The organism is Amycolatopsis sp. NPDC004772 (assembly GCF_053601215.1).
Genome location: NZ_JBSGBK010000059.1, coordinates 1 through 54,559, shown reverse-complemented (window position 1 = coordinate 54,559; position 54,559 = coordinate 1). Strand labels below are relative to the sequence as shown.

Here is a 54,559-nt window from a genome sequence, read left to right as displayed (position 1 = left end):
TTTGTCCGTTTCCCGTTCTTGCCGTTTTACTTACTTTTCCCGCGGTGTTTTTTTTTATTGGGTTTAACTACCCGACTTACCACCTCACGACAGCCGCGGCAGACTTCACAACAGGGGGATGACCGCGGTGACCGTCGTTCCCCCGTCCCCGCTGACGACGTCGAGCTCTCCGCCGAGCGCCTGCACCCGGTCGCGCAGCCCGGCCAGCCCCGTGCCGCCCTCGGCGTCCGCGCCGCCGACACCCGCGTCGGTCACCTCGACCCGCAGCTCCGCCCCCGCCACCTCGATCCGCACGTCGGCGCGGTCGGTGCGGGCGTGCTTCAGCGCGTTGGTCAGCGCCTCCGACGTCACGAAGTACGCCGTCGCCTCCACCGCCGCGTCCAGGCGCGGGACCGTGCCGACGGTCAGCGCCACCTCCATCGGGATCCGGTCGGCCAGCGACCGGACCGCCGCGACCAGGCCCGCTTCGGTGAGGATCGCCGGGCGGATCCCCCTCGCCAGCTCGCGCAGCTCGGTGATCGCCGTCTGCAGCTCGTCGACCGCGCCGGTGAGCAGGGTGCGGATCTCCGGCGGCAGCCCGTCCCCGGAGCGGCGGCCGGCCATCCGCAGCAGCAGCACCACGCTGACCAGCCGCTGCTGGGCACCGTCGTGCAGGTCGCGCTCGAGCCGGCGGCGCTCCTCGTCGCCGGCCGCGACCAGCCGGGCTCGCGACGCGCGCACCTCGGCCAGCCGCTGTTCCAGCTCCGCGGTGAGCCGCTGGTTGTCCAGTACCAGGCCGGCGGCCGCGTTGAGCGCGTCGATCGACCGGCTGTCCTTCCACACCTCGTCGTCCTGCACCAGCGCGGCCAGCCCGGTGCCGTCGCGCTCCAGGAGCAGCCGGATCATCTCGGCGTTGCCGACCCGGGCCCGCATCACCCCGGTCAGGAACGCCAGCGGCCACAGGCAGAACAGGATCCGGTACGCCTGCAGCAGCGGCCCGGACAGCGGGTGCGCGTCGCCGAGCGCCGTGCCCACCCCCGACGTCAACGCGCCGGCCAGGGCGATGACCACCACCGGCGACAGCAGCCGTCGCTGCGGCAGCCGCCCGCTCAGCCACCGGTAGAGCAGCACGACGATCACGCCCGCGCTGATCGCCGTCGCGGCCAGGTCCAGCACCCGGTCGGCGAAGGCGCCGCTGCCCGGCCGGAGCGCCAGCAGGTCGCGCGGGTCGTCGTCGGCCAGCAGCCCGACCAGGCCCGACCCGAGTACCACCAGGTAGGCCGCGGCGACCAGCAGCCGTTCCCACCGCGAGCGGAGGCGGCCGTGCGGGAAGGCGAGCACCAGGTGCGCGATCACCGGGCTGGACGCGGCGCGCAGCGGGACGGCGATCGTGTACAGCACCGGGTCGCGCGTGAACTGCAGGTCCTCGAGGAACAGCGCGACACCGGCCAGGGCGATCAGCACCCCGATCGGGTTGGCCGGGCGCCGCACGTGCGCGACCGCGCCCGCGAGCAGGAAGAGGAACCCGGTCGTGGTGCTGAGCGCGGTGTCGAGCGCCGAGTGGGTGCCGTCGCCGGCTTTGAGCGTCAGCGCGACGCTGCCGAGCGCGCAGCCGGCCGTCAGGAGCCCCGTCATCACCGACGTCCGCGGGTGCTGCACTTCGACGACCCTCCCGGTGGGCCTTGGCGGATGTGTGAAGCAGTCCGGCAACGGCTAACCGTGATTCGTCCGTTCGGGTCGTCGCGTTACACCACGCGGCTGCGCTTTAGGGTGATCGTGACGGGAGGCTGGACATGAGCGGACGCGGCCTGGGTGCGGACGTCTTCGGCGGGCGGATGCCGGCCGGCGGGCGGGACCTGGCGATCGAAACCCACGGCATCAAGCCGGTGCCGGAGGACAACCGGTTCGGCCGCCCGTGGCGGCTGTTCAGCGTGTGGTTCGCGCCGAACCTGACGATGACGGCGGTGTTCACCGGCACCCTCGCGGCGTCCCTCGGCCTCGGCTTCTGGACGGGCCTGGCCGCGATGCTCGCCGGCACCGTGCTCGGCTCGCTGCCGGTGGCGTACCTGTCGACGTGGGGCCCGCGCACCGGCACCGGCCAGCTCCCGCTGGCCCGGCTGCCCTTCGGCGGCGGCGTCGTGCTGCCCGGCCTGGTGCAGTGGCTCGGCTCGATCGCCTGGGACGCGCTGGTCGGCCTGTTCGGCGGCGAGGCCCTCGCCGAGCTGACCGGGCTGCCGTTCTGGGCGGCGGTGCTGATCGTGCTGGTGCTGCAGTGCGCGCTCGGCGTGTTCGGCTACGCGCTGATCCACCGCGTGCAGGCGGTGATGAGCGTGCTGCTGGTGCTGGCGTTCGCCGCGCTGGCCGTGAAGGTCCTTTCCGGACACCCGATCGCCGTCGCCGACACCGTGTCCGGCGCCGACCTGGCGGGCGGCGTCGTGCTGTTCGCGACGATCACGTTGTCGCTGGCGATCTCGTGGGCGCCCTACGCGTCGGACTTCAGCCGCTACCTGCCGGTGTCGGTGTCGTCGCGGGCGGTCTTCTGGGCGACGCTGCTCGGCCTCGTCGTGTCGTACGCGATCGGTGAAGGCCTCGGGCTCGCGCTGGGATCGTCGCTGGGCGACCACACGACGTCCGGGATCGCCCAGCTGCTCGGCGGCGGCTTCATGGGCGCGCTGGCGCTGGCGGTGATCGCGCTGGCGGCGGTGTCGTCGAACGCGATGAACGACTACAGCGGCTCGCTGGCGTTGCAGACGGTCGGCGTCCGGTTGCGGCGCCCGGTGTCGGCGGTGGTCGTCACGGTGCTGGCGTTCGCGCTGATCCTCTGGATGCACAGCGGCGATCTGTCGGCGAAGTTCGAGAACGTGCTGCTGTTCGTCTCGTACTGGATCCCGCCGTTCCTCGGCGTGGTGGTCCCGGACTGGCTCGCCCGCACCCGCGGCGGCCGGCGCGTCGACGTCCTGGCGTCGGGGTCGGTGCGCCCCTGGGCGGCGGTGGTGGCCTTCGTCGTGGGGTTCGGCGCCGCGGTGCCGTTCATGAACACGTCCCTCTACACCGGACCGGTCGCGGCGGCGCTGCACGGCGCGGACCTCGCGTACTACGTTGGCCTCGTCGTTTCGCTGGCAGCGTATTACGCGCTTCGCGGCCGCTCTCCGGTTGACCTCAAGTAATGTAGAGGTTTCACGATGGTGGGGTACCCCTCGAAGGAGGAACCATGCCCACCGCACTCGTCACCGGCGCCTCGGCCGGGCTGGGCCGCGCGCTCGCGGCCGCCCTGGTCCGTCGCAAGTGGACAGTCATCGGCGACGCCCGCGACGCGGCCGCGCTGGCCGCCGCCGCTCGCGACGACGGCTTCACGGCCATCCCCGGCGACGTCACCGACCCGGCGCACCGTGTCTCGCTGGCCGAGGCCTGCCCTTCGCTCGACTTGCTCGTCAACAACGCCAGCTCCCTCGGCGTCAGCCCGCTGCCGCCGCTGGCCCGCTATCCCTTGAGCGCCTTGGAAGACGTCTACCGCGTCAACGTCTTCGCGCCGCTGGCCCTGACGCAGCTGCTGCGACCCGAGGTCGTGATCAACGTCAGCTCCGACGCGGCGGTGGAGGCATACGGGGGCTGGGGCGGCTACGGCTCGGCGAAGGCGGCGCTCGACCAGCTGACCGCCGTCCTGGGGGTGGAGAACCCGGACCGGTCGGTGTACGCCGTCGATCCGGGCGACCTGCGCACGGCCATGCACCAGCGCGCGTTCCCCGGCGAGGACATCTCGGACCGGCCGCTGCCGTCGTCGGCGGTCCCGGCGTTCCTGCGCTTGCTGGACGAGCGCCCGCCGAGCGGCCGCTACCGCGCGGCCGACCTCCTGGTGCCGGCATGAACGTCCGGTTCGACCTCCCCGCGGACCTGTCGGCCTCGGCCCCGCCGGAGGCCCGCGGCCTGGCCCGCGACGAGGTCCGCCTGCTCGTGGCCTCGCCGTCGGGCGTCCACCACACGGCGTTCCGGTCGCTGGGCGCTCACCTGCGACCGGGCGACGTCCTGGTGGTCAACACGTCGGGGACGCTCCCGGCGGCGGTCGACGCTTTCCGGGCGGGCCGCCCGATCGTGGTCCATTTCGCGACGGTTTTGGACGACGGTTCGTGGATCGTGGAGCTGCGCGCCTCGGGAGGCCCGTTGCTCGACGGCCGCCCGGGGGAGCGCCTCGCGCTGGCCGGCGACGCGACGCTGACCCTGCTGGCCCCGGTGATCCCGGGAGCGGCCCGGTTGTGGCGGGCTGCGGTGTCGGTGGACGTGCCGTCGTTGCTCGAGGCGGCGGGCCGGCCGATCCGCTACGGGTACGTCCCGCGGGCGTGGCCGCTGGCGGACTACCAGACGGCGTTCGCTCGCGAGCCGGGAAGCGCGGAGATGCCCTCGGCGGCCCGGCCGTTCACGCCGGAGCTGGTGACGCGCTTGGTGACGGACGGTGTGTTGTTCGCGCCGCTCCTCCTGCACACGGGGGTGTCATCGCCGGAGGCTGCCGAGCCACCCCAGGCGGAGCGCTTCCGCGTCCCCCCAACGACGGCGGCGCTGGTCTCATGGGTCCGGGAGCGGGGAGGCCGCGTGATAGCGGTGGGCACGACGGCGGCCCGGGCCCTGGAGTCGGCGGCCACGGGTGGCGAGGTCCGTGCGGCGTCGGGCTGGACGGAGCTGGTCCTGGGACCGGACCGCCCGGCGCGCGTGGTGGACGGGATCGTCACGGGCCTGCACGCCCCGGAGGCTTCGCATTTGTCGCTGCTGGAGGCGGTGGCGGGGGCGCAGGTCGTCCAGCGGGCTTACGACGCGGCGGTGGAGGAGCGGTACTTGTGGCACGAGTTCGGCGACGTGTCCCTGCTGCTGCGCCACTGATCGGGCCGGCCCGAACGGCACGCTGACGCCCAACCGGCACCCCACCCAGACCTCCCCCGCCACCCCGATCCGAAGCCCGAACACGGACGGTGGTGCCGGGTCAAGGCATCTTTCCCGCCTTGACGCGGTACCACCGGCCGTAGTGACAATCACGGCTTCGGGTTGGTGGGCACCGACCTGCTTTGCCGAAAATTCCGGAAAGTCCGCCCCAGCCCGAGGTTGTCCACAGCCCCTCCACCCTGTGGACAACCCCGCCCGAACCCCTACTGACCAGCCTCGACCCGCCGCCGCGACCGCACCAACCCCGCGATCACCACCGCCGCGATCCCCAGGCCGATCCCGCTGACGATCGACGCCACCAGGCTGGCCGTTGCCGTCGCCAGGCCGAACGCGCCGCCCAGGTACACCGGGATCGACATCGCCACCGGCAGCCAGTTGCGCAGCAGGAACGCCCGGTCGGACGCCACCCACAGCACCAGTGCCACCGCCGCCCCGGTGAACACCGGGATCGCCCAGACGACGGCGCTGGTCAGCGCGTCCATCCCGAGTGACCGGAGCCACTCGAACGACGCCTGGCCCAGCCCGATGAACAACACGACCAGCGCCACGCGGACGCCGGCGGCTCCCTGGCCCCTGCTCGTCATGTCTTCCTCCCGAATCCGTGGTCCACCTGTACCACGTTCGGGTGACGTCGACGGTTGCCCGTTATGACACTTTCTTCGAACCGGGTGCGGAACCAGAACAGCTAGCGGCGGCTGACGGGGATGTCAAGAAATCTCACCGAGTGTCCCGGGATGCGGATGGCTATGCGCCTGAGTGGGTGACCGTGCGAACCTCCCCCGGACACCGACGAAAGGCGATGCTGACGTGCGCACCCCTCGGAGATTCCTGGCCTCGGCGCTGGCCGCCCTGACCGTCGTGGGAGTGCTCGCGGGCTGTTCTCGCGCCGACAGCGCCGCCGCGCCCGCCGCCAATCAGGGCGCCGCGACCGAAGTCCGCGTCGGGTTCTTCCCGAACGTCACGCACGCTCCCGCGCTCATCGGCGTCAAGAAGGACTTCTTCAAGAACGAGCTCGGCTCGACCAAGCTCACCACCCAGACCTTCAACGCCGGGCCCGAAGAGGTCAACGCCCTGCTCGGCAACTCCCTCGACGTCGCCTTCATCGGCTCCGGTCCGGCGATCAACGCCTTCACCAAGTCCAAGGGTGCCATCCAGCTGGTCTCCGGCGCCGTCTCGGGCGGCGCGCAGCTGGTCGTCAAACCGGAGATCACCGGTGTCGAGCAGCTCAAGGGCAAGAACATCGCCACGCCGCAGCTGGCCAACACCCAGGACGTCGCGCTCAAGAAGTTCCTCGCCGGCAAGCAGCTGACCGACCAGGTCAAGATCACCAACCTCGACAACCCGAAGACGCTCGACGCCTTCAAGAAGGGCGAGGTCGACGGCGGCTGGCTGCCCGAGCCGTGGGCGTCCCGGCTGGTCCTCGACGCCGGCGCGAACGTCCTGGTCGACGAGAAGACGCTGTGGCCCGGCGGCCGCTTCCCGACCACCGTCGTCATCGTGCGCAGCGAGTTCCTGCAGCAGCACCCGGACACCGTCCGCGCGCTGCTCAAGGGGGAGCTCGCCGCCATCACGTGGGCCAAGACCAACCCGGCGGACGCGAAGACCGTGGTCAACGGTGCGCTCAAGGAGCTGGCCGGCAGTACCCTGAGCGCAGCGGTCCTGGACCGCGCGTTCTCCGGCATCGAACTGACCACCGATCCGGTCGCGTCGGCGTTCCCCCAGCTCGCGCAGGACTCGGTCACCGCAGGCGTCGTGAAGTCGGCCGTCGCGCTGAAGGGCTTCGCCGACTTCGGTGCCCTCAACGAGGTGCTGAAGGCGCAGAACCAGCCCGCCGTCGTAGCTCCCGAACTGACCAAGTGAGAGGCAGCCAGCGATGACCACGACCCTCCCGACCGGCCGCACCAGTTTCACCGGCGCGGCAGCGGTGCGTCTCGACGGTGTCCGCAAGACGTTCGGCACGGCCGGCCGCGCGGTCGTCGCGCTCGACGGCGTGGACCTGACGGTCGCGCCCGGCGAGTTCGTCTGCCTGCTCGGCGCGTCCGGCTGCGGCAAGAGCACGCTGCTGAACCTGGTCGCCGGGCTGGACGCGCCGTCGGCGGGGGAGATCACGCTCAACACGTCGCGGCCCGCGGTGATGTTCCAGGAAGCCGCGCTGATGCCGTGGCTGACCGCGGCCCGCAACGTCGAACTGCCGCTGCGGCTGGCCGGCTTCGGCCGCGCCGAGCGCCGCGAAAAGGCGGCCGAGCTGCTGGAGCTCGTCCGGCTGAACGGCGCGGGGAGCAAGCGGCCGCACGAGCTGTCCGGCGGGATGCGCCAGCGCGTCGCGCTCGCCCGCGCCCTCGCCGCGACGCTGCGCGTCGGCGGCGACCCGGAACAGTCGCTCCTGCTGATGGACGAGCCGTTCGCCGCGCTCGACGCCATCACCCGCGACGTCCTGCAGGGCGAGCTGCTGCGCGTCTACCGCAGCACCGGCACGTCCGTGCTGTTCGTGACCCACGACGTGCGCGAAGCGGTCCGGCTCGGCCGGCGCGTGGTGCTCCTGTCGTCGCGGCCCGGGCGGGTCGTGCGCGAGTGGGCGGACGTGCCGCTCGCCGACGCCGAGGAGCTCACCGAGGAAATCACCGGACACCTGCGCGAGGTGATCAGCACCCATGCCGCAGCTTGACCGGTCCGCCGAAGCCGACCTGGACGCGGTCGGCGCCGGACTGGATTCGCTCGACGCCCCCGTCGGCGAACGCCGTCCCAGCTTCTGGAAGCGCTTCGCCTGGGGTTTCCTCCCGCCGCTGGGCGCGCTGGTCCTGCTGGTCGTCGTCTGGCAGATCCTCTGGGCGGCCGCCTTCTGGCCCGAAACCCAGCTGCCCGCGCCGCTGTCGGTGTGGGACGAGTTCTGGGAGCGCGTCGTCACCGGCGACGTGTTCGAGTTCGTCTGGACGTCGGTGCACCGCGCCGCGCTCGGCTTCGTCGCCGGCGTGCTCATCGGCACCCCGCTCGGCCTGGTCGTGGCGAAGGTCCGCGTGGTCCGCGCGGCGATCGGACCGCTGCTGACCGGGCTGCAGAGCCTGCCGTCGGTCGCCTGGGTCCCGGCCGCGATCCTGTGGTTCGGGATCAACGACGGGGCGATCTACTTCGTCGTCCTGCTCGGCTCGGTGCCGTCGATCGCGAACGGCCTGGTGTCCGGGATCGACCAGATCCCGCCGATCCTCCCGCGCGTCGGCCAGGTGATGGGCGCGAACCGGCTCGCCTCGGCCCGGCACATCCTCCTGCCTGCCGCGTTGCCGGGCTTCCTGGCCGGGCTCAAGCAGGGCTGGGCGTTCTCGTGGCGCTCCCTGATGGCGGCCGAGCTGATCGCCCTGTCCCCTCAGCTGGGCGTCGGCCTCGGCGCCTACCTGAACCAGGGCTCATCGCTCAACAGCATCGAGAAGGTCATCGCGGCGATCTTCCTGATCCTGCTGGTCGGCGTGGGGATCGAGCTGCTGGTGTTCCGCCCGCTGGAGCGCGCGGTGCTGCGGGCGCGCGGGCTGACTTCGTCGCTGTAGAAATTTTGTCGAAGCCGAGTTGCCGGCGTCGACGTCTCCTTCGATCGTGTTCGAGCGAAGGAGTGAGCGATGGTGGTCGCGGTACTGGTGGCTTCGGTGGCGGCGTTCGTGGTGAGCGCGGCCTGGTACACGGCGTTCGGGCGGGTCCGGGCCCGCTTGAGCCCGGCGGGCGCGGCCGCGGCGTCGCCGTGGCGGATGGGCGCGGAGTTCGTGCGGACCGTGGTGCTGGTGACGGCGTTCGCGCTGCTCACCGGCGCGGTCGGGGTGGACGGCGTTCCCGGTGCGCTGGGGTGGGCGCTGCTGGTGTGGGCCGGGTTCCCGGCGGTGATCCTGGCGGGCTCGGTGCTGCACGAGCGGGTCCCGGTGGGCCTGGCGGCGTTGCACGCGGGCGACTGGCTGGTGAAGATCGCGGTGGTGGCGGTCCTGCTGGGGGTGTGGCGATGACGGCGCTGTTGCTCGACGGGATCGCGTTCGGCGAGTCCCCGCGCTGGCACGACGGGCGGCTCTGGTTCGCCGACTGGCTGGCCCACGAGATCGTGGCGGTCTCGCCGGCGGGCGAGCGCGAGCCGGTGTTCCGCGCGGACTTCCCGACGATGCCGATGTGCTTCGACTTCCTCGGCGGGCAGCCGCTGATCGTCTCTTCGTCGGACGGTCTCCTGCTGCGGCTCTCGGAGTCCGGCCTGACGACCCACGCGGACCTGGGCGGCACCGGGTTCAACGAAATAGTGACCACGCGCACCGGAGGCAGTTACGTCAACGGCGGCGGCTTCGACCTGATGGCCGGAGAGCCGTACCGCCCGGGAGCGATCCGCTACGTCGACCCGGGAGGCAGGGTCCGCACGGTGGCGGAGGACATCGCCTTCGGCAACGGCATGGCCCTGACCCCGGACGGCTCGACGCTGATCGTGGCCGAGTCGTACGCAAACCGCCTGACGGCGTTCACGGTGCTTCCGGACGGCGGCCTGACGGACCGCCGGGTGTGGGCCGACCTCGGCGACGGGGTACCGGACGGCATCGCGCTGGACGCCTCGGGCGCGGTCTGGGTGTCGGACGTGCCGCACCGGTCGTGCACGTTGGTCCGGGAGGGCGGGGAGGTCGTGGAGAGGCTGACTTTCGACCGCGGGTGCTTTGCTTGCGCGTTGAGTGAGGACACGTTGTATGTCGTGGTTCAGGAGTGGCGCGGTTTGGCGGGGGTGGGGGAGGGGGAGCGGACGGGGCAGGTCCTGACCCACCCGGTGTCCGTGGGGCGGGCTTGAGTTGTGGCTCCGGTGGGTGCCCACCACCCCGAAGCTCGATTGTCACTACGGCCGGTGGTACCGGGTCAAGGCGGGAAAGATGCCTTGACCCGGCACCACCGGCCGTGTTTTGGCTTCGGATCGGGGTGGTGGGGAGGTCTGGGTGGGGTGCCGGTCTGGCGTCCGGGTGCCGTTTGGGCCGGTGAGGCAGCTGCGGAAGGCGGTCCCGGCCTTGGCGGAGAACGCCGGGACCTCCGTCAGCCTTGAATCAGCGGGAGCGGCGGGAGCCCGCGCGGGTTCCCGACGAGAAAGCGGCCGCGCCGCCCGAGCCCGAACGGCGGTTGCTCGCCGGGGCGCCCGAGCGCCGGGCACCTCCGGCAGCGGCCGTGCCGCCGGAACGGCCCGAAGCGGCCGCCCCGCCCGCGGCACCTCCGCCGCCGGAACGACCGGCAGCCGTGCCCGAGCGGCGCGAGCCAGCCGAAGCGCCCGACCGCTGCGAGCCACCCGAGCCGCCCGCCCGCCGGGACCCGCCCGAGGCCGCTCCTTCCGAGCGCCGCGAACCGGACCCCGCCGAACGCTGCTCCTGGGCCGCCGCCCGTGAACGCTGGCCGCCCCGGTTCTCCTTCGGCGCCGATGACCGGCGGCCGCGGCCGCCACCAGGCGCCGCACCTGTCGCCGATACCTTCTTGGGGCGGTTGTCCACCGCGGGCGCCTTCGAGAACGTCCGCTCGCCCGGGGCCAGCTCCGCCAGCAGCGGGTGACCCGGGCCGAGCTGGGTCGTTGTCGGCTTGATGCCCGCCTTGCGCGTCAGATCCCGGACGTCGCGGACCTGCGCGTCCGTCATCAACGTCACCACCGTGCCCGACGCCCCCGCTCGGGCCGTGCGGCCCGACCGGTGCAGGTACGCCTTGTGCTCCACCGGCGGGTCCGCGTGGATGACCAGCCGGACGTCGTCGACGTGGATGCCCCGCGCCGCGATGTCCGTGGCCACCAGCGTGCGGGCCGTGCCCGACGAAAACGCCTCGAGGTTGCGGGTGCGAGCGTTCTGGCCCAGGTTGCCGTGCAGCTCCACCGCCGGGACGCCCGATGCGTTCAGCTTCCGCGTCAGCGCCTTCGCACGGCTCTTCGTCCGCGTGAACACCAGCGTGCGCCCGGGCGCCGCCGTCAGGTCGACCAGCACCGGCAGCCGGTGGGTCTCCTCGAGGTGCAGTACGTGGTGCTCCATCGTCGCCACCGGGGACTGCGCCGAGTCGACGCTGTGCAGCACCGGGTCGTCCATGAAGCGCTTGACCAGCACGTCCACGCCGTTGTCCAGCGTTGCCGAGAACAGCAGCCGCTGGCCGCGGGACGGCGTGGCGTCCATGATCCGGCGGACCTCGGGCAGGAAGCCCAGGTCGGCCATGTGGTCGGCCTCGTCCAGCACGGTGATCTCGATGGCGTCGAGCTTCACGTGCCCGGAGCGCATGTGGTCGGCGAGCCGGCCGGGGCAGGCGACGACGATGTCGACGCCGTCACGCAGCCGGGTGATCTGGGGGTTGGCCGAAACCCCGCCGAAGATGGTCGTCGTGCGCAGGCCCAGCGGCTTGGCCAGGGGCAGGATCGACGCCTCGATCTGCGTCGCGAGCTCGCGCGTCGGCGCCAGGATCAGCGCGCGCGGACGGCCCGGCTTGCGCCGCGTCGGGCCCGCGGCGAGGCGGGCCAGGACGGGCAGCACGAAGCCGTACGTCTTGCCGGAGCCGGTGCGGCCGCGGCCGAGGACGTCCCGGCCGGCGAGGGTGTGCGGCAGGGTCGCCGCCTGGATGGGGAACGGCTCGGTGACGCCCTGGGTGGCCAGTGCGGCCACGAGCGGGGTCGGCAAGCCGAGTTCAGCGAAAGTGCTCATAAGTGCATGCGGGCACGCGAATGCCCTGGTCTCCGTAACCTGAGAAGGGTTGTCCTGCCCGGCGCAGACCGTGGTGGCGGCCGCGGCGCGTGGTAGTCGACAACAGCAGCGGGCCGAGGCAGAACTGAGCGGCCCGCATGATCAGTGTACCAACGAGAGTGACCTACCCCCAGTGAGATTGCCCGCACTCGCGCCGCCTTGCTAAGTTACCGGTCGGTAATCGAGGAGGACCACCATGCTGCTGAACCCGCGCGAGTACGACCCGGCGCACTTCGACGCCGAGACACGGCGCCTGCTGCGCGCCACCATCGATTGGTTCGAGCAGCGCGGCAAGGCGAAGCTGACCGAGGACTACCACAACCGCACCTTCTACGCGGACTTCATCGAGTTCGCGGGCAAGGAAGGCCTGTTCTCGACCTTCCTGACGCCGTCCGCCGACGCCGGCGGCAACCCCGACAAGCGCTGGGACACCGCCCGCGTCGCCGCGCTGTCGGAGATTCTCGGCTTCTACGGCCTGAACTACTGGTACCCGTGGCAGGTCACCATTCTGGGCCTCGGCCCGGTCTGGCAGAGCGCCAACGCGGCAGCGCGCGAACGGGCGGCGGCCGCCCTCGACGCCGGCGGCGTCGGCGCGTTCGGACTGTCCGAAAAGGACCACGGCGCCGACATCTACTCCTCGGACCTGGTGCTGACCAAGGACGGCGACGGCTACCGCGCCACCGGCTCCAAGTACTACATCGGCAACGGCAACTGCGCGCGCACGGTGTCGGTCTTCGGCCGCATCGACGGCGTCGAAGGTCCGGACCAGTACGTCTTCTTCTACGCCGACTCCGAGCACCCGAACTACCACGTCGTGAAGAACGTGGTGCCGTCGCAGATGTACGTCGCCGAGTTCCGGCTCGAGGACTACCCGGTGCGCGCCGAGGACATCCTGCACGTCGGCGCCGAAGCCTTCAGCGCCGCGCTGAACACCGTCAACATCGGCAAGTTCAACCTCTGCTTCGGCGGCATCGGCATGGCGACGCACTCGCTGTACGAAGCCATCACGCACGCCCACAACCGCGTCCTCTACGGCAAGCCCGTGACGGACTTCCCGCACGTCCGCCGCGAGTTCGTCGAGGCCTACGCGCGGCTGACGGCGATGAAGCTCTTCTCCGACCGCGCCGTCGATTACTTCCGCAGCGCGAACCCCGACGACCGCCGCTACCTGCTGTTCAACCCGATCACCAAGATGAAGGTGACCACCGAGGCGCAGAAGGTGATCGGCCTGGTCGCCGACGTCGTCGCGGCCAAGGGCTTCGAGGCCGACACCTACCTGGCGATGTCGAAGAACGACATCGACGGCCTGCCGAAGCTCGAGGGCACGGTGGCCGTCAACCTGGCGCTGATCGCGAAGTTCATGCCGAACTACCTCTTCGCGCCGCAGGAGTACCCGCCGGTGCCGACCCGCACCGACGCCGCGGACGACGAGTTCCTCTTCCGCCAGGGCCCGGCGCGCGGCCTGTCGAAGGTCCGGTTCCACGACTGGAAGACCGCCTACGCCGAAGCCGCGCACATCCCGAACGTCGCGCTGTTCACCGAGCAGGCGGGCTACCTCGTCAAGCTGCTCACCGAGGCGGCGCCGGACGAGGCGCAGCAGGCCGACCTCGACTTCGGGCTCGCGCTGACCGAGCTGTTCACGCTGATCGTCTACGGCCAGCTCGTCCTGGAGCAGGCCCGCATCGCCGGCCTGGACGACGAGGTCGTCGACCAGATCTTCGCGGTGCTGGTGCAGGACTTCAGCGTCGCGGCGGTGGACCTCAACGGCAAGGCGAGCTCGACCGACGCCCAGCAGGCGATCGCCCTCGCGGCGCTGCGCAAGCCGGTGGTGGACGCCGCGCGGTTCGAGAACGTCTGGGCGCGGGTGCGAGAGCTCTCCGGGGTCTACGCTATGCAGCCGTGATGGCGCGGAAGTACCGGATGGGCGTGACGCGGAAGGTCGCGAACGTCGTCGTGCGGGCGTTGCTGGAGCGCGGGATCCCGGCCGCGGGCGGCACCGGGTTCCTGCTGACCACGCGGGGCCGCCGGAGCGGCGCGGACCGGACCACGCCGGTCAACGTGATCGAGGTCGGCGGCGAGCGGTGGCTCGTGGCGCCGTACGGGCCGGTCGGCTGGGTGCACAACCTGCGCGCCGACCCCGTCGCCCGGCTGTGGCGCGGGCGCCGGCGCGAGACGTGGGAGGTCGAGGAGGCCGACGCCGCCACGGCGGGCCCGGTGCTGCGCGCGTACGTCCGCAAGATCCCGGTGACGGCGCCGTTCTTCGACGCGAAGCTGACCGGCCCGCCCGAGGCGTTCGCCGCGGAAGCCGATCGACACCCGGTGTTCCGGTTGGCAAGATCGCCGGCGTGAACGGAGAGCGGGCGGCGGAGCTGATCTGGGACGCGTGGCTGACCGGCAAGAGGCTGGAGGGTCTCCCGGACGACGCCCGCCCGCGCGACCACGCCGACGGCATGGCGGCGCAGGCGGCCCTCGCCGAGCGGGCCGGGCCGGTGTCGGGCTGGAAGATCGGCGCGACGACCGTGTACGCCCGGCAGTACCTAGGCGTCCCCGGGCCGCTGCCGGGCGCGATGTTCGAGCGGTTCCACCACGTCGAGGGGGCCCCGGTCCCGGCCGACACGATGACGATGGGCGTCGCCGAACCCGAGTTCGCGTTCCGGCTCAAGGCGGATCCGGGGCGGTCGCCGTCGCTGTCCGGGGTGCTCGACGCGGTCGACACGATGTTCCTGGCGATCGAGCTGCCGGACAGCCGCTACACCGACCACCGCCACGCGGGCGGCCCGCAACTGCTGGCCGACGCGGCGTGCTCCGGCCGGTTCGTCGAAGGCCGCCCGGTGCCGGGGTGGCGCGACGTCGACCTGCCCCGCAGCCAGGTGGTCCTCCACGCCGACGGCGAGGAGTTCTCCCGCGGCAGCGGCAGCCTGGTCCTCGGCGACCCGCGCCTGGCGCTGCACTGGCTGGCGATGGAGCTGCCCCGCCACGGCCGCGCGTTGCGCCCGGGCGACATCGTGACGACGGGAACGGCGACGCCGCCGTGCCCGATCCGCGCGGGCGGCCACGTGGTGGCGGACTTCGGCGCGCTCGGCAGTGTGGAAGCGAGATTCGCCTCGCTAGAGTGATCGGGTGCTGACTTTCCGCGCGGGGTTCGTCGTGCTGGCGCTGGTCGTGGCGGCGCTCGACGCGGGCTTCTGGTGGTCCGCCGGCGCCCACCACCAGACCACGGCGCGGATCGGCTTCCTGGTGGCGTTCGTGCTGCTGCTGGCGGCCCTGACGGCCACGGCGGGCCTGGTGCGCTGGGAGGTCGCAACCCCCTTGGCGGCGGCCTCGACCTCGGGCTTGTTCTTCGTCGGCGCGGCGGCGATCTTCAGCGTCGGCCTGGGGTTCCTGCTGACGGCGGTGGTGGAGGCGGCCCTGGTGCGGCGGCTGGTTTCGGACGCCTCGCCGACGGGCTGGCGTGGGGGAACGTGGCTGATCAGCCTGTCGGCGGCCGTGGTGCCGGCGTTCCTGTTCGCGGTCGGCCTGTTCGCCCTGCGCTGACCACCCCCCACCGCCGGCGCGTCAGCGTTTGTGGACGAAGTACACCTTGTCCCCGCCGACGGCACCGACCTGGATGGTCAGATCACCGGGGCCGTCCAGGAAGCCGATGCGATAGGTCAGTTCCTTGCCCGGCAGGACGTCCTGGCTGGGGGAGCCCTCCAGGTCCGTGTCGAAGACCTGCTCGGCGGTGGTGTTGCCGGCGGTCGCCTGCACGATGAGCATCGCCGCGGACCACGGCTTGCCCGAGTGGTTCGCGATGGTGACCTGGAAACTGGTGGCCGGGCTGTTCTGCTTCGGCGCGGCCGTGTCGCTGGTGGTGAAGGCCTTGGCGTCGGCGATCGTGATGTCGACGTCGGTGCCGCGGTGGGTCTGGCCGATCGAATACGTCTGCCCGGCGGCGTTGTCGTCCGAAGCGGGCAGCCCGAGCTTGTCCTCCAGGTCTTCGACGGCGGCGTTCTGCGCCACGACGGTGAACACGATCGCGAGGATGCTCAGCACGACCCCGATCGCGGCGAGGATCTTCTTGCTGCCGAAGAGGGCGATGACACCGAGCACGAACCCGACTCCGGCGACCACGGCGGTCAGGTTGTTGAGGAAGATGACCGGTGAGCCGACCACCCCCACGATGCCGAGGATCACGGCGGTCCACGCGAGAGCCGCGAACTTGGCGGGCTTCGGAGCGGGCGTGGGAGCCGGGTACGGAACGCCGGCCGGGGGCGGCGAATACGGAGCGGTCATGGCGGCGTCTCCTGGGTCGTGCGGGGACGGAAAATCCCCGGCGCGCGGACTCGACGGTGAGTAGTTCGGCCGGTTGTCGCGCTGCGTTACGATCTTCAGGGGTGCGTCTCCGGTCCGTCACCAAGTTTGCTCCGAACGGGTGGTGGTCCCGACACGGCAAAGGCCGCCCCGAGGGACTCGGGACGGCCTTCGCTGCTTGTTCTACTTGCCGAACCCGGCCCGCCGGAGCGCGTCGGCCATCGAACCGCTCGCGTTGCCGCCGCGGTCCCGGCCACCGCCGCCACCCTGACCACGCCGGTCACCGCCACCGCCGCCACCGCCGCGGCGCTGGCCCTGGCCGCCCTGGCCGCGGTCCCGGCGCTCACCACCGCCACCGCCGCCGCGCGACGAACCGGCCCCCGGCTCGTCGTCCAGCCGCAGCGTCAGGGAGATCCGCTTCCGCGGCACGTCCACGTCCAGGACCTTCACCTTCACGATGTCCCCGGGCTTCACGACCTCGCGCGGGTCCTTCACGAAGTTCTTCGACAGCGCCGAAACGTGCGCCAGGCCGTCCTGGTGCACGCCCACGTCGATGAACGCTCCGAACGCCGCCACGTTCGTCACCACGCCCTCCAGGCGCATCCCGGGCTTCAGGTCCGAGATCTTGTCCACGCCGTCGGCGAACGTCGCCGTCTTGAAGGCCGGGCGGGGGTCGCGGCCCGGCTTGTCGAGCTCCGACAGGATGTCCGTCACCGTCGGGAGACCGAACTGCTCGTCCACGAACTCGGCCGGGCGCAGCGACGACAGCGTCCGCGTGTTCCCGATCAGGGCGCGGATGTCGGTGCCGGTTTTGGACAGGATGCGCCGGACCACCGGGTACGCCTCCGGGTGGACCGCCGACGAGTCGAGCGGGTCGTCGCCGTCCGGGATGCGGAGGAAGCCCGCGCACTGCTCGAACGCCTTGGGGCCGAGGCGCGCGACCTCCTTCAGCGCCGTCCGGGAACGGAACGGGCCGTTCGTGTCGCGGTGGGCCACGATGTTCTCCGCCAGGCCCGTCGTGATGCCCGAGACCCGGGTCAGCAGCGGCGCCGACGCCGTGTTGACGTCCACGCCGACCGCGTTCACGCAGTCCTCGACCACCGCGTCCAGCGAGCGCGACAGCGACACCTCGGACAGGTCGTGCTGGTACTGCCCGACGCCGATCGACTTCGGGTCGATCTTCACCAGCTCGGCCAGCGGGTCCTGCAGCCGCCGGGCGATCGAGACCGCGCCGCGCAGCGAGACGTCCATGTTCGGCAGTTCCTGCGAAGCGAACGCCGACGCCGAGTACACCGACGCGCCCGCCTCGGACACGACCGCCTTCGTCAGCTTCAGCTCCGGGTGCTTCTTGATCAGCTCTTGGGCGAGCTTGTCCGTCTCGCGCGAGGCCGTCCCGTTGCCGATCGAGATCAGGTCCACCTTGTGCCGCGCGGCCAGCACCGCCAGCTCGGCGATCGACTGGTCCCACTTGTTCGCCGGCTGGTGCGGGTAGATCACGTGGGTGTCGACGACCTTGCCGGTCGCGTCCACGACGGCCACCTTGACGCCGGTCCGGAAGCCCGGGTCGAGGCCCATGGTGGCGCGGGTGCCGGCCGGCGCGGCCAGCAGGAGGTCGCGCAGGTTGGCCGCGAAGACGCGCACGGCGTCGTCCTCGGCCGCCTGGCGCAGCCGCATCCGCAGGTCGATGCCCAGGTGCAGGAGGATCTTGGTGCGCCACGCCCAGCGGACGGTGTCGCCGAGCCACTTGTCGGCCGGCCGCCCCTGCTGGGTGATGCCGAACTTCGCCGCGATGCGCTGCTCGTACTCGGTCGGGCCGACCTGCGGCTCGTCCGACGGCTCGTCCGGCGCCATCGTGAGGTCGAGGACCTCCTCCTTCTCGCCGCGCAGCATCGCGAGGATCCGGTGCGAGGGGAGCTTGGTGTAGGGCTCGGAGAAGTCGAAGTAGTCGGAGAACTTGGCGCCGTCCTCCTCCTTGCCGGACCGCACCTTGGCGACCAAGTGGCCCTGGCCCCACATCTTCTCCCGCAGGTCGCCGATGAGGTCGGCGTCCTCGGCGAAGCGCTCGACGAGGATCGCGCGGGCGCCGTCGAGGGCGGCCTGCGCGTCCGCGACGCCCTTGTCCGCGTCGACGAACACCGCGGCGGCGGCCTGCGGGTCGGTCGTCGGGTCGGTCAGCAGGCCGTCGGCCAGCGGCTCGAGACCGGCTTCGCGCGCGATCATGGCCTTCGTGCGGCGCTTCGGCTTGTACGGGAGGTAGATGTCCTCCAGCCGCGACTTGGTGTCCGCGGCGAGGATCGACGCCTCGAGGGCTTCGTCGAGCTTGCCCTGGCTCCGGATGGACTCGAGCACGGCGAGCCGGCGCTCGTCGAGTTCCCGCAGGTAGCGCAGCCGCTCTTCGAGCGTGCGCAGCTGCGCGTCGTCGAGCATGCCGGTGACTTCCTTGCGGTAGCGGGCGATGAACGGCACCGTCGAGCCGCCGTCGAGCAGTTCGACCGCGGCCTTGACCTGTCCTTCGCGCACGCCCAGTTCTTCGGCGATCTTCTGCTCGACCGACACGCTCACTGCAACACGCTCCTGCTTCGCCTGGTTCCGATCGGTCCATTCTGCCGTTTCCGCCACCCCGACTTTCGGATGGGGCCGCTTGACAATCAGATTGGTCTAGTCCACTTTGTGGTGACCTGCCTCACCAGTGTCACGGAGGTCTCCCGTGGTCCCCAAGGTTCGCTTCGCTCTGCTTTCCTTACTATCCGTGGTGACGCTGTCTCTCGGCGTCACTTTCGTGCTCGCCGGCAGCGCCTCGGCGGCGAACATCCTGGCCAACCCCGGCTTCGAAGCCGGCACGGCGAGCTGGAGCTGCACCGGCGCGTCGGCCGCGGTGAGCTCGCCGGTGCACGGCGGCAGCCGCGCCCTGAACGCGACGCCGTCGTCGTCGGACAACGCCCAGTGCTCCCAGACGCTCACCGTCTCGGCGAACACGGCGTACAAGCTGTCCGCGTGGGTCCAGGGCAGCTACGTCTACCTGGGCGTCTCCGGCTCGGCGACGACCAGCACGTGGACGCCCGGCACCAGCGGCTACCAGCAGCTGTCGCTGAGCTTCACGACCGGCGCGAGCACGTCGCTGACGGTGTACCTGCACGGCTGGTACGGCCAGCCGGCGTACTACGCCGACGACGTCAGCCTCGACGGCCCCGGCACCCCGCCGACGACGACGCCGACCACGCCGACGACGCCGACCACCCCCACCACCCCGACGACGCCCACCACGCCGCCGACGACCACGACCACGACGCCGCCGACGCAGGGTGACCTGCCGAAGCACGTCCTGACGGGGTACTGGCAGAACTTCTACAACGGCGCCAAGGCGCTGAAGCTCGCCGACGTCCCGACGAAGTACAACATCATCGCGGTGTCCTTCGCGGACGCGACCGGCACGCCCGGGGCGGTGAGCTTCACGCTCGACTCCGGCCTGTCTTCGCAGCTCGGCGGCTACACGGACGCCCAGTTCAAGGCCGACGTCAAGACGGTACAGGCCCGCGGCCAGAAGGTGATCATCTCGGTCGGCGGCCAGAACGGCACGATCAGCGTGGCCGATTCGAACTCGGCGAACAACTTCGCGAACAGCATCAAGTCCCTGATCGCGAACTACGGCTTCGACGGCGTCGACATCGACCTCGAGAACGGCATCAACGCCACCTACATGGGCCAGGCGCTGCGCAGTATCTACAACGGCGGCGGCAAGGTCATCACGATGGCGCCGCAGACGATCGACATGCAGTCCACGGCGGGCGGCTACTTCCAGCTGGCGCTGAACATCAAGGACATCCTGACGATCGTCAACATGCAGTACTACAACTCCGGTTCGATGCTGGGCTGCAACGGCAACGTCTACTCGCAGGGCACGGTCGACTTCCTGACGGCGCTGGCCTGCATCCAGCTCCAGGGCGGCCTGCGCGCGGACCAGGTCGGCCTCGGCCTCCCGGCCTCCCCCCAGGCAGCGGGCGGCGGCTACCAGGCCCCGGCCAACACGGTGTCGGCGCTGAACTGCCTGGCCCGCGGAACGTCCTGCGGCAGCTTCAAGCCATCGGCGACGTACCCGTCCATCCGTGGCGCGATGACGTGGTCGATCAACTGGGACGCGTCGCAGGGGTACGCGTTCGCCAACACGGTGTCGGCGGGCCTCGCGGGCCTGCCCTGACCGTGCGCTGAGTGGCCCTCCCGGCGGCGCGGTCCGGGAGGGTCGTTCAGCGGGGCGTCAGCGGCAGCCGCAGGGCTGCCGGCGCCTCCGACAACGCCGGACATGAGAGACCCCCAAGCAGTGCACGGCTTGGGGGTCTCGGACGCTAGCGTTTGAGCGATGGATCAACGTCGTTCTTCTTGAGATCGGATCGTATGGTGTACCGGCGAACAAGAGAATGCGTGGTTCCTGCTGTTCGCTCAACTGTGGTGGCCTTCCGGCCTGCACGATAAACTGATGGATCGGCGGGCCTACTGCCCGGTGTATCACAACTGACAAGCGAGCTTTGATCTACGGGTTTGATGAAGTGATTGGAGCGGACGTCGATGGTGTGGTCACATCGGCGGGTTGTGCCGGAGTTGTCTCACGTGTTGGTGCTTGCGAACTGCGGGGTGGAGCTTCGGTGGCGCCCGGGCCCGGTGTGGGCCCACACTTTTCGATCGAACTGGGTGGTGCGTACGGTGATTCCCGTGTGGTAACCACAGGTGGTGCCACTGGTATGGTTCCGCGTTTTTTCTTCGAGTTGCTTGAGGCTGTCGGCCTCGGTGGCGGGCTGGTATCCCCGCCTCGCGTCGTTGTCGTCGGAGAAATAGTTGCTGTCGATGGTGTGGGCAGACCACCATTGCGGTGATCTTCGTCGTGACTGTTATCGCAGTTGTAGGTTATCTTTAGTGAAGCTGAACTACCACTTGGACCCGCGATACTGCCAGACTGTTCACACGTGTTGGTCGACGGGCTGACAACTCTCAAAGCCACGCAAACGATGAGAATTGCGCACGCGAACAACACCAGGGCGACACAGTAGGTAATGATCTTCGAGTCACCGGCTGACCGGTGACCCATATCCGCCTACCGAAGTAGTCGGAGCGGGAGTGGCGTACAGCTCAACCGACTCATCATGGTCAGCTCCTGCTGTCGCGGTTTACAGTTTTCAAACAGCTGCCAGTCGTTGCGACTGACTTGCGTCGGCATCAGCCGATTCAGCAAGGATACAGGCGTTTTGGCGCAGCGCGATGACGTCTGCGCCGTTCAGCGGGGCGTCAGCGGCAGCCGCAGGGCTGCCGGCGCCTCCGGCGGGACCACCGGACGGCGAGGAGCCACCGGCGCCAGCCGCCGGTACGGCGAGCCGAGGGACGGCCGCGGATCCGCATCCCCCCGATTCGGCCAGAACGCCATCGCCCGCTCGGCCTGGGCCGTGATCGTCAACGACGGGTTCACGCCCAGGTTGGCCGAGATCGCCGAGCCGTCGACCACGTGCAGGCCCGGGTGGCCGTACAGCCGCTGGTACGGGTCCACCACCCCCGACGAAGGCGAGTCGCCGATGGTGCAGCCGCCGATGAAGTGGCCCGTGATCGGGATGTTCGCCAGGTCGGTCCACGCGCCCTGCGGCAGGCCGCCGATCTTGGCCGCCACCCGGCGGGTCACCTCGTGGCCCGCCGGGATCCAGTCCGGTGACGGCGCTCCGGATCCCTGGCGAGTCGTCATGCGCCGGCCGAAGAGCCCGCGTTTGGTGTACGTCGTCACCGAGTTGTCCAGGGTCTGCATCACCAGGAGCCCGATCATCCGCTCCGACCAGTGCCGCGGGTTGTGGATGCGCAGCAGGTCGCGCCGGGATCGCCACAGCTCCCGCACGCCCAGCGCCCAGCGGCGGCGGCCCGGCGAGCCGTCCACCAGGACCGTCGCCAGCAGGCCCATCAGATTGCTGCCGCGCCCGTACCGCACCGGCTCCACGTGCGTCACGTCGTCCGGGTGGATCGACGACGTGATCGCGACACCCCGCGAGTAGTCCGTGTCCGCGCGCAGCGACCGGGCCGCCAGCACCGCCTCCGAGTTCGTGCGGGCCAGCAGCCCGAGCCGAGAGGAAACGAGCGGCAGGGTTCCGGTGTCCCGCATCCGGTGCAACAGCCGTTGCGTGCCCAGCGCCGCCGCGGAGAACACCACCTGCGTCGCGGTGAACGTCCGGCGCGAGAAACCGCCGGTCCGGCGCGTGTCCACCGCGTACCCGCCGTCGATCGGCCGGACCGTCACCGCCGTCGTCAAGGGGTGCACCACGGCGCCCGCTCGCTCGGCCAGGTACAGGTAGTTCTTCACGGTCGTGTTCTTCGCCCCGACCCGGCACCCGGTCATGCACTCGCCGCACAGCGTGCAGGACGTGCGCGCCGGACCGGCGCCGCCGAAGAACGGGTCCACCCCGGACTGTCCGAAGTAGACGCCGACCGGGGTGCGGCGGTACGTGTGGCCGATGCCCATGTCGCCGGCGACGTCCTTCAGCACCCGGTCCGCGGCCGTCGTCGCCGGGTTCTCGACCACGCCGAGCATCCGCTTCGCCTGGTCGTAGTACGGCGCCAGCTCGGCCTTCCAGTCGGTGATGTGCGCCCACTGCGGGTCTTCGTAGAAGCCGTCCGGGGGCTCGTACAGCGTGTTCGCGTACACCAGCGAGCCGCCGCCGACGCCGGAGCCGCTCATCACGAACGTGTTCTTCAGCAGCGTCAGCCGCTGGATGCCGAAGCAGCCCAGTGCCGGCGCCCACAGGTACTTCCGCACCCGCCAGGACGTCTTCGCGAACTCGTCGTCGGCGAACCGGCGGCCGGTCTCCAGCACACCGACGCGGTAGCCCTTCTCGGTCAGCCGCAGCGCCGTGACGCTGCCGCCGAAGCCCGAACCGATCACCAGGACGTCGTAGTCCATCAGCCCGCCACCCGGTAGTCGGCGACGTCGAAGCGCCGCGTCCGGCGGTCGTACTCGGTGACCACGCCGGGCCAGTTCGTCGTCACCCGGCCGTCCGCCTGCCGGTACCAGCTCGTGCAGGCGCTCCACACGCTGTGGCTCAGCCGCTGCTGCACCTCGCGGTCGTACCGGTCTTCGACCTCCGGCCGGACGTCCAAATAGGACACCCCGGGTCGCGCGAGCCGTTCCACCGCCTGGCGGATGTAGCGCGCCTGCCGCTCGATCATGTAGATGATGGACCCGGCGCCGAGGTTCGTGTTGGGGCCGTAGACGCAGAAGAAGTTGGGGAAGCCGGGCACGGTCATGCCCAGGTACGCCCGCGCGCCGCCGGACCACTCGTCGTCCAGGGACCGCCCGCCGAGGCCACGCACCTCCATCCGGCCGAGGAACTGCGTCGCGGCGAAGCCGGTGCCGTAGACCAGGACGTCCGCCTCGATTTCGGTACCGTCCTCGACGCGCACGCCCTTCTCGGTGATCTCGGTGATCCGCCGCGTCTCGACGTCGACGTCCGGCTGGGCCAGCGCGGGCAGGTAGTCGTTGGTGAAGAGGATCCGCTTGCAGCCCAGCGGGTACGCCGGCTTGAGCTTGGCCCGCAGCTCCGGGTCCTTGATGTGCCGGCGCCGCAGCTGCGCGGTCCGCAGCTCGAACATCTTCGCCAGCACGGGGTGGCGCGTCATCGCGTACGTGGCGTACTCGGCGAGGAGGAAGATCCGCAGCCGGCCGAGCAGCTGGGTCGGCGGCAGGTGCTCGAACAGCCAGTGCTGCCACCGCCGGTAGCTCGGATCGGACTTCGCCATGACGTACGGCGGCGTGCGCTGGAAGACCGTGACGTGCTGTGCGCGTTTCCGCAGCTCGGGCACGAACTGCACGGCGCTGGCCCCGGTCCCGATGACGGCGACGCGCTTGCCGGTCAGGTCCACGTCGTGGTCCCACCGCGCGGAGTGGAAGGCGTCGCCGGCGAAGCTTTCCCGGTTCGGGATGTCCGGCAGCACCGGCCGCGACAGCTGCCCGACGGCGGGCACGAAGACGTTCGCCTCGAAGGTCTCCCCGGTGCGGGTTTCGACGCGCCAGTGCCCGCGGTCCTCGTCGAACGCGGCCGAGGTGACCTCGCGGTGGTACCGGATGTGCGGCTCCAGGCCGTACTTCGCGATGACGCGCCGCAGGTAGGCGAGGATGTCGGGCTGGTACGAGAACCGCTTCGGCCACCGCGGGTTGGGCTCGAAGGAGAAGGAGTACAGCGGCGACGGGATGTCGCACGCGGCACCCGGGTAGGTGTTGTCCCGCCAGACGCCACCGGGCTCGGCCGCGCTTTCGAGGATCGTGAAGTCGGTGAACCCCGCGCGCTTGAGCTCGATCGCCGTCCCGATGCCGCCGAACCCGGTGCCCGCGATCAGCACCGACGGCCCCTTCGCCGAACCAGTCATGCCCGGAAAGCTACGGACTCCGCGCCTGTGACAACAGGCCACGAACGGTCACTCAATCGAGATTTCCGGCCAGCCTCACGCCGGCGGGTGCACGCGCACCTCGTGCGTCTCGGCCCTCGCCTCCGCCCACTTCACCAGCTCGCCCGCCGACTTCTCCAACGCCGTCAGGTCTCGCTTCGGCAGCTTCTCGAACGGCGACAGCTCGATCACCGCCGCCTTCTTCGTCGCCTTGATCTCCCAGAAGCCGCACACCTGGCCGCCGACCAGGAGCGTGCCCTTGACCAGGCCGTTGTGCGAGATCACGCGCTTGCGGTACCCGTCCGAGATGACCCGTGTCCGGTCTGCGTACGACAGGATCGTCTGGTCGAACGGCCCCAGCAGCCGTGGCGGCGCCGGGACGTCCTCGTCCGGCACCGTCAGCTCCGGCAGGTCCAGCAGCTCGCGGCCGTCCGGGTCGCGGTAACGCCGAAGGTCCATCGAAGAAGCCACCTCGCCCAGACGGGTGATTCCCGCCCACGTCTGGACGTCCGCCACCGTGGCCGGGCCGAACGCGCGCAGGTACCGCGAGAGCAGCGAAGCCGGGTCCGGAGAGGGGAGTGGAGCGCCCACCCACTCGTCCAGGCACGCGTACGTCGTCTGCCCGGCCTTGCCCCAGATCGCCCGCGGCGGCGTCTGCACCAGTGGCAGCCGGCCCCGGGCCAGGTGGGTCAGGGACGACGGCGGGGCGTCCCAGGTACGGGCCAGCTCGGCGCCCAGCGCGTTGCCCGGTATCGGGCCGCCGAGGAGCAGCTTCCGCGCCGCTTCGGCGACGAGCTCGTGGTCGAGCCCGGCCAACGCGGCCGCGTGCAGCGTGTTCTGCTTCAGGTCGCGGTCGTAGATGCCCTGGACGACCGGCCGCCACGCCAGCGCGTCCGCCGCCGTCACCAGGTGGACCGTGCCGCGCATCAGCGCGATCCGCACCACGCGCCGGCTCTCGAGCAGCTCCACCAGGTCCGCCGGCCGGAACCCCTCCAGTCGCGACCACAGCCCGAAGTACGGTGGGAAGGGTGCCTGCGCCTGAAGCCCGGCCAGGTGCTCCACCGCGTCGAAGGCGGACATCTTCGCCCGGCGCAGCAGCAGCTGGCGCTCCAGCGTGGCGCGGTTGAGGGCTCGTCGGCTCAAGGTCTGCACGCCGTCACCCTAACGATCACTCCGGACAATTCCGGTCCTCGATTGGACACCTTCTCCCGGCGTGATCCAGAATTCCGGCCATGGCCGAGCTCGCCGCGCCCGCCGTCGGGGACTGGGACTTCCCCCGCGGCACCGCGAGCATCGAGCTGATGACGCGGTTCGCCGCCGAGCGCGGCCTGCCGCCCGGACAGCTCCTGGCCGCCACCACGCTGACGCCGGAGCTGCTCGCCGATCCGGCCGTCCAGGTCGACGCGCGTCAGGAGCTGGCCGTCGTCCGCGCGCTGGCCGTCCTGGACGGATCCGACGCGACCGCGCTGGCGCTGGGGCGCCGCTACCGCGTCACCACCTTCGGCATCTTCGGGTTCGCCTGCATCAGCAGCCCGACGCTGCGCGATGCGATGCTGTTCGCCCTCCGCTACTTCGACCTGAGCTTCGCCTTCTGCATCCCGCACGTCGTCCTCGGCGCCGACCGGCTGACCCTGGAGCTCGACGACAGCCGCGTGCCCGCCGACGTCGCCCGCTTCCTCGTCCTGCGCGACCTGGCCGCGATCTTCGCCGTCATGCGCGACCTCCTGCCCGAGATCGCCCTCGACGAGCTGACCTTCCGGCACGAAAGCCCCACGCCGGAGCCGTATTTGGCCGCGTTCGGCATCCGGCCGCGCTTCGGCGCCGACGCCTGCCGGGCGACGCTCGACCCGGCGCTGCTGAGCCGGCCGCTGCCGCAGGCCAACGACCAGACCGTCGCCCTGTGCGCCGCGCAGTGCGAAGCGCTCGTCACGCGGCGGCGGCAGCGCTCGGGCATTTCGCAGCAGGTGCGCGAGCGGCTGGTCCGGCTCGGCGGCGTCGACGCGGGGATGGACGAGATCGCCCGGCAGCTGACGCTCAGCACGCGCACCCTGCGCCGCCGCCTGACCGAGGCCGGCACGAGCTACCGGGCGCTGGTCGACGAGGTCCGCCAGACGCTCGCCGAGGAGCTCCTCGACACCGGCGTGTTGTCGGTCGAGGACGTCGCCTACCGGCTCGGGTACGCCGAGGCGTCGAGCTTCATCCACGCGTTCAAGCGCTGGACCGGGCTGACCCCGGCGGCGTTCGCCCGGCGCTTCCGCGCCGCTCGGCGAGAACCGCCGGGTAGGTGAGCTTCAGCAGGTTGAGCAGCGAATCGGTGAGGAAGGTGCGCAGGGCCGCGCGGTCGAGCGTGCCGCGGATCAGCCACTCCCGCGACGCCGCGCGCAGCATCCCGCCGAACGACCGGATCATCGCCCGGAGTTCCTCGCGGCCCTCGGTCACGCCGGTCATCAGCGCGGCTTCCAGGACGCGGTCGGCGGCGATCTCGTCGGCCTCCAGCATGATCCGCTCGATCTCGGGGTCGCGCCCGGCCGACTCCGGCCCGATCACGGTCAGCCAGGCGTCGCGGTTGCGGTCCACCACCTCGATCCAGCGTTCGACGCCGATCGCCAGCCGCTGCTCCATCGTGGTGTCCGGCAGCGCTTCGGTGACCGGCGCGGGCACGATCATCAGCTGCCGCACCACTTCCAGGTACAGCTCGCGCTTCCCGCCGAAGTAGTGGTTGATCAGCGGGCGCGCCACCCCGGCGGCCGCGGCGATGTCCGAAGTGGACACCGAGGCGTAGCTGCCCGCGCCGAACAGGTGCCGGGCGGCGGCGAGGATCTCCGCACGCCGTTCGGCCGGTTCGAGCCGGCGGCGCCGCGGCCGGGTCCCACTCGTCATCCGCTCAGCCTCGCGGGGGATCGGCACGCTGTCAACAAGTAGTTGACCCGTCGTCAAAAGAGTGACTCCGGTGGCGGGCAAGCGGTGTTTCGCGCCAACCTTTGTCGTTACGCAACCGGAACAACCGGCCGGTAACTTCCCGGCACCCGGATGCGACGAGACGGCAGGGGGCCCGGACCGGGGGTAGGAGCAGATGAACGAAGAAGGCGCGCCGATCCGGCCGGCGGGACGCTGGGTGAGCGTCCGCCTGCAGCATCGCCACGTCAGCTTCGACGAAGGGTTCGAAGCGGACGAGCCGCTTCCGGACGGCGACTGCGCGGACGAGGCTTCGCTGTCGTACTCGGGAATCGTGATTTCCAGTTACGACCGGGGCGAGAAGGTCTCCGAGCGCTGGATCCCGCTGGGCGTCGACCCGTCCGAAGCGGACGACGAGCGGTTGATCGGCCAGCTGCGGGAGGCGCTGCTGTGGCAGGCGGGCCGTCCCCCGCAGACCGCGGAGGACTGACCCGCCCGGGCGCACCCTTCAAGCGCCCCAATGTGGCGTTGGTTGCGTCCAACGCACCGAACGCCACATTGGGGCGCATACGTCGCCCGGCTCAGGATCCGGTGCGCAGGCCCTCGAAGGCCACCTTGCACACCGCGTCCGCCACCTCGGCCGCCGAGGAGCCGCGCCGCGGCTTGTACCACTCGATCAGCGAGTTCACCATGCCGAACACCAGCCTGGCCGTCACCGCCGGATCCACGTCCGGGCGGACGTCGCCCTCCGCCTCGGCCTGCTTCACCAGGTCCGTCACCAGCCGGTCGAACTCACGCCGCCGCGCCAGGGCCGCCCGCTCCACCTTCGTGTTGCCCCGCACGCGCAACAGCAGCGTCACGAACGGCAGCCGGTCCGCCAGCACCAGGACGCTGCCGCGCACCAGGTGCTCCAGCCGGTCGATCGCGCGCCCGTCCAGCTGGGCCGTCTCGGAAGCCACCTCGAACAGCCCGTCGAGCGCCCGGTCCACCGCCAGCCGCAGCAGCTCCTCCTTGCTGGGCACGTGGTGGTAGATCGCCGACTTCGTGATGCCGAGCTTGCGGGACAGGTCCTCCATGCTCGTGCCGTCGTAACCGCGCTCGTTGAACAGCTTCACCGCCACCTGCAGCAACGACTCCAGGTCGTAGCCGGGCCGCCCGCGCCGCGGCGTCGTCACGGCTTGTCCCGCTGGTCGACGATGCGCCGCATCTTGCCCATCGACCGCTCCAGCGTGTCCGGGTCGACGACGTCCACCGACACCGTCACCCCGACGCCGTCCTTGACTTGCGAGACCAGGGAGGCCGCGGCCTCCGAACGGCCGTCGGCGGAAGCGTCGTGCCGGGCCTCCACCCGCACGGTCAGGTGGTCGAGCCGGCCGCGGGTGGACCGGACGAGCTGGAAGTGCGGGCTCAACCCGTCCGTGCGCAGCACGATCTCCTCGATCTGCGTCGGGAAGACGTTGACCCCGCGCAGGATGATGAGGTCGTCGGTCCGGCCGGTCACCTTGGCCATCCGCCGGAACGCCGGCCGCGCGGTGCCCGGGTTCAGTTCGGTCAGGTCGCGGGTGCGGTACCGGATGATCGGCAGCGCCTGCTTGGTCAGGGACGTGAACACCAGCTCACCGGTCTCCCCGCCGCCGAGGACGTCCTCGGAATACGGGTCGATCACCTCGGGGTAGAAGTGGTCCTCCCAGATGTGCAGGCCGTCCTTCGTCTCGACGCACTCCTGCGCGACACCCGGCCCCATCACCTCCGACAGCCCGTAGATGTCGACGGCGTCGAGCGCGAACCGCTCCTCGATCTCCGCGCGCATCTGCTCGGTCCACGGCTCGGCGCCGAAGATGCCCACCTTCAGGGAAGAAGCCCGCGGGTCGACGCCTTGGCGCTCGAACTCGTCGAGCAGCGTCAGCATGTACGACGGCGTCATCATGATGACCTCGGGCCGGAAGTCGGTGATCAGCTGGACCTGCCGCGCGGTCATCCCGCCGGACGCCGGGATCACCGTGCAGCCCAGCTTCTCCGCGCCGTAGTGCGCGCCGAGCCCGCCGGTGAACAGGCCGTAGCCGTAGGCGACGTGCACCTTGTGCCCCGGCCGCCCGCCCGCGGCGTGGATCGAGCGGGCCATCACCGTCGCCCACGTGTCGATGTCCCGCTCGGTGTACCCGACGACGGTGGCCTTGCCGGTCGTGCCGCTGGAGGCGTGGATGCGGCGGACCTGGTCCTGCGGCACGGCGAACATGCCGAACGGGTAGTTCTCGCGCAGGTCCTGCTTGGTGGTGAACGGGAACTTCGCCAGGTCGGCGAGCTCCTTGCAGTCGTCCGGGTGGACGCCGGCCGCGTCGAACTTGCGCGTGTACGCCGGAACGTTCGCGTAGGCGTGCCGGAGTGTCCACTGCAGACGTTCCAGCTGGAGGGCGGCCAGCTCGTCCGCGCTGATGTCCGTCTCGATCATGCACTGTCCCGTTTCGCGGAGAGGACGCGGCTGCGGCCGCGGAATTCGGCGACGACCTCGGGCCCGGCGGGGGTCTCCCGGTGGACCGTGACGTCGTAGAGGCCGTTGCGGCCGTAGCGGGTGCGCTCGGTGGCCGTGGCGACGAGGTGGTCGCCGAGCCGGCCGGCCGCGACGAAGGAGATGTCGGCGCCCGCGGCGACGGTCGCGGGGCCGTGGCTGTTGCAGGCGAGCGCGAAGGCCGTGTCGGCCAGCAGGAAGACGTACCCGCCGTGGGCGATGTCGTGGCCGTTGACCATCTCGCGCGTGATCGTCATGGTCGCCACGGCCCGGCCGCCGCCCGCTTCGACGAGTTCGATGCCCAGCGCGCGGGAAGCCTCGTCGGCGGCGAACATGGTGTGCGCGGCGTTGGTCATCTGCCCTCCGTCCCCACTGACCGAATGGACGGTCACTCGGCGGTGCCGCTCAGTAAAGGCAGTGGTCGGCGCCGGTGTCAAGCGCCGGACCCTTCCGATCTTCGGGACCAGCGGCTACCATGCGATTAACTGAACGTCCGGTAGGTAATTCGGCGAGAGGGACCTGATGGCATTGCTGCGCAGCTACGTCTCCGGGAGCTGGCACACCGCGGCGGACGAGGGCGTCCCGCTGCACGACGCGGCCACCGGCGAGGAGGTCGCCCGGATCTCGTCGGCGGGCGTCGACTTCGCGGCCGCCCTCGAGTACGGCCGCAAGGTCGGTGGTCCGGCCCTGCGCGAGCTGACGTTCCACCAGCGTGCGGCGCTGCTCAAGGCGCTCGCCTCGCACCTGCGCGAGCACCGCGACGAGCTGTACGCCCTCTCCGCTCGCACCGGTGCCACCCTCGGCGACTCGAAGTTCGACATCGACGGCGGCATCGGCGTGCTGTTCAGCTACGCCTCGAAGGGCAAGCGCGAGCTGCCGAACGACACCGTCTACGTCGAGGGCAACGTCGAGCCGCTCTCCCGCGGGGGCACGTTCGTCGCCCAGCACATCGCGACCCCGCTGCGGGGCGTCGCCGTCCAGATCAACGCGTTCAACTTCCCGGTGTGGGGTCCCCTGGAGAAGTTCGCGCCCGCCTTCCTGGCCGGTGTCCCGAGCCTGGTCAAGCCGGCCAGCCAGACCGCCTACCTGACCGCCCGCGTGGTCGAGCTGATCATCGAGTCCGGCCTCCTGCCCGAAGGCACGCTCCAGTTCGTCGCGGGCAGCGCCGGCGACCTGCTCGACCACGTCACCGCGCAGGACCTGGTGTCCTTCACCGGCTCGGCGTCGACCGCGCAGAAGCTGCGGACCCACCCGGCGATCGTGCGCCACGCCGTCCGCTTCAACGCCGAGGCCGACTCGCTGAACTGCTCGATCCTCGGCCCGGACGCCGTCCCGGGCACGACCGAATTCGACCTGTTCGTCAAGCAGCTGACCACCGAGATGACGGTCAAGGCGGGCCAGAAGTGCACCGCCATCCGGCGCGCGTTCGTGCCGGCCGCGCTGCTTGATGACGTCGCCGCGGCCGCGTCGGAGCGGCTGGCGAAGGTGACGGTCGGCAACCCGGCGTCCGAAGGTGTCCGGATGGGCGCGCTGGCCAGCCTGGAACAGCGCGAGGAGGTCCGGCGGTCGCTGAAGGCGCTGCTGGACGCCGGGAGCGTCGTCTTCGGCGACCCGGAGCGGGTCGACGTCGTGGACGCCGACGCCGAGCGCGGCGCCTTCATCTCCCCGGTGCTGCTCAAGGCCGACCCCGAACGCTCCGAGCCGCACGAGGTCGAGGCGTTCGGCCCGGTCTCGACGCTGATGCCGTACACGTCCACCGAGCAGGTCGTCGACTTCGCCGCGCGCGGCGGCGGCAGCCTGGCCGGGTCCGTCGTCAGCGCCGACAAGGAGTTCGTCCGCGAGGTCGTGCTCGGCGCGGCGCCGTTCCACGGCCGCCTGCTGGTGCTCGACGCGGAGGACGCGAAGGAGTCCACCGGGCACGGTTCGCCGATGCCGCAGCTGGTCCACGGCGGCCCGGGCCGCGCGGGCGGCGGCGAGGAGATGGGTGGCATCCGGGGCGTGCTGCACCACCTGCAGCGCACCGCCGTGCAGGGCTCGCCCGCCGTGCTCTCCGCGGTCACCGGCCGCTGGGTCGCCGGCGCGCCGCGCACCGAAGGCGTGCACCCGTTCCGGAAGTCCCTGGCCGAGCTGAAGATCGGCGACTCGGTGGTCGCCGGGCCGCGGGTCGTTTCGCAGGAGGACGTCGACCACTTCGCTGAGTTCACCGGCGACACGTTCTACGCCCACACCGACCCGGAGGCGGCCGCGGCCAACCCGCTGTTCGGCGGGATCGTCGCGCACGGCTACCTGGTCGTCTCGTTCGCGGCCGGGTTGTTCGTCTCGCCCGAGCCGGGCCCGGTGCTGGCCAACTACGGCCTGGAGAACCTGCGGTTCCTCACCCCGGTCAAGGTCGGCGACTCGCTCACGGTGACGCTGACCGCCAAGCAGATCACCCCGCGGATCGACCAGGAATACGGCGAAGTCCGCTGGGACGCCGACGTCACGAACGCCGAGGGCGAGTCCGTGGCCAAGTACGACGTCCTGACCCTGGTGTCGAAGGAGCAGCCGTGACGGCCACCGTTTCGCTGGAAGAACACTTCGAGCACACCATCGAGCGCGACCAGCGGATCGAGCCGCGCGACTGGGTGCCCGAGGGCTACCGCAAGACGATGATCCGGCAGATCGCGCAGCACGCGCACTCGGAGATCATCGGCATGCAGCCCGAGGGCAACTGGATCACGCGGGCGCCGTCGCTGCGGCGCAAGGCGATCCTGCTGGCCAAGGTCCAGGACGAAGCCGGCCACGGCCTCTACCTGTACTCCGCGGCCGCGACGCTGGGCGCGGACCGCGCGGACCTGACCGACAAGCTGATCACGGGCAAGCAGAAGTACTCGTCGATCTTCAACTACCCGACGCTGACCTTCGCCGACGTCGGCGTGATCGGCTGGCTGGTCGACGGCGCCGCGATCTGCAACCAGGTGCCGCTCTGCCGGTCTTCGTACGGGCCGTACGCGCGGGCGATGATCCGCATCTGCAAGGAAGAGTCGTTCCACCAGCGGCAGGGCTACGAGCTGCTGATGACCATGATGAAGGGCACCGAGCAGCAGCGGGAGATGGTCCAGGAGGCCGTGAACCGCTGGTGGTGGCCGTCGCTGATGATGTTCGGCCCGCCGGACGCCGATTCGCCGAACACCGCGCAGTCGATGGCGTGGAAGATCAAGCGCCACACCAACGACGAGCTGCGGCAGCGGTTCGTGGACATGTCGGTGCCGCAGGCCGAAGCCCTCGGCGTCACGTTCCCGGACCCTTCGCTCAAGTGGAACGCCGAGCGGGGGCACTACGACTTCGGCGCCGTGGACTGGGACGAGTTCAAGAACGTGCTGAAGGGCAACGGGCCCTGCAACGCTTCGCGGATCGCGCACCGGCGCCGGGCCCACGAAGACGGCGCGTGGGTGCGGGAAGCCGCCGTCGCCCACGCCGCGAAGAAGGAGCACAAGTGAGCGAGCTGACTTCCGAAGGCGGCCACGGCGCCGTCCCCCTGGAAGGCGTCCCCGCCGCTCCGGGCACGGTCAAGCACGACTGGCCGCTGTACGAGGTGTTCGTCCGCGGCAAGCGCGGGCTGAACCACGTGCACGTCGGGTCGCTGCACGCGGCCGACGACCAGATGGCCCTGCACCACGCGCGCGACCTCTACACGCGCCGCAACGAAGGCGTGTCGATCTGGGTCGTGCGCGCGGCGGACATCACGGCGTCGTCGCCGGACGAGAAGGACCCGTTCTTCGCACCCAGCGGCGACAAGGTCTACCGGCACCCGACGTTCTACGACATCCCCGAGGATGTGCCGCACATATGAGTTTCGACAACGTGTACGAGGCCATCACCGAGGAGAACGACGCGCGCTGGGCGTTCGGCACCGGCTTCGAGGACCCACTGTCCGGAGTGGACACTTTGGTGCCGTCCGGAGTGGACGCCGCGCAGCTGGCCGCGTACTGCCTGATGCTGGGCGACGACGCGCTGATCTTCTCCCACCGGCTCCAGGAGTGGTGCACCCACGCGCCCGAGCTGGAAGACGAGGTCGCGATCGCCAACATCGCCCTGGACCTGCTGGGCCAGGCGCGGCTGCTGCTCGCGCGCGCCGGCAAGGCCGACGGCTCCGGGCGCACCGAGGACTCGCTGGCGTTCCTGCGTGCGGAGAACGAGTTCCGCAACGTCCGGCTCGCCGAACTGGGCGGCGGGCACTTCGGCCACCTGATCGCGCGCCTGTTCGTGTTCTCGACGTGGCGACTGGCGTTGTTCCAGCGGCTGGTGTCCTCCGTGGACCCGGTGCTGGCGGCGATCGCGGACAAGGGCGTCAAGGAACTGGCCTACCACCGCGACTACGCGGCGCAGTGGCTGGTCCGCCTCGGCGACGGGACGCCGCTGTCGCACGCTCGGATGCAGGAGGGCCTGGACGAACTCTGGCCGTACGTGGGGGAGCTGTTCCGCACGCACCCCGGGGAATTCGTCGACGCGGCGTCGCTGCGTCCGGAGTTCGACGCGGTGCTGGACCAGGCCCTGGCCGCGGGAACGCTTTCGAGGCCTGCTTCCGGTGAGCTGGCCGGCGTGTCGGGCCGGATGGGCCGCGACGGCGTCCACACCGAGTCGTTCGGGTACCTGCTGGCGGAGCTGCAGAGCGTGGCCCGGGCGATGCCGGACGCCCGATGGTGACCGCGGCGGCCGTGGCGGCCACCGTCACCGACCCGGAGCTGCCGATGCTGACGCTGGCGGACCTCGGGGTGCTGCGCTCGGTGTCGGAGTCCGAGGGCCGCGTGGTCGTCGCGATCACGCCGACGTACACCGGCTGCCCGGCGATGGACACCATGCGCGACGACCTGGAGCACGCGCTGGTCTCGGCGGGCTACCCGGACGTCGAGATCCGGACGCAGCTGTCGCCGGCGTGGACGTCGGACTGGATCTCCGCGGCGGGCCGCCGGAAGCTCGCCGAGGCGGGGATCGCGCCGCCGGGTGCCGCGCCGCGGCGGTCGGGCCCGATCCCGCTGACGCTGTCGGCGCCGGTTTCGCGGGTTTCTTGCCCGCACTGTGGTTCCGCGGACACCGAAGAGCAGTCCCGGTTCGGCGCGACGGCGTGCAAGGCGCTGTGGCGCTGCCGCGCGTGTCTGGAGCCGTTCGAGCACGTCAAGGAGATCTGAAGTGGCGCGGTTCAACTCCCTGAAGGTGGCCGGGGTCGAGCGGCTGTGCGACGACGCGGTCGCGGTGACCTTCGACGTGCCGTCGTCGCTGGCGGCGGAGTACGCGTTCAAGCCGGGCCAGTCTCTGACGCTGCGGCGTTCGATCGACGGCCGTGACGAGCGCCGGTCGTACTCGATCTGCGCGCCGGCTGGCGCGGCCCCGCGGGTGGGCGTCCGCCTGGTCCCGGACGGGTTCTTCTCGTCGTGGCTGGTGAACGAGGTCCGCGCGGGCGACACGATCGAGGTGGCCCCGCCGTCCGGATCGTTCACCCCCGACCTGTCCGAGGGCGGTCACCACGTCCTGATCGCGGCGGGTTCGGGCATCACCCCGGTGCTGTCGATCGTGTCGTCGCTGCTGAAGTCGTCCACGGCGACGGTGACGGTGCTGTACGGCAACCGCCGCACGGACACGGTGATGTTCGCGGACGAGCTGGCCGACCTGAAGGACAGCGCACCGTCGCGGCTCGAGCTGATCCACGTGCTGTCGCGGGAGCCCCGCGAGGCGGACCTGTTCACCGGCCGCCTGGACGTCCCGAAGCTGCGCACGCTGTTCTCCACGCTGGTGCCGGTGGAGTCGGTGGACCACTGGTGGCTGTGCGGCCCGTTCGAGATGGTGTCGGGCGCGCAGGAGCTGCTGGCCTCGCTGGGCGTGCCTTCGTCGAAGGTGCACCAGGAGCTGTTCTACGTGGACACCCCACCGGCCCCGGTGGAGCACCTCGACCCGGCGGTCGCGGGGGAGTCCTCGGAGGTCTCGGTGGTCCTGGACGGCCGTTCGACGCCGATGACGCTGCCCCGTTCGTCATCGGTGCTCGACGGCGCGCAGAAGTTCCGCCCGGACCTGCCGTTCGCCTGCAAGGGCGGGGTGTGCGGAACGTGCCGCGCCCGCGTGACGGAGGGCAAGGTGGACCTGCGGCGCAATTTCGCACTGGAGCAGGCGGAGATCGAGGCGGGCTTCGTCCTGACATGCCAGTCGTACCCGGTCTCGGAGACCCTCACGGTCGACTTCGACGCCTGAGCTAGCCGGTTCCTTCCTCGGCGTCCGCGAAGCCCCACTCACGGGCCAGGCGGGTCAGGGCTTTCGCCGCCCAGGCCCGCCGCTCGTCCCGGTCGAGCCCGATCGGGGCCACCACGGTCACCGCACCCTGCGGGCCCGGCAGTTCTTCCGGTTTCCCGAACGCCGAGAGGTCGACGACGGCCGGCAGGCTGGTGTCCGCCTTGACCTGAAGTGTCACGGTCGGGGGCGCCAGCAGTGCGGCGCACTCGGGGTTGGGGACGAGCGCGCCGGGGACCACGACGGTCGCGGTGTGCCACGCCGCCGTCCACAGTTCGACGATCTCGTTCGCCGTGACCCGGAGGCCGGCCGTGGACCCGTCCGGCCGCGCCGACGCCCACACCGCGAAATTGGCCTGGAACTCGACGGAAACCGTGACCGCCGAGGTCCAGCTGCCCGGAAGCAGGAGGCGCGCGACCGCGCGGACGGCCGTGCGCCCGTCGGCCGGCCTGCGCACGGTGTAGTCGTACCGGGCGTCTTGTCCGGTCTGGCGGACTTCCGGCCCGCTCGCCCGTTCCCACCGGCCCGGTGCGGTCCGGGCCCGCCGGAGGAGAGACAACGCCGGGAGGAGTGTGCTGATCGGCGCTTCCGGGAGCGCCGCTTCGATCAGGTCGCGAGTGCGCCGCGTGATCTCGACCTGGTCGTCGAGCTGCCACGGCAGGGTGGCGACGGCGCGCACGGTCAGATCCGCCGGCCCGGCGGTCGGCAGCCAGAAGGCTCCGGTGGCTTTCGTGTCCAGCCGGGGCCGGGGATGCCACCACGCCGTCTGCGTCGCGGGGTCGCGGTGCAGGACGCCCGCCTGCCAGGTGCCGTCGTCGAGGTCGACCGCACGGGCGGCGGCATCGAGCTGGCCCGAGGTGGGAAACCCGGGCCCGTCGGGGAAGCCGGGGAGGGCCGCGAGGTCGTCCCAGATCGGCCCGGCGACCACCACGGCCCGTTTGCCGGCGACCGCGCAGATCGCGGCGCCGCCGGTGAAGTGCTGGACGAAGCCGGGTCCCTCGCGGTAAGCCCGGCCGGCCGGGGTGCCCAGGCGGCCGCCGGCTCGGCGGGCGGCGTCTTCGAACGCCCGCTCGGTTCGCGGGTCGGCTCCTTCACCGATCCGGATGGCGGGAGTGCCGGGGACCGTCACGGAACCGGCGTTGCCCACCTGGATCACGACCCCGTGGACGTCCCCGGTGACCACGTTCCGGACGGCCGGGGCCGGCTGCGGTCGTGGCGGGATCCGCCTCGGCCCGAGCACCGGACGCGCACCCAGCGGCGGCACCTCGAGCTCGGGCTGGTCCAACAGCATGCGGAGGAGCTTTTCGGCGCCCGCGACGGTGAAGTCCGAAACCGAATACACCGTCGAAGTGACCGAAGCGAGGAACTCCGGCACGTCACCCGGGCCGCGGCCGGGCAGCAGGAGAGGCACGAACCGCTTCAGCGCGTTCGGGTCGGCGTAGAACGCGTCGCGAACCTGCCGGGCCTTCCAGAGGATGCCGGGTCCCTCGTGCGCGCCGCCGTCTCCGGCACTGCGGCGGTACGCGGGCGAGGCGATCACCAGGACGTAGTCGGCTTCGCGGAGCCGCCCGGCCGTCCACAACGCCCAGTCCCGGCGCTCGTTCGCTTCACCCAGGTCGAGCCGCGCGTCGACACTGCAGGACCGGAGGAACCGCCACAGCCGGATCAGCTGATCCTCGTGCGAAGGGTCGTCCGGCTCGTCGGCGTACGAGAGGAGCACCTGGGTCACGCGCACCTCCCACCTCGTCCGCGCGAGGGAGGGATTCTACCGACTCGGAGTCGCCGGTCAGAGCTTGCGGCGCCGGCGGCGTCGGGGCCGCGGTTCGGGCGCCGGGTCCTCCGGAGGCTCCTCCCGGGCCGCCGGGTCCGTCAGGCCCAGCATTTCCGCCGCCAGCTGCTGGGAACTCGCGAACATGCCCGTCGGGGCCTCGCTCGCCCGGCGCAGCGCCGACGGGCGGAGGCGGTTGTAGCCGCGGACCGTCACCGGCCGGCGGGCGCGCAGGTCGTACGCCTTCTCGTCCGCGAGCTCCGCGGCCAGCTCGCGGTCGACCAGGATCGTGCCCGGGCGGGCCACCGAGGTCAGGCGCGCGGCCAGGTTGACCACCGAGCCGTAGACGTCGCCGAAGCGCGACAGGATGCGCCCCGACGCCAGGCCCGCGCGGACGGCCGGCAGTGTCTCGTCCGCCGACGTGCGCTCGGTCAGCGTCAGGGCGATCTCCGCCGCGTCGACCGGGGCGTCCGCCACGAACAGGACTTCGTCGCCGATCATCTTCACCACGCGGCCGTGGTGCTCGGCGATCACCTCGGTGGCCAGGGTCTCGAAGGCGTCGAGCACGCGGCTCAGCTCGTCTTCGCCGATCTGGCGCGTCAGGCGCGTGTAGCCGACCATGTCGACGAACCCGACCACCTGGGTGCGGGTCTCCAGGTGTTCGTCCGGGGCCGCGAACGCGCGCCCCGCGTAGGCCGCGAGGTGGCGGCGCCACACGAAGTTCTGGACTTGTTCCAGCTCCGGCAGCAACCGGTCGACCAGGCGCGTCACCTGGCGTTCGCTGCGGCCGAGCTCCGGCTGTTCCCGGATCAGCTGCCAGAGCATGTCGACCTGCCACTCGGCCAGCCGCGACAGGTGCTGGCCGAGTGCGCGCGTCACCGAGACCTCGATGCTCGGGTCGATCAGCCCCGACTGCACCAGCTGGTCGGCGGTCCGCATCGCCTCGACGTCGGCGTCGGTGAAGACGACCTCGTCGTCGCGCACGGTCGCGAACCCGAGCGCGCGCCAGAGCCGGCGTGACCGCTCGTCGGGCACGCCGGCCTTCTCCGCCACTTCGAGCCGGGTGTACTTCCGCCGGCCGCCGAGCAGGACGCGTTCGAGCCGCTGCTGAAGTTCCTCGCCCGGACCGGTCACGTCAGGTCGTGTGGACGATCAGCACGTCCACGCCGGACTTGCGGGCCACCTCGGACGGCACCGAGCCCAGGATGCGGCCGGCGATCGTGTTCAGCCCGCGGTTGCCGACGACCAGCAGGTCGGCCTCGCGCTCCTTGACCACCTTGCGCAGCGAGTCGACCGGGTCGCCCTTGACCGCGACCGTGTCGATCTTCTCCGCGCCCGCTCGTGCCGCGCGGTCCCGCGCCGATTGCAGGGTGTCTTCGGCCGGGGCCGAGCCGACGACCTGGTACGCCTCGTCGCCGAGGGCGTCCTGGGCCTTGTCGACGTCGGACTGGCTCGCCGGGTAGAACGCACACGCGATGACGAGCGTGGCGCCCGCGTCGCCGGCCACCGCCGCCGCGCGGTCCACCGCCGCGAACGAGGACTCCGAGCCGTCCGTGCCCACCACCACGGTCCGATATGCCGCACCCATGCGCAAAACCTCCAGGTGATCCCGCGTGAGCAGGGACGATAGCCGGTCGGTACCGACCGCGCAGGCTCGTCCGCGCCCGTGTCGGGTGGAAGGTTACTCGCCAGTCGCTTTCTGCGCTCCGCTCGCCCGCGGAGCCGGCTTCGGCGCCGCTTTGGGGGCCGCGGTGGCGGCGGGCTTGGCCGCGGGTTTGGCCCCGGGCTTCGGCTTCGGCACATCGGAGGCGCGGATCCGGATCGTCTCCTCGACGTCGGTGACCCGCACGGTCTGCTCGGTGTCGTCCGGCTTGGGGTCGGTGACCAGGTCGGCCTTGACGTCGGCGGGCACCTTGACGTCGTCGCCGAGGACGGTGTGCGCCTCGGCCAGCACGGCCCGCGCCGCCCGGACCTGCTCGGCGAGCCCGCCGCGCACCTTCCGCAGCGCGTCGACCCGCTCGTTCGCCTGGGTGATCCGCCGGTTGGATTCCTCCGTGGCCGACGTCACGCGGCGCCGCGCCTCGTCGGCGGCTTCGGCGAGCCGCGCGTTGGCCTCGGTGATCGAGTCCTGACGCCGCTTGTTGGCATCCGCGACGGACTCCCGCTGACGGCGGTCGATGTCGGCCTTCGCAGCCTTTTCCTCTTCGAGAACCTTCGCCCGGATGTCGGCGGCGTCCTGCGTGGCCTCCTGGACGCGCCGCGCGGCCTCGGCCTTGCTCGCGGCTTCCTGTTCGGCCAGCACCCGCATCGCCTCGGTGCGGCGCGAGGCCATCGCGATCTCGAAGTCCTCTTCGACCTTGGTGCGCCGATCCTGCGACTCGGTGTCGAGCCGCTTGCGCTCGGCCTCGGCCTCGGCGGTGATCTTCTTGGCCTCGGCGCGGGCGTCTTCGAGGACCTTCCGGTGCTCGGCCTCCATCTCCTTGCGCCGGAGGTCGAGTTCGGTGAGCAGCTGCTCGTACCGGGCCCGCATGGCACTGGCATCGGTCTCGGCCTTGGCCCGGATGTGCCCGGCCTCGGCTTCGGCACGGGCGCGCGTGTCGGCGGATTCGTCCTGCGCGAGCCGCAGCATCCGCTGCAACCGTTCGGACAGGCCTTCGACGCTCGTCGGCGGCTGGGCAAGCCGGTCGACCTGCCCACGCAGATCCGCGATCTCGCCGCGCGCGATCTCCAGCTGGCGGGCAAGGTCCCCCGCCTGCGCAATGGCGGCGTCCCGATCCGCGGTGAGCATCTTCAGATCGGCATCCAGCCGTTCAAGGTGCTCATCGACCTGCGCTCGGCTGTACCCGCGCTTCGCCACGTCGAAGCCGGCTCCCAGCGGCACAAGCTCCCGTTCATCGCCAAGGCTCATGGGGCCTACCGTAGTCGCAGTCCGGTCACGGAAGGGTGAGCACCCGGGCGGTGCGCCGAACGAGCGGTCTCCCGCGGCGAAAGGAACCGCCGGAATCGCCTGGTTCTTCGGGGCTTCCTGGCGCCGGCAGTTAGCGCGCTGACGGCGGTCCCCGGCGCGGCGAGCAGGGCGGCTTCCGGTGCCGAGATCAGGCCGGTTCCGGCCGGCCCGGGACCGGGCGGGCTTCCTGCACCGGGACTGGGTGAGTTCCGGTCGCGGGAGCAGGCCGGGTTCCGGCCCAGGGGCCTGGGTGGGGTTTGGGCCGCGGGGCGAGGTGGGCTTCGGCCGCGGGAGCGAGCGGGCTTCCGGCCTTGGGGGCCGGGTGGGTTTCGGCCGCGGGAGCGGGCCGGGTTCCGGCCCGGGGCCCGAATGGGGTTTGGCCGCGGAGCCGGATGGGCCTCGGGCCGCGGGGCCAAGCGGACCTCGGCCGCGGGAGCGAGCAGGCTTGCGGCCCTGGGAGTGGGCGGGCTTTCGGCCGCGGGTCCGGGCGGCTTCGACCGCGGGCGCGAGCCGGTTCTCGGCGCCGGGAGCCGACCCGCTCCCGGCGCCGTTGGGCGTCAGGCGCCGCGGAATGCGTTGATGCCTTCGATGTGTTTGGCGCGTTTCTCTTCGTTGCGGATGCCGAGGCCTTCTTGGGGGGCGAGTGCGAGGACGCCGACCTTGCCTTGGTGGGCGTTGCGGTGCACGTCGAGGGCGGCCTGCCCGGTCTCCTCCAGCGCGTAGGTCTTCGACAGCGTCGGGTGGATCAGGCCCTTGGCGATCAGCCGGTTCGCCTCCCACGACTCGCGGTAGTTGGCGAAGTGGGAGCCGATGATCCGCTTCAAGTTCATCCACAGGTACCGGTTGTCGTACTGATGCATATAGCCCGAGGTCGAGGCGCAGGTGACGATCGTGCCGCCCTTGCGTGCGGCGTAGACCGACGCGCCGAAGGTCTCCCGGCCCGGGTGCTCGAACACGATATCCGGGTCCTCACCCCCGGTCAGCTCACGGATCTTCGCCCCGAACCGCTGCCACTCCCTCGGGTCCTGCTCGTCCTCGTTCTTCCAGAACCGGTAGCCCTCGGCGCTGCGGTCGATGATCAGCTCGGCCCCCAGCTTCCGGCAGATCGCCGCCTTCTCCGGGCTGGACACCACACACACCGGGATGGCGCCGCCGTTGAGCGCGTACTGCGTCGCATACGAGCCCAAACCCCCCGACGCACCCCAGATCAGCACCACGTCACCCTGCTTCATGTCCGCGCCGTTGCGCGAAACGAGCTGGCGGTAGGCGGTCGAGTTCACCAGCCCGGGCGAGGCGGCCTCCTCCCAGGTCAGGTGGTCCGGCTTGGGCATCAGCTGGTTGGCCTTGACCAACGCGACCTCCGCCAGCCCGCCGAAGTTGGTCTCGAAACCCCAGATCCGCTGCTCGGTGTCGAGCATCGTGTCGTTGTGCCCGTCCGGACCCTCCAGCTCGACGTTCAGGCAGTGCGCGACCACCTCATCGCCGGGCTTCCAGTTGTGCACCCCCACCCCGGTCCGCAACACCACACCCGACAGGTCCGAGCCGACCACGTGATACGGCAGATCGTGCCGCTTCGCCAGCGGCGACAGCTTCCCGTACTTCTTCAAGAACTTGAACGTCGGAATCGGCTCGAAAATCGACGTCCACACCGTGTTGTAGTTGATCGCACTCGCCATCACGGCGACCAGTGCTTCGCCGGGGCCGAGCTCGGGAACGGGGACGTCATCGACGTGCAGCGACTTGCGTGGATCCTTGTCCCGGCTCTCCAAGCCCTCGAACATGTCGACCTCGTCCGCGTGCACCGTCACCCCGCGGTAGCTCTCGGGCACGGGCAACGAGCCCACCGCGGCGGACTCGCCGTTCAGGATGGCCTGCTGGATCTCGCCGAGCTGCGTCATCGGTTCCTCCGCGGAGATGGGGGGCGTTGGCGGCAGAAATTACTCGCCGGTAACACGCGTCCACAACTGTACGAGACGGACAGCACGATTACACGCCGAACTGTGACCGGCTCACCTTGACCGGCTGGCCAGTCAAGCGGATCATCGACGTCGGGTACACCACCCGACCAGCAGTTTCACCGACGGAGGTGAGCACGAATGAGTGAAGTCTCTACGCGCGCGTGGACCCGGCCCCACGACTGGGCCGAGGTCGTCATCGGGGTGGTCGCCGCTCTTTCACCCCTTTGGCTGAGCACGGACACGACCGCGATGTGGACGATGGTCGTCCTGGGCGCGCTGATCGCACTCGACGGCCTGGTGTCGCTGGCGATGCCGGGCATGGTCTACGGCGAAGGCATCCAGATCGCGCTCGGCGTGCTGCTCTTCATCGCGCCGTGGGTGATGGGGTACACGGAATTCAACGGCGCGTCCTGGACGTCCTGGATCGCCGGGGTGCTGACGGTCATCGCCGGCGCGGCAGCGATGCCGGTCGCGAACGCCGCGCACCGCACGGCCGGGCAGCACTGACGACGCAGGAGGCACGGGAATGACCGAGGATTCGGCGAAGGAGCGCATCCTCTGCGCCGCCGAGGCGCTCTTCGCCGAGTCCGGCTTCGACGCCACCCCGACTTCGCGCATCGCGGAGCAGGCCGGGGTGCCGAAGGGGCTGGTGCACTACTACTTCCGCCACAAGTCGGACCTGCTCACGGCGCTCGTCGCGCGGCTGCCCGACGAGCGCATCGAGCCGGCGGTGGTGGTGGTCCCGGGCGACCTGGCGGGCAGCTTGAGGCGGCTGGTCCGCGAGCTGGACCACCGCTTCAGCAGGTCACTGGGGCTGTCGCACTTGCTGTGGCGCGAGGCGGACACGCACCACGTGGTCCGCGACGCGCTGCACGAACGTTTCCAGGTCCTGGTCCGCCAGGTCAGGGCGGTGATCGTCGCGGCGACGGGTGGCGTAGTGCCGACGGCCGACGTGGATCGGGCGTCGGGGTTGCTGGCGCGCGCGGTGAGCCACCGGCACGCGACGGCCCGGCATTCGGAGGACGACCTGCCCGCGGAGTTCGACGGGGAGCTGACGTTCATCGCGGACGCGCTGTCGTCCAAGGCCGCGCCCGCTTAGCCGGGTCGCGTTCGCCGCGGCCGGCGCGCGCCGGCTCGGCTGGGTGCTCTGTCGGCCGTGGGGTTACCGGCGACCGGCTTGCGTGGCTGTGTCGCCGGGTGGGCGCGCGCTCTTGCCCGCCTGGCCGGCTTGGCTGGGCGCGCTCGCTCAGCCCGCGGGTGCCCCGCCGGCGGCCCGCGTGCCCGCGCCTGCTGGTGAGGTGGTGCGCCCGCTGATGTGCGCCTTGCGGGCCCGCCATCGAGGCAGTGGCCCGCTTCCGCCGGCGGTGTCCGTGCTCATCGGCGTGGTGGCCGCGCGCCCGTTTCTTGTCACGGGCGTGCGGCTCCGCGCCGAACCCTTGCGGCGGAACGACTCAGTGCGCCGTGGCGTCCTTGGCCGGCTCCACCAGTTCCACCAGGACGCCGCCCGCGTCCTTGGGGTGGACGAAGTTCACCCGGCTGTTCGATGTGCCCCTCTTCGCCTCCTCGTACAGCATGCGCAGGCCCTTTTCGCGCAGGGCCGCGGCCGCGGCGTCCACATCGGACACGCGGTAGGCCAGCTGCTGCAGGCCCGGGCCGCTCTTGGCCAGGAACTTGCCGATCGCCGAGTCGTCGCGCAGCGGGGCCAGGAGCTGGATCTGCGTCTCCGTACCCGCCGTGCCCGGGGCGCGCAGCATCGCCTCGCGGACTCCCTGCTCCTCGTTCACCTCCTCGTGCGCGACCTCCAGGCCGAAGTGCGCGCGGTGGAACTCGATGGCCGCGTCCAGGTCCGGGACCGCGATGCCGACGTGGTCGATGGCCGTCACGAACGGCCGCAGGGCGTCATTCATGGAGGCAGGATAGGGGGCCCGCGCGCCGCTTCGAGGCGGAATCGTCGCGTGCCCCGCCTCACACTGGCTCCATCAAGAAGCCCTGCTCCCGGGTATGGTCGGGAAAACTGCCCATGCGCCGATGCTTGGAGGACGCCGTGTCCGGTTCCGTGATCCTGGGTGCCGCCCGTACGCCGATCGGGCGCCTGCTGGGCTCCCTCAAGGACTTCACGGGCGCCCAGCTGGGCGGGGTCGCGATCAAGGCGGCCCTCGAACGCGCCGGCGTCTCCCCGGACGCGGTGCAGTACACGATCATGGGTCAGGTGCTGACCGCCGGCGCCGGCCAGATCCCGGCGCGGCAGGCCGCCGTCGCCGCGGGCATCCCGATGAGCGTGCCCGCGCTGACCATCAACAAGGTCTGCCTCTCCGGCCTCGACGCCATCGCGCTCGCCGACCAGCTCATCCGCGCCGGCGAGTTCGACCTCGTCGTCGCCGGCGGCCAGGAGTCGATGACCCAGGCGCCGCACCTGCTGCCCAAGTCCCGCTCCGGCTTCAAGTACGGCGACACCACGCTCGTCGACCACATGGCCTACGACGGTCTCTTCTGCGCCTTCGACCAGGTCGCCATGGGCTCCTCGACGGAGAAGTACAACTCCCGCTACGGCGTCACGCGCGAGCAGCAGGACGCGTTCTCCGCCCGCTCCCACCAGCGCGCCGCCGAGGCGATCAAGAACGGCTACTTCGCCGACGAGATCGCGCCGGTCTCCATCCCGCAGCGCAAGGGCGACCCGGTCGTCTTCGACACCGACGAGGGCGTCCGCGCCGACACCACCGCCGAAGGCCTCGCCAAGCTGCGCCCGGCCTTCGCCTCCGACGGCACCATCACCGCGGGCTCGGCCTCGCAGATCTCCGACGGCGCCGCCGCGGTCATCGTCGCCAGCAAGGCGAAGGCCGAGGAGCTCGGCATCACGCCGCTCGCCGAGATCGGCGCGCACGGTGTCGTCGCCGGGCCCGACGCGAGCCTGCACGAGCAGCCGTCGAACGCGATCCTCGCCGCGCTGGCGAAGGCAAATCTGACCGCCGACGCCCTCGACCTCGTCGAGATCAACGAGGCCTTCGCCGCCGTCGGGCTCGTCTCCACCGAGAAGCTCGGCCTCGACCCGGAGAAGGTCAACGTCAACGGCGGGGCCATCGCGCTCGGCCACCCGATCGGCGCCTCCGGTGCCCGGCTCGCCGTGCACCTGATCCACGAGCTGCGCCGCCGCGGTGGCGGGCTCGGCGCGGCCGCGCTGTGCGGTGGCGGCGGCCAGGGCGACGCCCTCCTGCTGCGGGTGCCGTCGGCGTAAGTGGCCGGACCACTCGACCTCGACGACCTCGTCGGCCGCGCGCGGGACGGGCAACCCCGGGCCGTCGCGCGGCTGCTGTCGCTCGTCGAGGACGCCCACCCGCGCGTCGCGGAGATCGCCCGGACACTCACCCCGTACACCGGGCGAGCCCGGGTCGTCGGCCTCACCGGCCCGCCCGGTGTCGGCAAGTCGACATCGACCTCGGCTCTGCTCACCGCGTTGCGCGCGGAGGGCAAGCGGGTCGGGGTGCTCGCCATCGACCCGTCTTCGCCGTTTTCGGGCGGGGCGCTGCTCGGCGACCGGATCCGGATGACCGAACACGCCACCGACCCCGGCGTGTTCATCCGCTCGATGGCCACCCGCGGGCACCTCGGCGGGCTCTCGTGGGCGACGCCGCAGGCGGTGCGCGTGCTGGACGCGGCCGGTTTCGACGTCGTGCTGATCGAGACCGTCGGCGTCGGGCAGTCCGAAGTGGACGTCGTGAAACTCGCCGACACCACGGTGGTGCTGCTCGCGCCGGGCATGGGCGACGGCATCCAGGCCGCGAAGGCCGGGGTGCTGGAGATCGCCGACGTCTTCGTCGTGAACAAGGCGGACCGCGAGGGCGCCGACGCCACCGTGCACGACCTCAAGCAGATGATCTCCCTGGCCCGACGGGAAATCCGGGGGCCGAGCTGGCGCCAGCCGATCGTGCGGACCGTCGCGGCCAAGGGCGAGGGCGTCGACCAGGTCGTGGAGGCGCTGGCCGCGCACCACGACTGGCTCGCCGAGCACGACGAGCTGGCCCGGCGCCGGGTGGCCCGAGCGCGCGACGAGGTCGAGGCCATCGCCATCCGGCGGTTGCGGGCCGAGCTCGTGGACCTGCGTGGCGGGGGACGGCTCGCCGGTGTCGCCGAGCGGGTCGTGGCGCGGGAACTCGACCCGTTCGCCGCCGCCGACGAGCTGATCGCGGACCTTCGCGGCTAGCGCGGACGCGAGCCGACTCAGCAGGAACCGTGCCACCGCAACGGGTCTTCGCCGAACTTCCATGGTGTACTCCCCTCGTGGGCGGCGAGTTTGCCGCGTGCCGACCATCGTGCGCCGGGGGTCCGACAATTTCCGGGGTGCGGGCGCCGAGGTTCACCCGATGGGCTGACGAGGGCGACTTTCGCCGGTTCTGGCTGTCGGTGCCGCGCCCTAGACTGCGGGACGCTCCGGAACCGGGCGATCACTGGGAGGGCGTACAGCATGAATAAGACACTTCTGACCGCGCTGGCGGCGGGCGCGTTGTTCGTGGCCGGTCAAGGCGTGGCCACGGCGGCCGACGCTCCGCCGCCGAAGACGACCCACGGGCCTTGCCAGTACACCGAAACGCCGGACGAACCGCCCGCGCGGCCGGTGCCGCTGCCGCCCGACCCGCGGCACACGCCGAGCCACGGCAAGGTCGACGTCGCCATCCCGACCAGCCAGGGCGCGCTGCCGCTGCGGCTGGACCGCGCGAAGGCGCCGTGCACCGTGCAGAGCTTCCTGCACCTGGCGCGGCACCGGTTCTACGACCACACGGTGTGCCACCGGCTGACCGCGTACCCGACGCTGAAGGTGCTGCAGTGCGGCGACCCGACGGCGACCGGCGAGGGCGGGCCGGGCTACAAGTACAAGGACGAGCTGCCGGTGGACCTGCCGCCGGCACCGACCGACCCGACCGGCGCCCGGCGTGTCTACGCGCGTGGCCTCCTGGCCATGGCCAACGCGGGGCCGGACACGAACGGTTCGCAGTTCTTCGTCGTGTACGGCGATTCCGCGCTGCGGCCGAACTACACGGTGTTCGGCACGGTCGGTGCGGACGGGCTGCGGACGCTGGACAAGGTCGCGGCCGGCGGGATCCAGCCGACCGCGGAGGACCCGGCGCCGGTCGACGGGACGCCGGTGCTGCGGACGGAACTGCTGCGGGTCCGGCCGGACTGCTGGTTCTGACGGTGGTCGCGGGCCGCTCCGGTGGGGTGGCCCGCGGGCATCGCGGGTGCCTGGCGGGGTATTTCGCGTGATCGGACGGGCTTCATGCTTGATTGGGAGGGCATCACGTGTGATTGGAGGGGCATCACTCGTGATTGGGGACGGGGTTGGCGGGATCGGGGACGGAACTCGTGTGATTGGGGGCGGATTTGGGTTAGGGGGTTGCTTCGGCTAGGGCTTCTACGAGGTTTTGGGTTGCTCCCTTGAAGGCGTGGGCCGGAGTTGCGGCGTAGCCGACGATGAGGCCGCCGGGGCGGGCGGGGGTCATCCAGTGGCTGGAGAGGCCCTCGATGCCGATCGAACGGCGGCGGCAGGCCGCCAGGGCCGTGGCCTCGGAGGGGCCGTCCGGGGGCAGCATGAGGAGCAGGTGCAGGCCCGCCGCGATGCCGTGCGGGCGCACGGAGTCCGGTAGTGCGGCCAGGAGGCGGGTGCGGCGCGAGCGGTACTCCGCGCGGCTGCGGCGGACGTGCCGGTCGTAGGCGCCCGAGTCGATCAGCTCGGCCAGGGCCAGCTGGTTCAGCAACGCCGGGCGTGAGCCGCTGTCGGCCATCGCCGCACGGACCGGCTCCACCAGCGAGCGCGGCAGCACCAGCCACGCCAGCCGCAGCGCCGGGGCGAGCGTCTTGCTGGCCGTTCCCGCGTACACCACCCGCTCCGGCGCCAGTGCCTGCAACGCCCCGACCTGCTGGCGGTCGAAGCGGAACTCGCCGTCGTAGTCGTCCTCCAGCACGAACGCGCCCGACTCGCTCGCCCAGCGGGCCAGCGCCGCCCGGCGCGGTGGGGCCAGGGTGACGCCCGTGGGGTACTGGTGCGCCGGGGTCACGACCACCGCCGGACTGTCCAATGCGGACACGTCGAGGCCGTGGCCGTCGACGTCCACGCCGACGATCCGCGGGCCCTGCGCCGCCGCGATCGACCGGTACAGCCCCAGCGAAGGGTCCTCGAACGCCATTTCGCGCGTACCCAACGAAAACAAGGCCCGGGACACCACCGCGATGGCGTGCGAAAACCCGTGGCACACCACGATCCGCGCCGGGTCGGCGACCACCCCGCGGGCCCGGGCCAGGTAGCCGGCCAGCGTGTCGCGCAGCTCCGGCGCGCCCAGCTCCGACTCGTAGCCGAACGCCGACGCCGGTGTCCGCAGCAGGGCCCGCCGGGTCGCGGTGAGCCACGCTTGGCGCGGGAACGCCGTCAGGTCCGGACGGCCCGGCCGCAGGTCCCAGCGCGGGGCCGGGTCGCGCGGGGCCTGCCGCGGCGCGGACTGGGGCAGCGAGCCCGCCGTCGCCACCCGGGTCGGCGCGCCCTGGGCCGTGCGCAGGTAGCCCTCGGCCGCCAGGTCGGCGTACACGCGGGTGACCGTGCCGCGGGCGACGCCGAGGTCGTGGGCCAGCGCGCGGGTCGAGGGCACTGCCGCGCCCGCCTGCCACCGGCCGTCCCGGATGGCCGCGCGGATCGCCGTCGCGAGCCCGGTGCGGCCGGACGCGGGCTGCCAGCCGAGGTGGACGTCGAGCCCGGAACTGGACCACGATTCCGTCATGTGACTGGACCATACCCGTGGACCAGTTCGCACTAGCGTGGACGGCATGAGCAAGCGAATCGCGCTCGGGGGCGCCCCCGAGCTGTACCAGGCGATGGCCAACCTGCAGGCCGAGGTGAACAAGGCCGGCGCCAACGCGGGGCTCGACCCCAAGCTGCTGGAACTGGTGAAGACCCGCGCGTCGCAGATCAACGGCTGCGCGTACTGCCTCGACATGCACTCCCGCGACGCGCTCGAGCTGGGCGAGTCGCCGCGGCGACTGTTTGTGCTCGACGGCTGGCGCGAGACCGACCTGTTCACCGAGCAGGAGCAGGCCGCCCTCGCCCTCACCGAGGCGATGACCAAGCTTTCGGCGACGCAGTCCGTGCCGGACGACGTCTACGAGCAGGCCGCGAAGGTGTTCACCGAGGAGCAGTACCAGGCCGTGGCGTGGGAGATCATCGCCATCAACAGCTGGAACCGGATGACCATCACCAGCCACACGCCGCTGCCGAAGCGGGACGCGTGACCGCCGCCGCGCTCAAGGCGCTGCACGTCCCCGGCAAGCCCCTGGTGCTGCCGAACGTCTGGGACGCCGACACCGCGAAGCTCGTCGAGGCCGCCGGGTTCCCCGCCATCGCGACCAGCTCGGTCGCCGTGGCGGCCGTGCTCGGGTTCGCCGACGGCGAGCAGGCGCCCGCCGCCGAAATGTTCGCCGCCGCCGCGCGGATCGCCGCGGCGGTCGGTGTCCCGGTCACCGTCGACGCCGAGTCGGGCTACGGCCTGTCCGGCAGCGAACTGGCCGGCCGGCTGCGCGACGCTGGGGCCGTCGGCTGCAATTTCGAGGACACCGACCACGCGACCGGCGACGTCCGGGCCGTCGGAGAGCAGGCGGCCCGGATCGCCGCCCTGCGCGAGGCGGCGGGTGACGGCCTGGTGATCAACGCCCGGGTCGACTCCTTCCGCGGCGTGGACCCGAAGGAAGCGCTCGAAGCGGGCGTCGCCAGGGCGAAGGCCTACCTGGAAGCGGGCGCCGACTGCGTCTACCCGATCCACCTGCGCACGCCGGAGCTGATCGCGGAGTTCGTGCGGGAAACCGGCGGGGCGGTCAACGTGACCGCGTGGCCGGGCAGCCTGGGCCTGGAAAGCCTCGCCGGACTGGGGGTGGCGAGGATTTCGCTGGGCGGCGGGCTCTGGCAGTACCTGCGCAAGCAGTTCGAGGCCGCCGTGACCGGGGTCGCGCAGGGCGAGCTGCCGTACTGAAAATGGCCGAAGGCCGCCGCGAGGGGATCGGGAACACCCTCGCGACGGCCTTCGGTGTCGGTGAAACCGGCGGACCTAGTGGACGACCGCCTTCTCGGCGCCCGCGCCGGTGAGGGAGCGGACCTCCATCTCGGCGTACTTCTTCTCGTCGTGCTCCTTGGACAGGACCGTGCCCAGCCAGCCCAGGATGAACGCGGCCGGGATCGACACGATGCCCGGGTTGCTCAGCGGGAACCAGGCGAAGTCCGCGGTCTTGATCATCGACGTGCTCTTGCCGGACACCGCCGGCGAGAACACGATCAGCACGATCGTGATGGCCAGGCCGCCGTAGATCGACCACAGCGCGCCCTGGGTGTTGAACCGCTTCCAGAACAGCGAGTAGAGGATCGTCGGCAGGTTCGCCGACGCCGCCACCGCGAAGGCCAGCGCGACCAGGAACGCCACGTTCTGCCCGTTGGCCAGGATGCCGCCGCCGATGGCGAGGGCACCGATCACCACCGCGGTGATCCGGGCGACCCGGACCTCCGAGTCCGGCGACGTCTTGCCGCGCTTGACGACGTTCGCGTAGACGTCGTGGGCGAAGGACGCCGACGCCGTGATCGTCAGGCCGGCGACCACCGCGAGGATCGTCGCGAAGGCGATCGCGGAGATCAGGCCCAGCAGCACCGGCCCGCCCAGCTCCAGAGCGAGCAGTGGCGCGGCGGAGTTGACCCCGCCCGGTGCCTTCTTGATCGTGTCCGGCCCGACCAGCGCGCCGGCGCCGTAGCCGAGCACCAGCGTGAACAGGTAGAACACGCCGATGAGCACGATCGCCCAGACCACCGAGCGCCGCGCGTCGCGGGCCGTGGGCACCGTGTAGAAGCGCATCAGCACGTGCGGCAGGCCCGCCGTGCCCAGCACCAGCGCGATGCCGAGGGAGAAGAAGTCCAGCTTCGACGTGCCGGTGGCGCCGTACTGCTTGCCCGGCCCGAGCAGCGTCTCCCCGGCCTTGCCCGCCTTGTCGACGGCGGCCTGCAGCAGGGTGGAGAAGTTGAAGTTGTACTTGCCGAGCACCCAGAGGGTGATCACGAGCGCGCCGACGATGAGCAGTGCGGCCTTGATGATCTGCACCCAGGTGGTGCCCTTCATGCCGCCGATCAGCACGTAGGCGATCATGATGATGCCGACCACGGCGATCACCAGCGCCTGCGCGCCGCCGCCTTCGACGCCGAGCAGCAGGGCCACGAGGCCGCCGGCGCCCGCCATCTGCGCCAGCAGGTAGAAGAACGACACGGCCAGCGTCGACGTCGCGGCCGCGGCCCGCACCGGGCGCTGCTTCATCCGGAAGGCGAGGACGTCGCCCATGGTGAACTTGCCGGTGTTGCGCAGCAGTTCCGCGACCAGCAGCAGCGCGACGAGCCACGCCACCAGGAAGCCGATCGAGTAGAGGAAGCCGTCGTAGCCGTTGATCGCGATCGCGCCGGCGATGCCGAGGAACGACGCGGCCGACAGGTAGTCACCCGAGATCGCGATGCCGTTCTGCGGGCCGGTGAACGCGCGGCCGGCGGCGTAGTAGTCCGACGCCGTCTTGGTGTTGCGGCTGGCCCGGAACACGATCACCAGGGTGATGATCACGAAGAGGGCGAAGATGCCGATGTTGAGGAGCGGGTTGCTGCCCTCGACGCTCGCGGCAAGTGTCGCGGTCATGCCTGCTCCTTCTCGATGTCCTCACGGATCTTCTCGGCGACCGGGTCCAGCTTCCGGTTCGCGTACCGGACGTAGAGGCCGGTGATCACGAACGTCGAGACGAACTGGAGCAGGCCGAAGATCAGGCCGACGTTGATGTTGCCGACCACCTTGGTGCTCATGAAGCCGTGCGCGTAGTCCGCGAGGAGCACGTACAGCAGGTACCAGAGGAGGAACACCGCCGTCATCGGGAAGACGAACCGGCGCAGGCGGCTGCGCAGCTCCCGGAACTCGGTGCTCTCGTGCGCTCGTTCCCAGATGGTTTCGGATGTCTCCGGGGGCCCGCCGGTGTCCGTCGTGCTCATCGCTGCTCCCTGCGACGCTGCGGAAAGTGACGTGCGACACCGTAGGGACGCGTGAGTCTCGCGTGAAGATTCAGCGGTTCAACAGCCGGGTCAGACGACGAACGGTTGACGAACGGTCGCGAGGTCCCGTCGAACGGGGTTCGTCGAGGTGGAGGCGCAGCATGGCTGCCGTCGACCAGGCGGGGGGTCTGCCCCGCAGGGAGACCAGCGCCATTACGCCGAACGCCAACGGTACCGACCATGGTGCCGGTTGCTGCACCAGGATCGCCACCCAGCCGTGCAGCGGCGGCCCGGCGAGGGCGAACAGGATCGAGGCGGTCGAGGCCACCAGCCCGGTCAACACGCCCGCGATGCCACCGGTCGCCGTCAGCCGCGGCCACCAGATGCCGAGGACCAGCAGCGGGCAGAACGTCGACGCGGCCACCGTGAAGCCCCAGGTGACCAGGACGCCGGCGTCGAGCTCGGCCGAGCGCAGCGCCAGCAGCACCATGATCCCGGCGACGCCGAACACCGCGATCCGCAGCCGCCGCAGCCCGCCGGGGACGAGGTCGTGCGCGAGCGCGCCGGACATCACCAGCAGCAGGCCCAGCGACGTCGCCAGGAACGCGGCGAACGCGCCCGCGGTCAACAGGGCCGTGAACAGCCCGCCCGCCCAGCCACTGTCCACTTGGGACGGCAGGGCGACGACCACGGTGTCGGTCGCGCCCGAGAGGTACAGCCCGGGGACGAGGACCCGGCCGAGCACGCCGTAGACGCCGGGGAAGAGGTAGAAGACGCCCAGCAGCGCGACCGTGATTGCCGCGGTGCGGCGCGCGGCGCGGCCGTCCGGGCTGGTGTGGAAGCGCATCAGGACGTGCGGCAGGCCCATCGTGCCCAGCATGGTCGCGATGAGCACGGCCCAGGTGCCCAGCAGCGGGTAGCCCTGATCGCCCAGGTCGAGCAGCGGGCGCCGCCAGTCGGGCCCGCCCAGTGCCGCGCCGCCGCGGACCGCGGGGACGGCCGCGCCGGTGCCGAACACGACTTCGTCCTGGCTGTGCGCGGTGAATTCGCCCGGCGGCAGGACTTCCACGACGCCGTTGCGCCGCACCGGGGTCGGCTCGCGGATCTCCATGGTGACGTCGACCTCGAACCGCACCGGCGTCTCGCGGGCGAAGTGGGTGAACTCGACGGGGTTGAGCGCGTCGGTCCGGTTGACCGCGCCGGCCTGCAGCGTCAGCCAGATCGCCGGGATGAGGAACAGCAGCAGCTTCAGCACGAACTGGAACGCCTGCACGTACGTCGCCGCGCGCATCCCGCCCAGCGCGAGGGTGACGCTGACCGCGGCGCCGGCCAGCACCACGCCGACCCAGTACTGCGTGCCGCCGACCGCGGCGAGCACCAGACCGGCGGTGCGGAACTGCGGGACGACGTAGATCGTGCCGATCACCAGCACGACGACGGCGGTCAGGCGGCGCAGCGCGGGGGAGTTGAGCCGGGCTTCGGTGAAGTCGGGGACGGTGAGCGCGCCCGACCGCCGCATCGGCGCGGCGACGAGCACGAGCATCGCGATGTAGCCGGCGGTGAAGCCGACCGGGTACCACAGCGCCCCGATGCCGTCCTTGACGACGAGCCCGGCGACGCCGAGGAAGGAGGCGGCCGAGAGGTACTCGCCGGAGACGGCGGCCGAGTTCACCAGCGGCGAGATCCGGCGCGAGGCGACGAGGAAGTCCGACGTCGTGCGCATGGCGGCGACCCCGCGGACGCCGATCAGCAGCGTCACGAGCACGACCGGCGCGACGGCGAGCGCGACGCCCACTAGCCGGCCCTCCCGCGCTCATGCGCCCCAATGTGGCGTTCGGTGCGTCCAACGCACCGAACGCCACATTGGGTGCGTTGGACGCAACCAACGCCACATTGGGGCG

At 71.3% G+C, this 54,559-nt stretch carries 50 protein-coding genes; 28 read left to right on the top strand and 22 right to left on the bottom strand.

The features are described 5' to 3' along the window. Positions 1–105: 105 nt before the first annotated feature. Positions 106–1,614 carry a sensor histidine kinase gene (locus ACWEF6_RS29315; RefSeq protein ID WP_449685885.1) on the bottom strand — a complete coding sequence of 503 codons (1,509 nt, stop codon included), beginning with the start codon at positions 1,612–1,614 and terminating at the stop codon, positions 106–108. A gap of 158 nt (positions 1,615–1,772) precedes the next feature. On the opposite strand from ACWEF6_RS29315, the gene ACWEF6_RS29310 reads away from it, so the two are divergent. From ACWEF6_RS29310 to ACWEF6_RS29300, 3 genes are read left to right on the top strand one after another with little or no spacing between them, the layout of a single operon-like run. Next, on the top strand, positions 1,773–3,146 hold the full coding sequence (locus tag ACWEF6_RS29310) for a purine-cytosine permease family protein (protein ID WP_449685884.1): 1,374 nt from the start codon (positions 1,773–1,775) through the stop codon (positions 3,144–3,146). Between the two features lie 44 nt (positions 3,147–3,190). Continuing rightward, positions 3,191–3,844: an SDR family NAD(P)-dependent oxidoreductase gene (locus ACWEF6_RS29305; RefSeq protein WP_449685883.1), complete on the top strand. Its 654-nt coding sequence runs from the start codon at positions 3,191–3,193 to the stop codon at positions 3,842–3,844. After that, on the top strand, positions 3,841–4,848 hold the full coding sequence (locus ACWEF6_RS29300; RefSeq protein ID WP_449685882.1) for an S-adenosylmethionine:tRNA ribosyltransferase-isomerase: 1,008 nt from the start codon (positions 3,841–3,843) through the stop codon (positions 4,846–4,848). The genes ACWEF6_RS29305 and ACWEF6_RS29300 overlap by 4 nt, the downstream gene beginning before the upstream one ends. Positions 4,849–5,111: 263 nt before the next feature. Here ACWEF6_RS29300 and ACWEF6_RS29295 read toward each other — a convergent pair whose 3' ends face one another. Further along, positions 5,112–5,492, bottom strand: coding sequence for a hypothetical protein (locus tag ACWEF6_RS29295; protein WP_449685881.1), 381 nt, complete (start codon positions 5,490–5,492; stop codon positions 5,112–5,114). Between the two features lie 223 nt (positions 5,493–5,715). Between ACWEF6_RS29295 and ACWEF6_RS29290 the strand changes: the two genes are divergently transcribed. From ACWEF6_RS29290 to ACWEF6_RS29270, 5 genes are all read left to right on the top strand, one after another. Then, positions 5,716–6,768: an ABC transporter substrate-binding protein gene (locus ACWEF6_RS29290; protein ID WP_449685880.1), complete on the top strand. Its 1,053-nt coding sequence runs from the start codon at positions 5,716–5,718 to the stop codon at positions 6,766–6,768. Positions 6,769–6,781: 13 nt separating this feature from the next. Beyond that, the gene (locus ACWEF6_RS29285) at positions 6,782–7,573 is read left to right on the top strand and encodes an ABC transporter ATP-binding protein (protein ID WP_449685879.1); all 792 of its coding nucleotides are present in this window, start codon (positions 6,782–6,784) and stop codon (positions 7,571–7,573) included. Beyond that, positions 7,560–8,444 (top strand): ABC transporter permease, encoded by an 885-nt coding sequence (locus ACWEF6_RS29280; RefSeq protein ID WP_449685878.1) that lies wholly within the window; start codon positions 7,560–7,562, stop codon positions 8,442–8,444. Before ACWEF6_RS29285 ends, ACWEF6_RS29280 begins: the two co-directional genes overlap by 14 nt. Before the next feature lie 69 nt (positions 8,445–8,513). After that, positions 8,514–8,888, top strand: a complete 375-nt coding sequence (locus ACWEF6_RS29275) for a DUF1761 domain-containing protein (protein WP_449685877.1) — start codon at positions 8,514–8,516, stop codon at positions 8,886–8,888. After that, on the top strand, positions 8,885–9,700 hold the full coding sequence (locus tag ACWEF6_RS29270; RefSeq protein WP_449685876.1) for an SMP-30/gluconolactonase/LRE family protein: 816 nt from the start codon (positions 8,885–8,887) through the stop codon (positions 9,698–9,700). Before ACWEF6_RS29275 ends, ACWEF6_RS29270 begins: the two co-directional genes overlap by 4 nt. A 247-nt stretch (positions 9,701–9,947) precedes the next feature. Here ACWEF6_RS29270 and ACWEF6_RS29265 read toward each other — a convergent pair whose 3' ends face one another. Continuing rightward, positions 9,948–11,561, bottom strand: a complete 1,614-nt coding sequence (locus ACWEF6_RS29265) for a DEAD/DEAH box helicase (protein WP_449685875.1) — start codon at positions 11,559–11,561, stop codon at positions 9,948–9,950. Between the two features lie 235 nt (positions 11,562–11,796). Between ACWEF6_RS29265 and ACWEF6_RS29260 the strand changes: the two genes are divergently transcribed. From ACWEF6_RS29260 to ACWEF6_RS29245, 4 genes are read left to right on the top strand one after another with little or no spacing between them, the layout of a single operon-like run. Continuing rightward, positions 11,797–13,503 carry an acyl-CoA dehydrogenase gene (locus ACWEF6_RS29260; protein ID WP_449685874.1) on the top strand — a complete coding sequence of 569 codons (1,707 nt, stop codon included), beginning with the start codon at positions 11,797–11,799 and terminating at the stop codon, positions 13,501–13,503. Then, positions 13,503–13,949 (top strand): nitroreductase family deazaflavin-dependent oxidoreductase, encoded by a 447-nt coding sequence (locus ACWEF6_RS29255; RefSeq protein WP_449685873.1) that lies wholly within the window; start codon positions 13,503–13,505, stop codon positions 13,947–13,949. Before ACWEF6_RS29260 ends, ACWEF6_RS29255 begins: the two co-directional genes overlap by 1 nt. Next, a complete protein-coding gene (locus tag ACWEF6_RS29250; RefSeq protein WP_449685872.1) occupies positions 13,946–14,716 on the top strand; it encodes a 2-keto-4-pentenoate hydratase in 771 nt (256 codons plus the stop codon). The genes ACWEF6_RS29255 and ACWEF6_RS29250 overlap by 4 nt, the downstream gene beginning before the upstream one ends. Before the next feature lie 4 nt (positions 14,717–14,720). Further along, entirely contained in the window at positions 14,721–15,134 is a 414-nt protein-coding gene (locus ACWEF6_RS29245; protein ID WP_449685871.1) for a hypothetical protein, read from the top strand. A 21-nt stretch (positions 15,135–15,155) separates the two neighbouring features. On the opposite strand, the gene ACWEF6_RS29240 is transcribed toward ACWEF6_RS29245, so the two are convergent. After that, entirely contained in the window at positions 15,156–15,872 is a 717-nt protein-coding gene (locus ACWEF6_RS29240; protein ID WP_449685870.1) for a hypothetical protein, read from the bottom strand. A gap of 201 nt (positions 15,873–16,073) precedes the next feature. After that, positions 16,074–18,452 carry a Tex family protein gene (locus ACWEF6_RS29235; RefSeq protein WP_449685869.1) on the bottom strand — a complete coding sequence of 793 codons (2,379 nt, stop codon included), beginning with the start codon at positions 18,450–18,452 and terminating at the stop codon, positions 16,074–16,076. 145 nt (positions 18,453–18,597) lie between these two features. On the opposite strand from ACWEF6_RS29235, the gene ACWEF6_RS29230 reads away from it, so the two are divergent. Beyond that, complete coding sequence (locus tag ACWEF6_RS29230) at positions 18,598–20,085, top strand: chitinase (RefSeq protein WP_449685868.1); 1,488 nt, start codon at positions 18,598–18,600, stop codon at positions 20,083–20,085. A gap of 1,068 nt (positions 20,086–21,153) precedes the next feature. On the opposite strand, the gene ACWEF6_RS29225 is transcribed toward ACWEF6_RS29230, so the two are convergent. From ACWEF6_RS29225 to ACWEF6_RS29215, 3 genes are all read right to left on the bottom strand, one after another. Continuing rightward, on the bottom strand, positions 21,154–22,812 hold the full coding sequence (locus tag ACWEF6_RS29225; protein ID WP_449685867.1) for a GMC oxidoreductase: 1,659 nt from the start codon (positions 22,810–22,812) through the stop codon (positions 21,154–21,156). Beyond that, positions 22,812–24,275, bottom strand: coding sequence for a flavin-containing monooxygenase (locus ACWEF6_RS29220; RefSeq protein WP_449685866.1), 1,464 nt, complete (start codon positions 24,273–24,275; stop codon positions 22,812–22,814). The genes ACWEF6_RS29225 and ACWEF6_RS29220 overlap by 1 nt, the downstream gene beginning before the upstream one ends. A gap of 75 nt (positions 24,276–24,350) precedes the next feature. Then, positions 24,351–25,445 (bottom strand): winged helix DNA-binding domain-containing protein, encoded by a 1,095-nt coding sequence (locus tag ACWEF6_RS29215; RefSeq protein ID WP_449685865.1) that lies wholly within the window; start codon positions 25,443–25,445, stop codon positions 24,351–24,353. Positions 25,446–25,525: 80 nt separating this feature from the next. Between ACWEF6_RS29215 and ACWEF6_RS29210 the strand changes: the two genes are divergently transcribed. Next, on the top strand, positions 25,526–26,581 hold the full coding sequence (locus tag ACWEF6_RS29210; protein WP_449685864.1) for an AraC family transcriptional regulator: 1,056 nt from the start codon (positions 25,526–25,528) through the stop codon (positions 26,579–26,581). Here the strand turns inward: ACWEF6_RS29210 and ACWEF6_RS29205 are convergent. After that, positions 26,502–27,173, bottom strand: a complete 672-nt coding sequence (locus tag ACWEF6_RS29205) for a TetR/AcrR family transcriptional regulator (RefSeq protein WP_449685863.1) — start codon at positions 27,171–27,173, stop codon at positions 26,502–26,504. The genes ACWEF6_RS29210 and ACWEF6_RS29205 overlap by 80 nt on opposite strands. Before the next feature lie 193 nt (positions 27,174–27,366). Between ACWEF6_RS29205 and ACWEF6_RS29200 the strand changes: the two genes are divergently transcribed. Then, entirely contained in the window at positions 27,367–27,678 is a 312-nt protein-coding gene (locus ACWEF6_RS29200; protein ID WP_310977564.1) for a hypothetical protein, read from the top strand. A 91-nt stretch (positions 27,679–27,769) separates the two neighbouring features. Here ACWEF6_RS29200 and ACWEF6_RS29195 read toward each other — a convergent pair whose 3' ends face one another. The 3 genes from ACWEF6_RS29195 to paaI are packed head-to-tail and all read right to left on the bottom strand — an operon-like array spanning position 27,770 to position 30,050. Further along, positions 27,770–28,363 (bottom strand): TetR/AcrR family transcriptional regulator, encoded by a 594-nt coding sequence (locus tag ACWEF6_RS29195; protein WP_310977563.1) that lies wholly within the window; start codon positions 28,361–28,363, stop codon positions 27,770–27,772. Further along, complete coding sequence (gene paaK, locus ACWEF6_RS29190; protein WP_449685862.1) at positions 28,360–29,637, bottom strand: phenylacetate--CoA ligase PaaK; 1,278 nt, start codon at positions 29,635–29,637, stop codon at positions 28,360–28,362. Before paaK ends, ACWEF6_RS29195 begins: the two co-directional genes overlap by 4 nt. Then, a complete protein-coding gene (paaI, locus tag ACWEF6_RS29185; protein WP_310977561.1) occupies positions 29,634–30,050 on the bottom strand; it encodes a hydroxyphenylacetyl-CoA thioesterase PaaI in 417 nt (138 codons plus the stop codon). Before paaI ends, paaK begins: the two co-directional genes overlap by 4 nt. A gap of 166 nt (positions 30,051–30,216) precedes the next feature. On the opposite strand from paaI, the gene paaZ reads away from it, so the two are divergent. The 6 genes from paaZ to paaE are packed head-to-tail and all read left to right on the top strand — an operon-like array spanning position 30,217 to position 35,916. Next, the gene (gene paaZ / locus ACWEF6_RS29180; RefSeq protein WP_449685861.1) at positions 30,217–32,244 is read left to right on the top strand and encodes a phenylacetic acid degradation bifunctional protein PaaZ; all 2,028 of its coding nucleotides are present in this window, start codon (positions 30,217–30,219) and stop codon (positions 32,242–32,244) included. After that, complete coding sequence (paaA, locus tag ACWEF6_RS29175) at positions 32,241–33,173, top strand: 1,2-phenylacetyl-CoA epoxidase subunit PaaA (RefSeq protein WP_449685860.1); 933 nt, start codon at positions 32,241–32,243, stop codon at positions 33,171–33,173. Before paaZ ends, paaA begins: the two co-directional genes overlap by 4 nt. 38 nt (positions 33,174–33,211) lie before the next feature. Further along, on the top strand, positions 33,212–33,526 hold the full coding sequence (gene paaB / locus ACWEF6_RS29170) for a 1,2-phenylacetyl-CoA epoxidase subunit PaaB (RefSeq protein ID WP_310977595.1): 315 nt from the start codon (positions 33,212–33,214) through the stop codon (positions 33,524–33,526). Then, complete coding sequence (gene paaC / locus ACWEF6_RS29165) at positions 33,523–34,380, top strand: 1,2-phenylacetyl-CoA epoxidase subunit PaaC (protein ID WP_449685859.1); 858 nt, start codon at positions 33,523–33,525, stop codon at positions 34,378–34,380. The genes paaB and paaC overlap by 4 nt, the downstream gene beginning before the upstream one ends. Further along, positions 34,374–34,862 (top strand): 1,2-phenylacetyl-CoA epoxidase subunit PaaD, encoded by a 489-nt coding sequence (gene paaD / locus ACWEF6_RS29160; RefSeq protein ID WP_449685858.1) that lies wholly within the window; start codon positions 34,374–34,376, stop codon positions 34,860–34,862. The genes paaC and paaD overlap by 7 nt, the downstream gene beginning before the upstream one ends. A 1-nt stretch (position 34,863) precedes the next feature. Then, positions 34,864–35,916 (top strand): 1,2-phenylacetyl-CoA epoxidase subunit PaaE, encoded by a 1,053-nt coding sequence (gene paaE / locus ACWEF6_RS29155; RefSeq protein ID WP_449685857.1) that lies wholly within the window; start codon positions 34,864–34,866, stop codon positions 35,914–35,916. A 1-nt stretch (position 35,917) separates the two neighbouring features. Here the strand turns inward: paaE and ACWEF6_RS29150 are convergent, their stop codons facing one another. The 5 genes from ACWEF6_RS29150 to ccrA form a co-directional block, all read right to left on the bottom strand. Beyond that, a complete protein-coding gene (locus ACWEF6_RS29150) occupies positions 35,918–37,681 on the bottom strand; it encodes a TIR domain-containing protein (RefSeq protein ID WP_449685856.1) in 1,764 nt (587 codons plus the stop codon). 57 nt (positions 37,682–37,738) lie between these two features. Continuing rightward, the gene (locus tag ACWEF6_RS29145; protein WP_449685855.1) at positions 37,739–38,854 is read right to left on the bottom strand and encodes an adenylate/guanylate cyclase domain-containing protein; all 1,116 of its coding nucleotides are present in this window, start codon (positions 38,852–38,854) and stop codon (positions 37,739–37,741) included. Position 38,855: 1 nt separating this feature from the next. Beyond that, on the bottom strand, positions 38,856–39,308 hold the full coding sequence (locus ACWEF6_RS29140) for a universal stress protein (RefSeq protein ID WP_354808118.1): 453 nt from the start codon (positions 39,306–39,308) through the stop codon (positions 38,856–38,858). 93 nt (positions 39,309–39,401) lie between these two features. Beyond that, positions 39,402–40,628 carry a chromosome segregation protein gene (locus tag ACWEF6_RS29135; RefSeq protein ID WP_449685854.1) on the bottom strand — a complete coding sequence of 409 codons (1,227 nt, stop codon included), beginning with the start codon at positions 40,626–40,628 and terminating at the stop codon, positions 39,402–39,404. A gap of 596 nt (positions 40,629–41,224) precedes the next feature. Continuing rightward, the gene (ccrA, locus tag ACWEF6_RS29130; RefSeq protein ID WP_449685853.1) at positions 41,225–42,565 is read right to left on the bottom strand and encodes a crotonyl-CoA carboxylase/reductase; all 1,341 of its coding nucleotides are present in this window, start codon (positions 42,563–42,565) and stop codon (positions 41,225–41,227) included. A gap of 198 nt (positions 42,566–42,763) precedes the next feature. On the opposite strand from ccrA, the gene ACWEF6_RS29125 reads away from it, so the two are divergent. Continuing rightward, positions 42,764–43,132 (top strand): SPW repeat domain-containing protein, encoded by a 369-nt coding sequence (locus ACWEF6_RS29125; protein WP_071831581.1) that lies wholly within the window; start codon positions 42,764–42,766, stop codon positions 43,130–43,132. 19 nt (positions 43,133–43,151) lie between these two features. Beyond that, positions 43,152–43,724, top strand: coding sequence for a TetR/AcrR family transcriptional regulator (locus tag ACWEF6_RS29120; RefSeq protein ID WP_449685852.1), 573 nt, complete (start codon positions 43,152–43,154; stop codon positions 43,722–43,724). Positions 43,725–44,076: 352 nt separating this feature from the next. On the opposite strand, the gene mce is transcribed toward ACWEF6_RS29120, so the two are convergent. Beyond that, positions 44,077–44,532 carry a methylmalonyl-CoA epimerase gene (mce, locus tag ACWEF6_RS29115; protein WP_449685851.1) on the bottom strand — a complete coding sequence of 152 codons (456 nt, stop codon included), beginning with the start codon at positions 44,530–44,532 and terminating at the stop codon, positions 44,077–44,079. A 137-nt stretch (positions 44,533–44,669) separates the two neighbouring features. Between mce and ACWEF6_RS29110 the strand changes: the two genes are divergently transcribed. The 3 genes from ACWEF6_RS29110 to ACWEF6_RS29100 all read left to right on the top strand — a co-directional run bounded on the left by ACWEF6_RS29110 (position 44,670) and on the right by ACWEF6_RS29100 (position 47,810). After that, entirely contained in the window at positions 44,670–45,857 is a 1,188-nt protein-coding gene (locus ACWEF6_RS29110; RefSeq protein ID WP_285988898.1) for an acetyl-CoA C-acetyltransferase, read from the top strand. Then, the gene (gene meaB / locus ACWEF6_RS29105) at positions 45,858–46,823 is read left to right on the top strand and encodes a methylmalonyl Co-A mutase-associated GTPase MeaB (protein WP_449685850.1); all 966 of its coding nucleotides are present in this window, start codon (positions 45,858–45,860) and stop codon (positions 46,821–46,823) included. Positions 46,824–47,084: 261 nt separating this feature from the next. Continuing rightward, positions 47,085–47,810, top strand: a complete 726-nt coding sequence (locus ACWEF6_RS29100; RefSeq protein WP_449685849.1) for a peptidylprolyl isomerase — start codon at positions 47,085–47,087, stop codon at positions 47,808–47,810. Positions 47,811–48,003: 193 nt separating this feature from the next. Here the strand turns inward: ACWEF6_RS29100 and pdxR are convergent, their stop codons facing one another. Continuing rightward, the gene (pdxR, locus tag ACWEF6_RS29095) at positions 48,004–49,386 is read right to left on the bottom strand and encodes a MocR-like pyridoxine biosynthesis transcription factor PdxR (protein ID WP_449685848.1); all 1,383 of its coding nucleotides are present in this window, start codon (positions 49,384–49,386) and stop codon (positions 48,004–48,006) included. Positions 49,387–49,432: 46 nt separating this feature from the next. Between pdxR and ACWEF6_RS29090 the strand changes: the two genes are divergently transcribed. Both ACWEF6_RS29090 and ACWEF6_RS29085 read left to right on the top strand, forming a co-directional pair. After that, on the top strand, positions 49,433–49,894 hold the full coding sequence (locus tag ACWEF6_RS29090) for a carboxymuconolactone decarboxylase family protein (protein WP_449685847.1): 462 nt from the start codon (positions 49,433–49,435) through the stop codon (positions 49,892–49,894). Continuing rightward, positions 49,891–50,628: an isocitrate lyase/PEP mutase family protein gene (locus tag ACWEF6_RS29085; RefSeq protein WP_449685846.1), complete on the top strand. Its 738-nt coding sequence runs from the start codon at positions 49,891–49,893 to the stop codon at positions 50,626–50,628. The genes ACWEF6_RS29090 and ACWEF6_RS29085 overlap by 4 nt, the downstream gene beginning before the upstream one ends. 75 nt (positions 50,629–50,703) lie before the next feature. On the opposite strand, the gene ACWEF6_RS29080 is transcribed toward ACWEF6_RS29085, so the two are convergent. The 3 genes from ACWEF6_RS29080 to ACWEF6_RS29070 all read right to left on the bottom strand — a co-directional run bounded on the left by ACWEF6_RS29080 (position 50,704) and on the right by ACWEF6_RS29070 (position 54,453). Beyond that, positions 50,704–52,314 carry a solute symporter family protein gene (locus ACWEF6_RS29080; protein WP_449685845.1) on the bottom strand — a complete coding sequence of 537 codons (1,611 nt, stop codon included), beginning with the start codon at positions 52,312–52,314 and terminating at the stop codon, positions 50,704–50,706. Continuing rightward, positions 52,311–52,658: a DUF485 domain-containing protein gene (locus ACWEF6_RS29075; protein WP_310977541.1), complete on the bottom strand. Its 348-nt coding sequence runs from the start codon at positions 52,656–52,658 to the stop codon at positions 52,311–52,313. Before ACWEF6_RS29075 ends, ACWEF6_RS29080 begins: the two co-directional genes overlap by 4 nt. A gap of 70 nt (positions 52,659–52,728) precedes the next feature. Further along, a complete protein-coding gene (locus ACWEF6_RS29070; protein WP_449685844.1) occupies positions 52,729–54,453 on the bottom strand; it encodes a sodium/solute symporter in 1,725 nt (574 codons plus the stop codon). Between the last annotated feature and the right edge of the window lie 106 nt (positions 54,454–54,559).

Excerpts from the sequence above, each read along its gene's own strand:
- ACWEF6_RS29315 (WP_449685885.1), bottom strand. The coding sequence starts at position 1,614 with ATGACGGGGCTCCTGACGGCCGGCTGCGCGCTCGGCAGCGTCGCGCTG.
- ACWEF6_RS29310 (WP_449685884.1), top strand. The coding sequence starts at position 1,773 with ATGAGCGGACGCGGCCTGGGTGCGGACGTCTTCGGCGGGCGGATGCCG.
- ACWEF6_RS29305 (WP_449685883.1), top strand. The coding sequence starts at position 3,191 with ATGCCCACCGCACTCGTCACCGGCGCCTCGGCCGGGCTGGGCCGCGCG.
- ACWEF6_RS29300 (WP_449685882.1), top strand. The coding sequence starts at position 3,841 with ATGAACGTCCGGTTCGACCTCCCCGCGGACCTGTCGGCCTCGGCCCCG.
- ACWEF6_RS29295 (WP_449685881.1), bottom strand. The coding sequence starts at position 5,492 with ATGACGAGCAGGGGCCAGGGAGCCGCCGGCGTCCGCGTGGCGCTGGTC.
- ACWEF6_RS29285 (WP_449685879.1), top strand. The coding sequence starts at position 6,782 with ATGACCACGACCCTCCCGACCGGCCGCACCAGTTTCACCGGCGCGGCA.
- ACWEF6_RS29280 (WP_449685878.1), top strand. The coding sequence starts at position 7,560 with ATGCCGCAGCTTGACCGGTCCGCCGAAGCCGACCTGGACGCGGTCGGC.
- ACWEF6_RS29275 (WP_449685877.1), top strand. The coding sequence starts at position 8,514 with ATGGTGGTCGCGGTACTGGTGGCTTCGGTGGCGGCGTTCGTGGTGAGC.
- ACWEF6_RS29270 (WP_449685876.1), top strand. The coding sequence starts at position 8,885 with ATGACGGCGCTGTTGCTCGACGGGATCGCGTTCGGCGAGTCCCCGCGC.
- ACWEF6_RS29265 (WP_449685875.1), bottom strand. The coding sequence starts at position 11,561 with ATGAGCACTTTCGCTGAACTCGGCTTGCCGACCCCGCTCGTGGCCGCA.
- ACWEF6_RS29260 (WP_449685874.1), top strand. The coding sequence starts at position 11,797 with ATGCTGCTGAACCCGCGCGAGTACGACCCGGCGCACTTCGACGCCGAG.
- ACWEF6_RS29255 (WP_449685873.1), top strand. The coding sequence starts at position 13,503 with ATGGCGCGGAAGTACCGGATGGGCGTGACGCGGAAGGTCGCGAACGTC.
- ACWEF6_RS29240 (WP_449685870.1), bottom strand. The coding sequence starts at position 15,872 with ATGACCGCTCCGTATTCGCCGCCCCCGGCCGGCGTTCCGTACCCGGCT.
- ACWEF6_RS29225 (WP_449685867.1), bottom strand. The coding sequence starts at position 22,812 with ATGGACTACGACGTCCTGGTGATCGGTTCGGGCTTCGGCGGCAGCGTC.
- ACWEF6_RS29220 (WP_449685866.1), bottom strand. The coding sequence starts at position 24,275 with ATGACTGGTTCGGCGAAGGGGCCGTCGGTGCTGATCGCGGGCACCGGG.
- ACWEF6_RS29210 (WP_449685864.1), top strand. The coding sequence starts at position 25,526 with ATGGCCGAGCTCGCCGCGCCCGCCGTCGGGGACTGGGACTTCCCCCGC.
- ACWEF6_RS29205 (WP_449685863.1), bottom strand. The coding sequence starts at position 27,173 with ATGACGAGTGGGACCCGGCCGCGGCGCCGCCGGCTCGAACCGGCCGAA.
- ACWEF6_RS29200 (WP_310977564.1), top strand. The coding sequence starts at position 27,367 with ATGAACGAAGAAGGCGCGCCGATCCGGCCGGCGGGACGCTGGGTGAGC.
- paaK (WP_449685862.1), bottom strand. The coding sequence starts at position 29,637 with ATGATCGAGACGGACATCAGCGCGGACGAGCTGGCCGCCCTCCAGCTG.
- paaI (WP_310977561.1), bottom strand. The coding sequence starts at position 30,050 with ATGACCAACGCCGCGCACACCATGTTCGCCGCCGACGAGGCTTCCCGC.
- paaZ (WP_449685861.1), top strand. The coding sequence starts at position 30,217 with ATGGCATTGCTGCGCAGCTACGTCTCCGGGAGCTGGCACACCGCGGCG.
- paaC (WP_449685859.1), top strand. The coding sequence starts at position 33,523 with ATGAGTTTCGACAACGTGTACGAGGCCATCACCGAGGAGAACGACGCG.
- paaD (WP_449685858.1), top strand. The coding sequence starts at position 34,374 with ATGGTGACCGCGGCGGCCGTGGCGGCCACCGTCACCGACCCGGAGCTG.
- ACWEF6_RS29140 (WP_354808118.1), bottom strand. The coding sequence starts at position 39,308 with ATGGGTGCGGCATATCGGACCGTGGTGGTGGGCACGGACGGCTCGGAG.
- ACWEF6_RS29135 (WP_449685854.1), bottom strand. The coding sequence starts at position 40,628 with ATGAGCCTTGGCGATGAACGGGAGCTTGTGCCGCTGGGAGCCGGCTTC.
- ccrA (WP_449685853.1), bottom strand. The coding sequence starts at position 42,565 with ATGACGCAGCTCGGCGAGATCCAGCAGGCCATCCTGAACGGCGAGTCC.
- ACWEF6_RS29125 (WP_071831581.1), top strand. The coding sequence starts at position 42,764 with ATGAGTGAAGTCTCTACGCGCGCGTGGACCCGGCCCCACGACTGGGCC.
- ACWEF6_RS29120 (WP_449685852.1), top strand. The coding sequence starts at position 43,152 with ATGACCGAGGATTCGGCGAAGGAGCGCATCCTCTGCGCCGCCGAGGCG.
- mce (WP_449685851.1), bottom strand. The coding sequence starts at position 44,532 with ATGAATGACGCCCTGCGGCCGTTCGTGACGGCCATCGACCACGTCGGC.
- ACWEF6_RS29100 (WP_449685849.1), top strand. The coding sequence starts at position 47,085 with ATGAATAAGACACTTCTGACCGCGCTGGCGGCGGGCGCGTTGTTCGTG.
- pdxR (WP_449685848.1), bottom strand. The coding sequence starts at position 49,386 with ATGACGGAATCGTGGTCCAGTTCCGGGCTCGACGTCCACCTCGGCTGG.
- ACWEF6_RS29090 (WP_449685847.1), top strand. The coding sequence starts at position 49,433 with ATGAGCAAGCGAATCGCGCTCGGGGGCGCCCCCGAGCTGTACCAGGCG.
- ACWEF6_RS29080 (WP_449685845.1), bottom strand. The coding sequence starts at position 52,314 with ATGACCGCGACACTTGCCGCGAGCGTCGAGGGCAGCAACCCGCTCCTC.
- ACWEF6_RS29075 (WP_310977541.1), bottom strand. The coding sequence starts at position 52,658 with ATGAGCACGACGGACACCGGCGGGCCCCCGGAGACATCCGAAACCATC.